Origin of the sequence: Nonomuraea sp. NPDC049649, assembly GCF_040675175.1 — a bacterium.
Classification (GTDB): Bacteria; Actinomycetota; Actinomycetes; order Streptosporangiales; family Streptosporangiaceae; genus Nonomuraea.
This window is the reverse complement of sequence record NZ_JBFAOH010000019.1, coordinates 1-57,040: the sequence shown is the minus strand read 5'-3', so window position 1 is coordinate 57,040 and position 57,040 is coordinate 1. Positions and strand designations below refer to the sequence as shown.

Here is a 57,040-nt window from a genome sequence, read left to right as displayed (position 1 = left end):
GAGCAGGCCGACCGTCATCGCGTACTCGACGGCGGGCGCGGAGGTGTCCACGCCGATCACGCGGGGAGCGTCCTTCAGGCGGCGGCTCTGGTAGAAGTCGCGGTCCTCCTCGGCGAGCTCGTCGCTCGCGAGGCGGGCCAGCCGTTCGTCGCAGTAGTGGTCATAGAGGTGGTCGAGCGTGAGGTCGCATTTCAGCAGTGCCGCGTTCACACCGTACGAGCAGCACAGGTCCACGACGGTGGGCTCGTCCACGTCGAGCGCGTCGAGCACTTTGCGGAACACGCGCTGCCCGTGACCTGGGACGGAGTAGTCGAGCTCGCCCAGGCGGTCGTAGTAGGAGCGGGGGTCGGGGCGGGTGTAGATCTCGTCGAAGTCGGCCTTCTTCAGCTTCCGGTCAGTCATCTGATCGTCGGCTCGCACATCCTGCCTTCCCGTACGGCTACTTGCCGCACATCCGAAAACACCTGGCCCAACTTATCACGCTCGACATACATATTAGAAAACCCTTTCGAATACGCGTCAGGCGCACGGATCGCCATTTCAGCTATTTTCCTCTTATGTCGATTTTCGCCCGAGATAAACGCCCTGGTCACAGTGGGTCTTGACGGGGACGGCGTCGAAAGTTTCGGCCGTTCGTTGACACGTTTCAAAGCGGTTTCTCAAGCTGATCACCGACCCCCCTCCGGAAGGGAGAACTCTGGTGATCGCCATCTCCGGAATCCGCAGGAGAAGCCCGGCAAGCCGTCCAGCGTCACCGGCACGGTCTCCGGCCAGGGCATCACCGTGAACGTCTCCCACAACGGCCGCAGCGCGAGCTTCTCCGCGGGCATCGACCTGCCCAGCGGCTCCGGCCCCTTCCCCGCCGTGATCGTCGGCGGCTTCGGCGCTGACACCGCGGCCATCAAGGCCGCCGGCGCCGCCGTCGTCAGCTACGACCCGCTCGCGGTGGGGCGCGAGGGCACGCCGCGCAGCAACAAGCAGGGCGCGTTCTACACCCTGTACGGCTCGTCCAGCGGCACCGGGCGCCTGGGCGTGGGGCGTGAGCCGGATCATCGACGTCATCGAGCAGTCGGGCGGCAGCGTGCTCAGCGCGGACGCGACCGGCGTCACCGGCTGCTCCCGCTACGGCAGGGGCGCCTTCGTGGCCGGGGCCTTCGACCAGCGCATCGCGCTGACCATGCCGGTCGAGTCGGGCAGCGGCGGCCTGACCGCCTTCCGCGCCATCCCCGGCGAGAGCGGCGCCCAGCCGCTGAGCAGCGCCTACAGTGAGCAGCCCTGGCTGGGCGACGCGTTCGGTTCCTTCACCGGCAACCCGGCCAGGCTGCCGGTCGACACCCACTCGACCGTGGCCATGATCGCCCCGCGCGGGCTGCTCATGATGGACAACCCGCACATCGACTGGCTGGCCGCCCGCTCGGCCAGCGTCGGCGCGCTGGGCGGCGCGGAGGTCTACAAGGCGCTCGGCGCCCAGGGCAACATCACCTACTGGTCGGACGTCCAGGACGGCAACCACTGCGCCAGCCGCTCCGAGTGGCGGGGCCCGATCCAGCAGAGCATCCAGAAGTTCCTGCGGAACTCCGGCAGCTACACCGGCTCGATGCGCATCTCCCCCGCCAAGCGCGGCGACCTCGCCGAGTGGCGCGACTGGCAGACCCCGGACCTCAGCGGCTCGAACCCCGGTGACACCACCCCGCCGACCGCCCCGACCGGCCTGACCGCCTCCGGCACCACCGCCACCGGCACGAGCCTGAGCTGGACGGCCTCCACGGACGACACGGGCGTCACCGGCTACGACATCCTGCGCGCCCCGGCCACCGGCGCCTTCACCCAGGCCGGCACCTCGGCCACGACCTCGTACAGCGACACCGGCCTGACCCCGGAGACCGCCTACCGCTACCAGGTCAGGGCGCGGGACGCCGCGGGCAACACCTCAGCGGTGTCGAACACCGTACAGATCACCACAGAGCCCGGCAGCCCGTCCGGCGGGACCTGCACCGCCGTCCAGACCGTGCAGACCCAGTGGGCCACCGGCTACGTCATCCAGCCGCTGACCATCACCAACACCGGCAGCGCGACGGTCAACGGCTGGACGGTCACCTTCACCCTCCCCGCCGGCCACGCGTTGACCGGCTCCTGGAACGGCGTGGTCACCACCGGCGGGCAGACCGTGACCATCAGGAACGTCGCCCACAACGGCACCCTCGCCCCCGGCGCGAGCACCGGCGTCGGCTTCCAGGCGACCCGCCCCGATGGCGACTCCGCCCTGCCCTCCGGCTACACCTGCGCCTGAAGCGGCCCGGCCGGCGTGCGCGCCGCCATCCGCCGTTCGAACCAGATCGAGGTGAACGGCGGGACCGCGCACGCCAGGCCCAGCAGCACCGCGCCGCGGCTCCAGCCCGCCTCCCGGGCCGAGAGCACCACCCCGAGCCCGTACAGCACGAACAGCGCCCCGTGAATCGGCCCGAAGATCTTCACCCCGAGGTCACCGGACGCGGTCACGTACTTGAAGAACATCCCGACCAGCAGCCCCGCCCACGAGCACGCCTCGGCCACCGCCACGATCCGGAACCAGCGCAGCATGTCCATCCTTTCGTCGAGCGCTTACTCTACAGCCCGTAGAGCAAGGCCCGGGCGTAGGATCGGCCGCATGACCCGGCACACGTGGTGGACCTGGCCGCTCCTCGCCTACGGGACGATCGCCCTGCTGGTCGCCGACGTGGTCGTCCTCTGGCTGGTCCTCACGCGCACCTGCACCCTCCCGTACGAGGGCGGCAACCTCACGCGGTGCGTCGCCGGCCTGTCGGAGGAGCAGGTCCTCGCCACGTCGGTCCCCGCAGCCCTGGCTCTGCTGGCCGCCCAGATCTGGCTTTTCAGGCGGGTACGGCGCAGGTAGGTCACGGGGGCACGAGCGAGGCCAGGGGGACGTGGTGCTGGCCCGCGTGGATGTCGCGGTCGCGCAGGCTGCCCTGGGCGACCGGGCGGGGAAACGAGATCTTCACGACGTTGAGCGCGGGGATGCGGAAGATCTGGATGCCGGCCGGGTCCACGTCGTAGAGGCGGGCGATGACGTCCTCGTTGATGAAGGTCTCGTCGGCGACCGCGGCGTAGCCGTCGGCGTCGCGCATGAAGAGCTCCATCGTCACCCAGAACGGGCCGGCGTTCTTGGCGCGGACCTCCAGGGCCAGCTCGCCCAGCGTGGGCTTGCGGTCAGTCACGGGAATCACCCTCGCCGATCTCGATGCGGAACATGTCACAGGGGTCGTCGACGTCCACGACGTGGTTGAGCGCGAACTCGTAGACGGGACCGCGCTCGGTCTCCGCCGGGGAGGTGGGGAAGGCCAGGCTGGGCAGGTAGTCCATGTCGGGCGTCGGCAGGTGGAGCATCAGCGGGTTCGCGATCTTGGCGATGGCGGTGGCGGTGGCCTGCTCCGGGGCGTGGACCAGCAGCATCACGCCGACCTCGCGGGGCGGGCCGGTCGCGGGGTCGAGGTCCTGGAGTACGGCGTTGTAGCCGTACGGGCGGATGTCCAGGGCGTAGTCGTCGGGGCCGAGACCGAGCGTCTGCCGCACCCGCCCCTCCAGGATCTCCCGGAGCAGCGCGACCCACTCCTCGATCCGGGCGAGGATGCGCGGCTCCCGGATCGCGGTGAAGGACATGGTCTCGTAACCGGTGACGCGGGCGCCTTCGAGCTTGATCGTGTGCTGGGCGGCGGGCTCGAAGCGGGATCCCTCGACGCGGACCCGGCGGTCGTCCAGCGCGGTGTAGGTCGCGTCGCCGACCACGAGCGTGCCCGCGGGCTCCCGCATCCGGAACGGGTCGACGGTCTCGTACAGCATGTGGGCCGCCACCGACGTCGGCGTGCACGCGGCGGACGGGTCCAGCGGCTCGACGACGAAGCCGCGCTGGTCGATCGTGGCCAACACTCCGCCCACGCGCGGGTTCGTGGTGCACTGCCCGCCGCACTCCACGATCTTGGAGGCGTGCCAGGTGGGGCCCGCGGGCATGCCCTTCATCAGCGGGTACGCGGCGGCGACGGCGGTGTCGGTGGCCCGGCCCGCGAGCACCACGTCGGCCCCGGCCTCCAGCGCCGCGACGATGGGCTCGTGGCCCATCATGCCGACGATGTGGCTGCAGCTGTCCAGCGTGCCGGCGTCGAGGTCGCCCAGCGGCGGCAGCGGGTGGATCCGGCCCTCCTTCAGCCGCTCCTTCAGCGCGCCGGCACGCTGCTCGCTGTAGACGCGGGCGACCCGCAGGTCCAGGCCCTCCTCCCGGAGGATGTCGGCGACGATGCCGGCCACCCAGTCGACGCCGGAGTCGGTGCCGCCGGTGCCGCACGAGCCGACGATCAGCGGGATGCCCGCGCGGGACGCGGCCCGCAGCAGGATCCGCAGGTCGCGGGCGACGGCCGCGGCGGTCGTCTTGGCCGTGCCCGTGCCCAGGTAGTAGGGGCCCGAGTCGGTCGAGCCGCCGTCGAGCGCGATCACGTCGGCGCCGAGCTCGATGCCCCGGTCGACCGTCTCGGGCGGGAACCCCGCGCCGAGCATCCCGGCCGGGGTCAGCACCCGGACCGCCTCCGTCGAGGGCGTCATGTCATCTCCGATCGTTGTCAGGGAGCAGGTGTGCGTTGAGCGAGCAGCGGGGCCGTCCCTGGAGCGCGGCCAGCAGCTCGCGGGCGCCGTCGAGACCGGCCTCGCGGCGGGCCTCGGCGGTCTGGCCCGCCAGGTGGGAGTAGACCGTGATGCCGGGGACGTCCCGCAGCGGGCTGTCCGCCGGGAGCGGCTCGGTGCCGGTGACGTCGAGCGCGGCCCCGGCGAGCCTGCCCTCGCGGACCGCCGCCGCCAGGGCGGCCTCGTCCACGATGGCCCCGCGGGCGGTGTTGATCAAATGCGCCGCCGGCTTCATCCGGGCGAGCGCGGCGGCGTCGATCAGGTGCCGGGTGGCCGGGGTGAGCGCCGTGTGCAGGGAGAGGAAGTCCGACTCGGCCAGCAGTTCCGGTAGGTCCACGAACCGTACGGGGACGTCGCCGCGCCCGCTCTCCGGGACGCCGGTCGTGCAGAGCACCGTCAGCCCGAACGCGCGGGCGAGCGGCACCACGGCGCGGGCCGTCGCGCCGTACCCGAGGAGGCCGAGCGTCTTGCCGCGCAGCTCGTGGCCGTCCTCGCGCGGCCAGCCGCCCGCCCGTACCTCGGCGGCGACCGTCACCAGGCGGCGGGCCTGGGCCAGCAGCAGGGCCATGGTGTACTCGGCCACGGCGTTGGCGTTGACGCCTGGCAGGTTGCTCACCGACACGCCCGCCTTGGTCGCGGCTTCCACGTCCACCGAGTCGTACCCGACTCCGGTACGGACGACCGCGCGCAGTTCGGGGGCCCGCGCGAACACCTCGGCTGTCATCGGCTCGTTCGCGATCAGGGCGCCCACGCAGCCGTCCAGGATGGCGACGAGTTCGCCGGGCTCGCGGGTGCCGCGCAGCGGGCGGTGCCGGGTGGCGTAGCCCGCCTCGCGGAGGAGGCGGTCCACCTCGTCGCCCGGCGCCAGGTAGTCGGTGGTGATGAGGAGTGTCGGTGTCATGGGGTGGCCTCGATTCGGCGGCGGAGGCGGTCGATCCGGAGGACCAGCAGGATCGAGGTGACGGTCAGGACGGCGATGTGGAGCAGCATCAGGTGCCAGCCCGTGAGGTCGACGGCCAGGCCGACGAGGGCCGGTCCGGCGATGCCGCCGCCGGCCCAGCCGACCGTGTAGAGGCCGGTGTAGGTGCCGAGGACGCGGCTGGACGGGGCCAGGTTCCACAGCACGACGACCGCGTTGATCACGAAGGCGGCGGCGCCGGCCGCGGCCAGGCAGAGGGCCACGACGGTGGCCGCCGGGGTCTGGACGGCGGCCCCGAGGAGGGCGCCCAGGGCGAAGACCAGCATCCCGGTGGCCATCACCCGCAGCCGCCCGAACCGCTCGGCCAGCAGCGCGGCGGGGTAGGCGGCCAGCAGGAAGGCGATGCCGCTCGGCAGCGTCAGCCCGCCCGTCTTCCCCGGTGACAGGCCGAGCACCTGCACCCCGTACGGAGTCATCAGCGAGCGCGAGGCGAACCACGCGCCCGCGAAGAGGAACACCGCGACGATCAGCAGGAGCCGTCTGCGGTCCGCGCTCGACACCAGGTCCCCGACGACGGTCCTCATCTTGACCTTGGCCTCGCCGGTGGCCGCCCGGTCCTCGGCCAGCGCGGCCTGGTAGGCGGGCGAGCGGCTGTCGCGCACCCGCCAGACGAGCACCCCGGCCGCCACCAGCATGAGGGCGGCCGGGACGGCGAAGGCCAGCTTCGGGTGGTCGTCGACCATGAGCAGGCTGACCAGCGCGGCCACGATCGTGGTCAGCGCGGATGCGATCTTCACGGCGGCGTTGGCGCGGCTCCGGCGTTCCGGCGGGATGAAGTCCGGCATGAGGGATTCGCTGATGGGCTTGAAGCTGTTCATCACCAGCGCGTACAGGAAGATCACCAGGATCAGCCAGCCGAGCGACGTGGCGTGCGGGATGAGCAGGAACAGCAGGGCGCCCAGCGGCATCATGACCGCCAGGTACGGGATCCGGCGCCCCCAGGCGGTGCGGGTGTTGTCGGAGCGGTTGCCCATGTAGGGCTGGATGAAGACGCCCAGCAGGTTGTCCATGCCCATGAGCAGGCCGATGACGGCGGCGCTGGCGACGTGGTCCCGGAGCAGTTCGGGGACCCGGTTGTCGTAGAAGTTCCAGGTCGACTCCTGGGCGAAGACCGCTAGTGCCACGTAGAAGGTGATCCGCGCGGTGCCGGCTGGAGGGCTGGCGGCTCGTGTCGCGCTGGCCATGGCTGTCCTCCTTGGGGGGTGAGGCAGGAGTCACAGTATTTGCCATAGCAAAAATGTCAAGAGATGGCATTTGTGTTTGCCATAGCAATGTTATGGTGGCGGCATGATGGTCAAGTCCACGACGGAGACCCGGGCCGATCTCGCGTACCAGGCTCTGCGGGAGGCGATCGGCTCCGGCGCGCTCCGCCCCGGTCAGAAGGTGACCGAGCGCGGCCTCGCCGAGCAGCTGTCGGTCAGCCCCACCCCGGTGCGCGAGGCGCTGCGCAGGCTCGAACAGGACGGGCTCATCGAGCGCACCGGCCCCCGGACGGTCGTGGTGGCCGACATCGCCGAGAAGGCCGTCGACGACCTCGCCGAGGTCGAGGTCGGGCTCCGCGGCCTGGTGGCCCGGTTCGCAGCCCGGCACGCCACCCCCGAGCAGCTGGACGCCCTCGACGCGATCCTGGACGAGGCCGACGACCTGCTGCTGCTCATCTACACCCGCCGCCGCAACGGCGAGGACGCCGACCGGCACATCGCCGCGCTGCTCGACCGGATGGAGGAGTTCAACCAGCTGGTGAACGCCTGCGCGGCCAACCCGGTGCTCATCCGGCTCCTCGAACAGACCCAGGTCTTCTCCCGCCCCCAGCGCCGCGCCCTGCGCCTGGAGAAGATCGCCTCGGACGACAGCTTCGGCCTCGACCGCTACGCCGGCCACCGCGCCCTGGTGCGCGCCCTGCGCGAAGGCAACTCCGCGACCGCGGAACGGCTGGTCATCGAGGACGCCCAGGGTGGCCTCGCGGCGCTCCGCAACCGGGAGGACAACTCATGAACGCTCACTCGTACCGGATCGCCGTCATCCCCGGCGACGGCATCGGCACCGAAGTCGTCCCCGAAGGGCTCAGGGCGCTGCGGGCGACCGCCGACGTGTTCGGCCTCGACCTGCGCTTCGACCACTTCGACTTCGCCAGCGCCGCCTACTGGCAGCGGCACGGCGAGATGCTGCCGCCCGACTGGAAGGACGTCCTCGGCTCCTACGACGCCATCTACTTCGGCGCGGTGGGCTGGCCGGAGGTCGTCCCCGACCACGTGTCACTCTGGGGGAGCCTGCTGCGGTTCCGGCGCGACTTCGACCAGTACGTCAACCTGCGGCCCTGCAAGCTGATGCCGGGCGTGCGCAGCCCGCTCGCCGGCCGCGAGCCCGGCGAGGTCGACTTCGTCGTGGTACGGGAGAACACCGAGGGCGAGTACTCCAGCATCGGCGGCCGGATCTTCGAGGGCACCGAGCGCGAGACCGTGGTGCAGGAGACCGTGATGACCCGGGTGGGCGTCGACCGGGTGCTGCGCTACGCCTTCGAGCTCGCCGCGCGCCGCCCGGCCCGGCACCTCACCTCGGCGACGAAGAGCAACGGCATCGCGATCTCGATGCCGTACTGGGACGAACGGGTCGAGGAGATGGCCAAGCGCTTCCCCGAGGTCTCCTACGACAAGAGCCACATCGACGCGCTGGCCGCGCACTTCGTCCTCCATCCGGACCGGTTCGACGTGGTGGTGGCCAGCAACCTCTTCGGCGACATCCTCTCCGACCTCGGCCCCGCCTGCACGGGCACGATCGGCATCGCCCCCAGCGCGAACATCAGCCCCGACCGCGCCCACCCGAGCCTCTTCGAGCCCGTCCACGGCTCCGCGCCCGACATCGCCGGGCGCGGCATCGCCAACCCGATCGGGCAGATCTGGTGCGGCTCGATGATGCTCGACCACCTCGGGCACCCCGACGCCGGCGCCCACCTGCTGCGCGCCGTCGAGGACGTGCTCGCCGCGGGCCCCGACGAGGCCCCGCTCACCCCCGACCTGCACGGCCGGGGCACCACCGCCGAACTGGGGCAGGCGATCGCCGCCAGGGTCAAGGACTAAGGAGACACCGCTGTGGACGCGGACGTGATCATCGTGGGCGCGGGCCTGTCAGGGCTGGTCGCCGCCGCGGAGCTGACCAGCCGGGGCCGGAAGGTGGCGCTGGTCGACCAGGAGGGCCCCGCCGACCTGGGCGGGCAGGCGTACTGGTCGTTCGGCGGGCTGTTCCTGGTGAACTCGCCGGAGCAGCGCCGCCTGCGCGTCAAGGACTCCTTCGAGCTGGCCTGGAGCGACTGGCAGGCCAGCGCCCGGTTCGACCGGCTGGACGACGAGGACCTGTGGGCGGCGCGCTGGGCCCGCGCCTACGTCGAGTTCGCCGCGGGTGAGAAGCGCTCGTGGATCGACGCCCGGGGCATCAAGCTGACGCCGCTCGTGGGCTGGGCGGAGCGCGGCGGCCTGCGCGCCGACGGTCACGGCAACTCGGTGCCCCGCTTCCACGTGGCCTGGGGCACCGGCACGGGCGTGGTGGCCCCGTTCGTGCGCAGCGCCCGGCAGGCGGCCGACGCGGGCCTGCTGCGCTTCCACCACCGTCACCGGGTGGACGAGCTCGTCGTCCAGAACGGTGCCGTGACAGGTGTACGAGGGAGCGTCCTCGTGGACGACCCCACGCCGCGGGGGGTGGCCTCCAGCCGCGAGGTGACGGGCGCCTTCGAGCTGACGGCGCAGGCGGTCATCGTCGCCTCCGGCGGCATCGGCGGCGACCACGACCTGGTGCGCCGCTACTGGCCCGAACGGCTGGGCTCCCCGCCGCAGCACATGATCACGGGCGTGCCCGCGTACGTGGACGGCCGGATGCTGGCCATCACCGCCGACGCGGGGGCCCGCATGGTCAACCGGGACCGCATGTGGCACTACACCGAAGGCGTCCGGAACTGGGACCCCATCTGGCCCGGCCACGGCATCCGCATCCTGCCCGGGCCGTCGTCGATGTGGTTCGACGCGCTGGGCCGCCGGCTGCCGGACTCGTGCCTGCCCGGCTACGACACCCTCGCCACGCTCGCGTACCTGCGCACCACCCCCGACCTCGCCGGGTACGACCACTCGTGGTTCGTGCTCAACCAGCGGATCATCGAGAAGGAGTTCGCGCTGTCGGGCTCCGAGCAGAACCCCGACCTCACCAGCGGCGACCGCAAGGCGGTGGTCCGCGAACGACTCTTCGGCAAGGGGGCGCCCGCCCCCGTGGAGGCCTTCAAGCAGCACGGCGCGGACTTCGTCGTCGCCGCCACCCTGGAGGAGCTCGTCGCGAAGATGAACGGCCTGACCGACAAGCCCCTGCTCGACGCGGCCGGGCTGCGCCGCCAGATCGAGGCCCGCGACCTCCAGGTGAGCAACCCGTACAGCAAGGACGCGCAGATCCAGGGCATCCACAACTCCCGCCGCTTCCTCGGCGACCGGCTCAGCCGCACCGTCGCGCCGCACCGCATCCTCGACCCGCAGGCCGGCCCGCTGATCGGGGTCAAGCTCCACATCCTGACCCGCAAGACCCTCGGCGGCATCCAGACCGACCTCGACTCCCGCGCACTCGGCGCCGGCGGCGAGCCCGTCCCCGGCCTGTACGCGGTCGGCGAGGCGGCCGGCTTCGGCGGCGGCGGAGTCCACGGCTACAACGCCCTGGAAGGCACCTTCCTCGGCGGCTGCCTCTTCTCCGGCCGCCAGGCGGGCCGCGCCGCCGCCCAGGCGGTCAGCTGATCAGTCCATCGCGGCCAAGGTGTCCCGCAACCGGCGCAGATTCCGCATCCGCGCCTCGTACGTGGCCCCGACCACGACCAGCAGCACCCCGCCCACCGCGATCGGCACCCAGCGGGGCACCACCAGCAGCAGCTCCGACACGTACGGAGCGAGCTCCCGCACCACGACCCCGGCCAGCACGCCACCCCCGAGCACCGTAGGAGCCCGCAACCGGAACCTGGCCCCCGCGACCAGCACCGCCAGCGCCAGCACCCCGAGCGCCAGCGACCGCAGCCACTCCGTGTCCGCGTAGACCGCCACCAGGCTCGGCAGCATCGTGAAGCCGAGCCCCGGCCCGTAGGCCGCCCACGACGAGACCCGCGCCTCGCGCCGCCGCCACCACCCGCTGCCCAGCAGCACCAGCGAGGCCGGGACCGTGTACGCCTCGACGACGGTCACCTCATCAGCGCCCAGCCGCAACCAGGAGGCCATCAGCAGCAGGAAGGCCCCTACGTACCGGAGACTCGTCTCGCCCGACCACAACGACCTGAGCAGCACCAGCACCCCGGCCACGGCGAACCCCACGCTCATCGCGACCAGCACCCGCAACCCCAGCGAGAACCCGGCCGCCACCGCCTCCAGCCCCAGGAACAGCGCCGCGAACCCCAGCCCCCAGGCCCGCACCTCCTTCACCCGCGCCGCCAGCCCCACGGCCCCCGCCGCGACGGCCAGGACCGGCAGCACGATCAACGTCGCCGGCTCACTCCCGAACGCGTAGACGGCCGCCCGCAACCCGACCACCCCGGCGACCAGCGCACACGCCACGACCCACCACCGCACCCGGCCCGCCGTGGTCGCCGCCGCCAGCCCGACGGCCAGCACTGCCTGCACCGCCACCGCGGCCGGATACGGCATTCCGAAAGCCTGCGGCGCGACCGCCACCATGAGCGCCCCCAGCACCAGCGCCCCAACGACAGCCGCCTTCCCCGGCCACTCCCCACCGGAGCCGATCCCCTGCGCCCCGCCAGCGTCCCGCCCGACTGACCTATCGGTGCCGCGCACCGCCACCACGAGCAGGGTCACGGCCAGCGCGCCCAGCACCACGACATCCGCCGGTGAGGCCATCTCGAACGGCGGCAGATCCCGCCCGCGCCAGGTGCCCGCCCAGAGCAGGTCCAGCCAGGCGAGCGGCCCTATCAGGGTGGCCACGAGCCGGGGCAGCACCGCCAGCACGACCAGCAGCGCCACCAGCCCACCGGTGACCACGCCCGCCTGCCGTACCCGCTTCCAGGGCAGCCACGCAGCGGCGAGCACCACCCCGAGCGCCGGCCCCAAGAAAGCCAGCGACCACCACCTGACATCCAGCACCGGCCGCACCGGCGCGGCCACCGTGACGATCAGCGTCAGCGCGGTCCCAGCCGCCACCACAGCCGCCCACGCTTCCCTGGCGGCCATCCCCTGCACGGCTCCCGGCCTGGTCAGCAGCCACGTCACAGACCCGCCCAGCAGCGCCAGAGCGGCCAGCGGCGCCGACCTGACCAGCGCCTCACCCAGCGACGACGCTTGCAGGGCATAGAGCGAGCCCCCCAGCAGGGCGAAGGCGGAAACCACGGACCCGGCCACGGCAGCCGTCACCCGCACCGCACCCCGGCCGTAACGGACCAGGACGGCATCCAGCGCGGCCGTGGCCACCAGCGTGGCCACCACCCACACCCCCGAGTCGCCGAGCAGCAACGGCAGAACCGGCTGCACCAGCACCACGGCGACCGGAGCCGGCCCTCGAAGCCCGGTGACCCGCGCATAGGCCACCAGCACGAGCGCGGTCAGCCCGAGCACCCCGGCGGCGTAGTGCAACCCGTCAACGGCATCGACCCCAAGCAACCCCACCTGCCTGGCCGCATAACCGTCGAGCAACAGCAACACGACCGCGAACCCGGCCAGAGTCTCCGCCGTCGCGGTCAGCCCCCGCCGGATCAGCACCACCGGCGCCAGCAGAACCAGCCCGGTGAACGCGCCCAGCACGACCGCACGCCCGCCGATCCCCAGCAACCCCCAGCTCACCACGGTGAACACCACCGCCGCCACGGTCAGCAGCAGACCACCGAGGCTGAGCAGCACGTTCCTCGCCGTGACCGCCGAGACCTCGCGCCCCTCGCCCCCGTATCCCCCGCCGGCCGCCCCCGGTCGCGGCACGCCCCCGTACGCCTTCCCCGCTTCAGGCGGGCTCGCAGAATCGGCAGCCCCTACGCCCGCCTCTGCCTGAGGCGAATCCCCTGCTCCGGATGCCGCCTGCCTGCTCTCGGACACCTGGGCGCGCAGGATCCCGATCAGCTCCGCACGGCGGACCTGCAGCCGCGCCTGCTGATCCTTCAGCCCCGCGAGGGTCTGATCCACCTGCCAGAGCTCGTACGCGGCAGGTCCGTGCAGCGGCAGCCCGCACCGCGGGCACCCAGCCACCGGCCCGGGCAGCACCGCCCCACAGTCCGGACATGTCATGCTTCCAGGCACCGAGTACCCCACTCCAGGTCGAAATGCTCCCGCATTCCACCCTGGCCCCCTTGCAAACCGCTGTCACCAGGAGCCCGCTTGTCCGGCCCTCTGGGTGAGCCCTTCGATCCGGGCATGGGCGGCACGAACGTAGAGCCCGTCGGCCTCCACACCCGTGACCGTCATGACCGGCAACGGCAGCGGAGGCAGCGGCATCCCGGGAGTGAACGTCACACCGACCCCGCCGACCCGAGCCCGCATCCGGCTCACGTACATGACGACATCCCCCGACAGCCGCAGCCGCGAGAACCGCTGCTGAACGACCGCACCCCCACGATGCAGCCCGTCGTCGATCTCGACAGCGGACATCGACAGCTTGAGCCGAGGCCCCGTTGCGCCCCCGTACACCACCCCTTCGACCCGGCCACCCCACAAGGTGAGCCGCGCGGCCTCGATCCCGGAATCCGGAGCGCCCGGATGCGCGGGCAGCGTGACCGTGAACACCACCGGAACCACCGCGATGGCGCGCCACGCCCCCTTCCGCGGTAGTGAGTCGGCGGGTGGTTCTTGGCGGGACACGGGAGCCCAGGCACACAGGAGCGCACCACCCGTAAGCCCCGCGAGCATCCCGACCCCGAAGCCACCCAGATTCGAAGTGACGAAGGACCCGAGCGACAGCACGATGGCGGCGACCCCGAGAAACACCCGCTGCCCCGCCTGCCACCAGCTCAGCAGCCCGGCCGCGACCAGCAGCAGCCCCACCACATAGCCGGAGATCCCTGCCACCCCCTGCCGAGCGAGGAACGGCAGAGGCGCGAGCGGGGCGAGCAGGATCACGACCCCACCGGCCACCACCCAGACCCCACCCCAGAAGGGCCGGCTACGCCGCCATCGGCGGAAACATCCCGACATTTCAGAAGCACTCGTGATCGCCGGGCAGGAAGCTGAGCCGCAGCCCGTTGAGCCGGAACGTACCGGCGTTGACGGCGTACGCGGTCTGCCGCAGCCCGCTGATGCGGACGGTGGCCGCCTGCTGCCCGATGCCGCCCCGCCGCCCCGCCAGCCCGGCGGGAAGGTCGAGAGTGGCGGCGTCCCGCCCGATCTCGATGTCGCCGAACGTCACGTCACCGGAGAGCTGGTGCAGGTCGATGACGAGGTTGGCCGCCTCCACAGGCCGCTCCCCCTCCCCCGCCCTGACCAGGAACGTCACCTGCCCGAGCGGAGTACGCACGAGCGCCGACTGGCACAGCCCGGTGATCCGCGCCCGCCCGATCACCGACACCAGGACCGGACGCCGCCCCACAGAAGTCGAGGCCACGTCCCCGTACTGCGCGAACCCCTCACCCACCAGCCGATCCGCCGAGATCTTGAACCGCTCACCGGACAGCGCGAACGACGCCGCCACGCCCCCCTGCCCGGTCACCCCGACGAGGACCACGGCCGCCGCCAGCGCGGGAACGAGCACCGCGACGAAGCGCCACCACCGCGTACGGCCTGACACGGGCGCCTCACCTCCGCTCGGGAACCCGGCTCAGTATAGGGACTCTTCGCACACGCTTGACCACTTACCGTCACTGCGCTTTACGTTTCCAAAGCCCACCACGCCATCCCTCAACAGGAGGCATCCCGCTTACCGGCAGGAAACACGAACAGTCGCTATTCGACCACGTTCCGCTGTGATGCCATGGGTGTCGCAGACGACCAGGAAGGTGGCTTATGAACGAGCGGGCGGTGGCGATCGTAGGCGTGGGGTGCCGGCTCCCCGGCGGCATCCACGATCTCGACGGGCTCTGGCAAGCTCTGCTGCGCGGCGACGACCTGGTCGGTACGGTGCCGCCCGACCGGTTCGAGACCGAGCGGTACGTCGACGAGTCCACCCCGCGCCCTGACCGCAGCTACACCCGGGCGGGCGGCTTCCTCGACGACATCGCCGGCTTCGACGCCGCCTACTTCGGCATCTCGCCCAAGGAGGCGGCCTCCATGGACCCGCAGCAGCGGCTCCTCCTGGAGATGGCGGCCGAGGCGCTCGACGACGCGGGCATCGACCCGGCCCGCCTGGCGGGGACCCGGACGGGGGTGTTCGTCGGCGTCTCCGATCTCTCGTACGGGGTACTGCAGGCGCTGGAGCCCGGCGCGATGGGCCCGTACTCGATGTCCGGGATGGCGCTGTCGATCGCGGCCAACCGGCTCTCGCACGCCTTCGACCTGCGCGGGCCGAGCATGAGCATCGACACCGCGTGCTCGTCGGCGCTGCAGGCGGTGGAACGGGCCTGCCGCGCGCTGGCCGACGGCTCCGCCCGGACGGCGCTGGCCGGAGGGGTGAACGTGCTGCTGAGCCCGACCGGGTTCATCGGGTTCAGCCAGGCGTCGATGCTGTCGCCGACCGGGCGGTGCCGGGCGTTCTCGGCCGACGCCGACGGGTTCGTCCGGTCCGAGGGCGGCGGCCTGGTCGTGCTCAAACGGCTGGCGGACGCGCTGGCCGACGGCGACCGGATCCACGGCGTCATCCTCGCCGCCGCCGCCAACAACGACGGCCGCACCATGGGCCTGGCGCTGCCCAGTTCGGACGCCCAGGAGGCGCTGCTCCGCCAGGCGTACCGGGAGGCCGGGGTCGATCCGGACGAGATCGCGTACGTGGAAGCCCACGGCACCGGCACCCAGGCAGGCGACCCGGCCGAATGCGAGGCCCTGGGCCGCGCCCTCGGCACGGCCCGCTCGGCCGGCCCCCTGCCGATCGGCTCCGTCAAGACGAACCTGGGCCACCTGGAGCCCGCCTCCGGCATGCCCGGCCTGTTCAAAGCCCTGCTGGTGCTCCGGCACCGCACCATCCCGCCGTCCCTGCACGCCTCCACGCTCAACCCCGCCATCGACTTCGACGGCCTCGGCCTGACCGTCGTCACCCGCCCCCGGCCCCTCCTCTCGACGGGCGCGCGGACGGTGGTGGGGGTCAACTCCTTCGGCTTCGGCGGCGCCAACGTCCACGTAGCGATCGCCGCACAACCTTCGGCACCGTCCCACCCTGGGATGCCCGCCGTCGTCTCCGCCCGCCCTGAGAACTCCACACCACAGCCCGTCGTCTCCGCCCACCCTGAGAGCCCCACACCACTGCCCGTCGTAGTCTCCGCCCGCTCCCCGGGCGCCCTCCAGGAAGCCGTCGCGCGCGCCGCCGCCCACCTGGCGTCGGTGGACGAATCCGACTTCTACGACGTGGCCTACACCGCCACCCGGCGACGCGCCGCCCACCGGCACCGCGCCGTAGTCCTCGCCACCTCCGCCACCCAAGCCGCCCAGAGCCTCTCAACTCTGTACGGGGACACGCCCCGCGATTCCTCACCCGTGAGCGGGGACACGCCCCCAGACGCCTCGCCCAAGGCCGGAGTCGGGGAGGCGGCTCGGAGCTCCACACCGAAGACCACGGTTGAGGCCACCCCCTCAAGTCCCACGCCCAAGGCTGTGGTTGGGCAGGCGGCTCGGAGCTCCACACCGAAGACCGCGATTGGAGACACCCCCTCAAATCCCTCAGCCAAGGCTGTGATCGGGGAGGCCGTGGAGAGGGGGCGGGTGGCGCTGGTGTTCTGCGGGAACGGGTCGCAGTGGGCCGGGATGGGCGCCGACCTGCTGGGTGAGCCCGCCTTCCGGAAAGCCGTGGAGGCGGTGGACGGCGAGCTGGTGAACCGGCTGGGCTGGTCGGTGCTGGAGGAGCTGACGCTGCCGCCGGACCGGTGGCGGCTGTCGGCGACCGAGAGGGCACAGCCGCTGCTCTTCGCCGTCCAGGCCGGGCTCGCCGCGATGCTGGAGGCGGCCGGGGTGCGGGCGGGCGCGGTGCTGGGTCACAGCGTCGGCGAGGTGGCCGCCGCGTACGTCTCCGGGGCGCTGTCGCCGGAGCAGGCCGCGCAGGTGATCGCCGAGCGCAGCCTGGCGCAGGCGGCGACGCGGGGGCAGGGCCGGATGGCGGCGGTCGGGCTTCCGGAGGCGGAGGCCCGGCAGTTCCTGGCCGGCTACCCGGGGGTGGAGGTGGCCGCGGTGAACTCCGACCGGGACATCACGGTCGCGGGACCGGCTGCGGCGCTCAAGCGGATGGGTGAGGACCTGACTGCCCGCCAGGTGTTCTTCCGCGAGCTGGACGTGGACTACCCCTTCCACAGCGCCGCCATGGACACACTGCGCGAACCGCTCGGCAAGACGCTGGCCGGGCTGCTGCCGTCACGGTCACGGATCCCGATGGTGTCGACGGTGACCGGCGAAACCCTGACGGGCGAAGAACTCGACGCGACGTACTGGTGGCAGAACGTGCGACGCCCCGTCCGGTTCGCGGCGGCGGTGGAGCGGGTCCTCGCCGACGGGTTCGACGTCCTCGTGGAGGTAGGCCCGCACCCGGTGCTCCGCCCGTACCTCCGCCGCATCTCCGCCGCCGCCCGCCTCCGCACCGCCGTCATACCAACCCTGCGCCGCCCCGACCGGAGCCCGACCACCGCCAGCCCAGCACCTTCGGAGACAGCCAACTCGGCACCGCTGGGGACAGCAGAGGCCACTGGTGATCCGGCACCGTCGGCGACGGCGGGGGCCACCCAGCCGGGGACGAGGCCGGTCACTCTTGGTTCGATCCCGGCGGAGACAGCCACGACCGATTCGGCGTTGGGGGCCGCCAAGAGGTCGATCACCATTGGTTCGGCACCGTCAGAGACGGCCACCGATACGGCGTTGGGGGCCGCCAAGTCGCGGTCGGGGAGTTCTGGGGCTGTGGCCGTCGGGGCGGCGGTCGCGGGGGTGGTTGCGGCTGGGGGTGAGGTGGACTGGGAACGGCACTTTCCCCGACGAGGGGTCGTGAAGGAGCTGCCCGCGTATCCGTGGCAACGGCAGCGGCACTGGGTGGGCGGTCCGCTCAGTTGGTCGCAGTCGATCGGCGATCCCGCGTTCACGCATCCGCTGCTGGGTCAGCGGCTGCCGACGCTGGACCCCTCCTGGTTCGGGGAGATCGACCAGGTGAGGGTGCCGTGGGTGGTCGATCATCGGGCGGGCGGGGCCGTGGTGATGCCCGCGACCGGGTACGTGGAGATGGCGCTGGCGGCGGGGCGGCAGGCGATCCCCGAGGCCGGTGAGGCGGTCGAGGTCGATCGGGCGAGCATCACGCGGGCGCTGGTGGTGCCGGGGCCGGGTGCGGAGCCGGTGTACGTGCAGACGTCGCTGTCCGCCGAGACGGGCGTGGTCGCGGTGGCGGGCACGACGCGGCGCGGACAGCATCCGCGTGAGCACTTCCGGGCGCGGGTCCGTCCGCTGCTGCGTGCCGCGCCCGCGCCGGTGGACCTGGCGGAGCTGCGGGCCCGTATAGCCGAGCCGGTGGACGTGCCGGGCTATTACGCGCGAGCCGCGGAAGGGCGGATGGTGTGGGGGCCCGCGTTCCGGGTGCTGACCGGGTTGTGGCGCGCTCCGGGCGAGGTGCTTGGCTCGTACGCGTGCCCGGGGCAGCGGGACGAGCGTTACCAGGCGCATCCCGTGCTGTTCGACAGCGCTCTGCAGGCAGGCGTGCTGTGGCTGGTGGACCGGATGCTGGACGGCACCGCGTACCTGCCGTCCGCCATCGGGGCCGTCCGGGTGTGGGGGCGGCCGGATCCGGAGGGGTTCCTGCATGTACGGGAACGTTCCAGCGGTTACGAGGAGGTGTGCTGGGACATCACCGTCATCGGGGCCGACGGCCGGGTGGCGGCGGAGATGGAAGGGGTCCGGCTCAGCCGGGCGCACATCCAGAACACCACGCGAGCCGAGCGCTACCACGTCGAGCTGCGGGCGGCGCCCCGGCCGGGCGATCCGGCTCACTCCTGGCCCGGTGCCGACTCGGCGACCATCCTCGCCGGTGCCTCGGACCGGCTTTCGGAGGTGCGCTCCGCCTGGCGCGAACTCAGCTACCCGTCGTACAAGGCCCGGCTGGAAGCGACCTTCGCCCGTACGCTCGCCGCCGCCCTCAGAACCTTGGTCTGCAACCCCTCGGACGGCGAGAAGGGGGAGCAGCCTGAGCTGACCGTGGAGGAGCTGGTCGGGGTCTGCCGGGAGGAGCATCTTCAGGCGGTGGTGCGGGCGGCGCTGCCCCTGATGGAGCGGGAGGGCGTGCTGGAGCGCCGGGGCGGGCAGAGGGTGCGGCTGGTGGTGCCGGTCGGGGACAAGGCGGGGCTGCGGGAGCTGGCTGAGGAGGGGGCGGCGTTTCCGGCTCAGACGGCGCTGGCCGTGCGGGTCGGGCAGCGGATGCGGGAGCTGCTGGGCGGGGAGGTCGCGGCGGCCGAGGTGGCCGGGGCGGGCGGGGCCGGGGATCTGCTGGAGCAGTACCACGAGGTGGGGCCGGCGAGTGTGTGCGCGAATCGGCTGCTGCGGGCGCTGGTGGAGGAGGTCGTCGGGGGGTGGCCGGGCGATCGGCCGTTGCGGGTTCTGGAGGTGGGGGCGGGGACGGGCGGTACGACGGTGACGTTGCTGCCGGTGCTGCCTGGCGATCGGGTCCGTTACACGGTCACCGAGGTGGCCGAGCCGGTGCTGGGGCGGCTGCGGCAGCGGTTGTCCGGGGTGGATGCGGTCGAGTTCGGGCTGCTGGATCTGGATGGCGATCCGGTGGGGCAGGGGTTTCCGGAGGGCGGGTTCGACCTGGTGGTGGTGGCCGGCTGTCTGCATCTGGCGGGTGATGTGGACGGGGCGCTGCGTGGGCTGGGGCGGCTGCTGGCGCCGGGCGGGAAGCTGTTCGTGGCGGGGCCGCATCGGGTGGAGCCGTTCCTGGGGCTGTTGCCGGAGTTCCGGCCTCCGCCTACAGCGGGACGGTGGCGGGAGCTGCTGGCCGGGGCCGGGTACGGCGAGGTCGTCCAGGTGGGGCCGGAGGAGGATCCGGAGGCCGGGGACTTCTCCGTGCTCCTGGCCACGCGCAGCGGAAACGCGGTGGAGCGGTCTCTGGACGGCACCGCTGAGGGCACCTGGGTCGTGGTCGCCGAGGACGAGGGCGATGCGGTCGCCGTCGAGGTCGCGTCGCTGCTGCGGGAGCGGGGTGGCCGGGCGGTCCTGGCTCCTCTTTCCGGTGATCCCGCCGCCTGGGCGTCCCGGGCCGCCGCGTCGGACGCGGTGACCTTCGCGCTCCTCCTGGGCGGCAGCGAATCCGAGGACGTGGTCGAGCGGATCACCCGGCGGGCCGCCGCGCTCCGCGCGATCGCGCTGGCCTGCGAGGAACTGCCGCAAGACCTGCCGGTACGGCTGTGGCTGGTGACCCGCCCCTGCGGCGCCCTGCCGGAGCCGCACCCCGGCGCAAGCCACCCGGAGGATGCCGCCACCTGGGGGACGGTGCGGTCGCTGGGGAATGAGCAGCCCACGCTGGATGCCCGCCGGGTGTGCCTGCACCGAAGCGGCGACGCGCGCCGAGATGCCGGAAAGCTGACGGCGGAGCTGCTGGACCCCGGTGACGACGACGAGATCGTGCTCACCCGGCAGGGGCGGTTCACGCCGCGGCTGGTGCGGACGCCGCCGCCGACCGCCCCGGCGTCCGCATACCGGCTCGGGGTGCACGAGCCGGGCCTGTCGTACGAGCTCTTCTGGGAACAGGCCGAGACCCCGCGGCCAGGCCCGGGGCAGGTGCTCATCGAGGTCCGGGCGATCGGGCTGAACTATCGGGACGTGATGTGCGCGCTCGGCATGCTCCCGTCGGAGGCGGTCGAGGCGGTGTTCGGCGGTCACGAGCTGGGCCTGGAGTGCGCCGGGACCGTCGTTGCGGTCGGGCCCGGCGTCAGTCGGGTGCGGCCGGGCGATCGGGTGATGGCGGCGGGCCCGGTGGGGTTCGGCAGCCATGCGGTGATCGAGGAGTGGTCGGCCGTCCCCGTCCCCGACGGTCTCGGTTTCGCGGCGGCGGCCACGTTGCCGATGCCGTTCGTGACCGCGTACCACTCGCTGCATCACTGCGCGCGGCTGCGGCGCGGTGAGACGGTGCTGGTGCACGGCGGCGCGGGCGGGGTGGGCCTGGCCGCGCTGGCATACGCGCGGCACGTGGGGGCGCACGTGATCGCGACGGCGGGCAGCGAGGCCAAGCGGGACCTGCTGAAGGCGATGGGCGCGGCGCACGTGCTGGATTCGCGCAGTCTGCACTTCGGCGAGCAGGTCAAGGAGCTGACCGGCGGGCGGGGTGTGGACGTGGTGCTCAACTCCCTGGCCGGGGAGGCGATCAGCCGGGGCCTGGAGTGTCTGCGGCACGGCGGCAGGTTCGTGGAGCTGGGCAAGCGCGACATCTACGAGAACCGGCATGTGGCGTTGCGGTCGTTCGCCGACAACATCGCCTTCTTCGGGGTGGACGTGGGCACCCTGATGTGGAAGGACCCGGAGCTGGCGGCGGAGCAGGCGGCGGCGTTCCGGCAGGTGCTGGATCCGCGTCCGCTGCCGCACACGGTGTTCCCGGCCGAGCGGGTGGCCGACGCGTTCGCGCTGATGGGGCGTTCCCGGCATATCGGTAAGGTCGTCGTCTCGCTGGACGGGCCTGTCGAGGCGCGGTTCCGCCCGGCCCGGCGTCGTCCGGCTGCCGGCACGTACCTGATCACAGGGGGGCTGAGCGGGTTCGGCGCGGTCACGGCGCGGCACCTGGCGCGGCGCGGGGTGCGGCGGCTGGCGCTCGTCAGCCGGCGCGGCGCGGACACGCCGGGGGCGCCCGAGCTGCTGGAGGAGCTGCGCGGGCTGGGGGCTGAGGTCGCCGTCTTCCGGGCCGACGTGGCCGATCGGGAGGCGATGCGGGGCGTCCTGCGCGGGCTGGATGACCTGCGGGGGGTGGTGCACGCCGCCATGCGTCTCGACGACGCGCCGCTGGCCGACCTCTCCGACGAGCGCATCCGGGCGGTGCTGCGTCCCAAGGTCGCGGGCGCGCTGGTGCTGGACGAGCTGACCGCGGATCTGCCGCTGGAGGAGTTCGTGCTGTACTCGTCGCTGACGACGATCGGCAACATCGGGCAGACGCCGTACGTGTCGGCGAACCTGTTCCTGGAGGCCCTGGCGCGACGGCGGCGAGCCGAGGGCAGGCCCGCGCTCGCGGTCTGCCTGGGCGCGCTCGCCGGCACCGGGGTCCTGGCCCAGGGCACCCAGGCCGAGGCGCTGACCTGGCTCGGCGTCGCGTCGATGGACCCGGCGCTGGCACTCGCCGCCGTGGACGACATGCTGGCCGACGGCGCCGACGTGGCGATGGTGGGCCAGTGCGACTGGGGCAGGCTGCGGCAGTCCCTTCCGGGGCTGCGCCGACCGTGGCTGTCGGCGGTGCTGCCGCCCGGCGCCGCACAGGTGTCCGACCCGGGCGACCTGCTGTCGCGGCTGGCCACGATGACCGCCGACGAGGCGCACGAGCACGTCGCCGAGCGGCTGATCGAACTGCTCTCCGGAGTCCTGCTCGTGCCGGCCGCGGACATCGACCCGGACCGGCGGCTGGACGAGTACGGCCTGGACTCGCTCATGGGCACGCAGCTGCTGGTGTCCATCCGGAACGCGCTGCACGTGGACATCCCGCCGATGGAGCTGATCCGCGGCGCGGGAACCGTCACCGACATCACCCGTACGGTGCTGCTCCGGATCGGGCTGCACCCCACGGCTAACTGAGAGGCCCGACCATGCTGCACGCACGGCTGGCCGGTGTGGCCGCCCACCTGCCCGAGACCACCATGACCACCACCGAGCTGGAGGACCGGCTCGCCGCCCGCAACCCGGAGTTCGACCTGCCCCGGGGCTTGATCCACAACGGCAGCGGCGTCCGGCGGCGGCACATCGCCCCGCCGCAGGAGAAGCCGTCCGACCTGGCCGCGCACGCCTCCCGCGCCCTGCTGCACGAGCAGGGCCTGCACCCGCGCGACCTCGACCTGATCCTCTACGCGGGGGTGACCGTCGACCTGATCGAGCCCGCGACCGCGCACATCGTGGCGGCGAAGCTGGGTGCCGGCTGCCCGGTGTTCGACGTGCGCAACGCCTGCAACAGCGTGCTCAACGCGATCCAGGTGGCGGAGGCGCTGATCGTCACCGGGCGGCACCGGCGGGTGCTGATCTGCTGCGGGGAGCTGCCGACCGCGTTCATGCCGTGGACGCTGTCCGGCGCCGACGAGTTCATGACCGTGGCCGCCGCCTACACCGTGTCGGACGCGGGGGCCGCGCTGCTGCTGGAAGCGGCGGCGGAGCCGGGAGTGCTCGGCCACCGGTTCGCCGCCCAGTCCGGCGGGTGGGAAGCGGCGACCGTGCCGCTGCTGAACCTGACCTCCGACCCGGCGGCCGACTGGCCGGTCCTGCGGCCGCTCACCGTGGACGCGGTCGGGCTGCTCCGCGGCATCGACGCGACCGACCACGCCGTCTTCACCGAACCGCTCGCCGCCCTCGGCCTGACCTGGGACGACTTCGCCGCCGTCTGCGTGCATCAGGCGTCGCTGCCGGCGCTGTGGAGGTTCTGCGGCCACGTCGGGATCCCGCAGGACAAGGTCGTCGTCACCATCGCCCAGCACGGCAACCTGGTGGCGGCGACGCTCCCCGCCCAGCTCGCCCAGGCGGTCGCCGCGGGCCGGGTGCGCCGCGGGGATCTGGTGGCGCTCGTCGGGCTGGCCAGCGGGTTCAGCGCGGGCACCGTCGTGGTGCGGTGGTGAACCGGATGACGGTGAGCGAACTGGTCACCCGGGCCGAGCGCTGGGCCGCCGACCAGCCGGAGGTCCTCGCCTGCCAGGTCGGCGGGCGGGCGCCGCGCTCGGCCGGCTACGCGGAGATGGCCCGGTCCGTGGAGGAGACGGTCGCCGCGCTGGCGCTCGGCGGGATACGGCCCGGCATGCGGACCGTTTTGCTCGTCTATCCGGGCGTGGAGCTCGGGGTGCTGGTGCTGTCGCTGCTGCGGCTGGGCGCGGTGCCGGTCATGGTGGATCCGGGGCTGCCGTACGCGGCGGTCCGCCGATGCCTGGAGCGGGCCGCGCCGGAGGCGTTCATCGGGGTGCCGCTCGCCCAGGCCGCCCGCCTGGCGCTGGGCTGGGCCCGCCGCACCGCCCGCATCGTGATCACCGTGGGCGGCGGCCCCTTCCGCCCGGGCGCGGCACTCGGCAACCTCCGCGCCGTCGCCCGCGACATGACCGCGGACATGGGCACCCCCATCCGCGACGCGGTCTGCATGGTGCTCGAGCCGCCGGGGCCCGACGACCCGGCGCTGATCGCGTACACCTCCGGGTCGACGGGGCCACCGAAGGGGGTGCCGTTGCGGCACCGGCATCTCACCGCGCAGCTCGATCTGCTCGCCGGGCTGGACCTCATCCGGCCGGGGTCGGCGGTGGTGTCGACGTTCCTGCCCTTCGCGCTGGGGGCGGCGGCACTGGGGGCGACCGCCGTCCTGCCCGAGCTGGATCCGCGGCGTCCGCTGCGGTTCGATCCCGCCGCGCTGGCCCGCGACATTCAGCGGTACGGGGTGTCCACGCTGTTCGCGGCGCCCGCGCTGCTGGACCGGCTGGCCCGGCACTGCTTGGCCGCCGGCCTGGTGCTCGGGACGCTCGACACGGTGGCCGTCGCCGGGGCGCCGCTGCCGCTGCCGACGCTGGGCCGCGTCCGCGCCTGCCTCCCCGGCGGGGCGCGGGTGATGTCGGTGTACGGGGCGACCGAGTGCCTTCCGGTGGCCGCGATCGAAGGGCACGACCTGATGGCGGCGCACGCCGAGCAGCCGGGAGAGGGCACCTGCCTCGGTGAGCCGCTGCCCGGCGTCGAGGTCCGCGTCATCGGCGTCACCGGCGAGCCGATCGACCGCTGGGACGAGAGCCTGACCGTGCCGGCCGGCACCGTCGGGGAGATCGTCGTCTCCTCCCCCGCCGTCGGCGACCCCTACCTGGACGACCCGCGGGCCACCGCCCTGGCCAGGATCCCGGACGGCAACCGGGTCTGGCACCGGATGGGCGACCTGGGCCGGCTCGACGGGCAGGGCCGGCTCTGGTTCGCGGGCCGCGTCTCGGAGCGCGTGCGCACCCCGGACGGCGACCTCTGCACCGACCACGTGGAAACCCTCCTGGCCGGGACGCCGGGGGCACGCCGCGTCGCGCTGGTGGGCGCCGGCTCACGCCCCGTCCTCGTCGTGGAGGCCGAACCGGGATTCCGGCGCGACCACGTACGGAAGGAGATCCTCGCCAGAGCGGCCCGGCACCCACGCACGGCGGGGCTGCGTGACGTGCTGTTCCACCGGAGTTTCCCGGTGGACGCCCGGCACAACAGCAAGATCCGCCGTGACCTGCTCGCCGCCTGGGCCGCGCGGCGGCTGCGCGGAGGCCGCCGATGAACGTCCTGGTGACCGGGGGCGGCGGCTTCCTCGGCCGGGCCGTCTGCCGCAACCTGGCGGCGCGCGGCGACACCGTGCACGCGCTGCAGCGCCGCCCGAGCGCCGAGCTGGGCGCGCTCGGCGTCACCCAGCACCTGGCCGACCTGCGCGACCCGGCGGCGGTCCGGGCCGCGGTGGACGGGTGCGAGGCGGTGATCCACTGCGCCGCCAAGGCGGGGGCGCACGGCGCGTACCGGGAGTTCGCCGCGATCAACGTGACCGGCAGCCGCAACGTGCTGGACGCGTGCGTCCGCGCGGGGGCGCGGCTGGTGTACGTGTCGTCGCCGAGCGTCGTCCACGACGGGCGCGACCTCGAAGGCGTGGACGAGTCCGTCCCGTACGCCACCCACTTCGCCGCGCCCTACCCGCGCACGAAGGCGACGGCCGAACGGATCCTGCTCGACGGGCCGGTGCCGGTGGTCGCGCTCCGCCCGCACCTCATCTGGGGGCCGGGCGACCCGCACTTCCTGCCCCGGTTCGTGGCGAACCGGCACCGGCTGTGGCTGATCGGCAGGGCGGACAAGCTCATCGACACCGTGTACGTCGACAACGCGGCCGACGCCTGCGTTCTGGCGCTCGACCGCCTGCGGCCCGGGTCGCCGCTGTGCGGGCGGGCGTACTTCATCACGCAGGGCGAGCCGTGCGGGTTCGGCGAGTGGGTGAACGCGCTGCTCGCGGCGGCCGGTCACCGTCCGGTGCGGCGGCGGCTGCCCGCCGGGCCCACGAAGGCCGCGGCCGGGGTGATGGAACGGCTGGCCGCCCGGGGCGGGTGGGAGCCGCCGCTGACCCGGTTCCTGGTGGAGCAGGCGTCCACCGCGCACTGGTTCGACATCACGGCCGCCCGCCGCGACCTCGGCTACCGGCCCCGGGTGAGCATGGCCGAAGGGCTCGCCCGCCTGTCCGCCCATCTCTCGGAGGCGTCGTGACCCGCTTCCCCGGCTACCCGTTCACCTCCCGCTGGCACGCCCACCCGGGGCGGGGCGGGCTGCGTCAGCACTACGTGGACGAGGGGGCGGGGCCGCCGGTGCTGTTCGTGCACGGCAACCCGTCGTGGAGCTACCTGTGGCGGCGGCCGATCGCGGCACTGCGGGACCGGTTCCGCTGCGTCGCCCCCGACCATCTCGGCATGGGGCTGTCGGACAAACCGGGCCTTGATTCGTACGAGCACACGCTGTCCTCGCGCGTGGACGATCTGGACGCGCTGGTCGGGCACCTCATCGCGCGGCGGGGCGCGCCCGAGCGGGGCTGGACGCTCGTCATGCACGACTGGGGCGGGCCGATCGGCATGGCGTGGGCCTGCCGCCGTCCGGAGCGGGTGGCCCGGCTCGTCGTGCTCAACACGGCGGCCTTCCCCAGCCCGCACGGCGAGCGGGCCCGGCTGCCGCTGCGGGCGCCGCTGTGGCTGCTGCGCCGGACCCGGCTGGGGGCGCGGCTGTTCCTGCGGCACAACCTGTTCGCCCGAGGGGCCACCTGGCGGCCGCTGGGGGTGCGCCGCCGCATGCCCGCCGACGTGCGTGCCGCCTTTCTGGCTCCTTATGACCGGCCCGAGCATCGGGTGGCCGTGCAGCGGTTCGTGCACGACATCCCGCTGCGGCCGGGTGATCCGGCCTGGGCGCTGCTGGAGAGCGTCGGCCGGGGGCTGGACCGGTTCGCCGAGGTGCCCGCGCTGATCGGGTGGGGGCTGCGCGACCCGGTCTTCGACCCCGCCATGCTGGCCGAGTGGCGGCGGCGGCTGCCCGGGGCGCGGGTGGAGGTCTTCCGCCGGGCCGGGCACTACGTGCTGGAGGACGCCCACGAGCGGCTCGTGCCCATCATCCGTGACTTCCTCACTGACCTGCGTGTTTGAGGTTGCCGGAAACCGCCCGGAAAGGGAGAAGGCGGCTCATCCCCACCACACTGACCTGCGTGTTCGAGGTTGGCGGGACCGCTGGGAGGGGGAGAGAGATCCGTAGGCGGTGGGGGCTGCGGGGGGAGTTGGGGTGCAAGAGATTCTTTCCACGATCTCGGACTTCGTCTGGGGACCGTTCCTGCTGATCCCCCTCCTGCTGCTGACGGGGCTCTATCTCACGATCAGGCTGCGCGGGCTGCAGTTCCACCGGCTCTTCTACGCGCTCTGGCTGGCGCTCGTCCGGCGCAAGGAGGCCACGGGCGTAGGCGACATCACCCACTATCAGGCGCTTTCGACGGCGCTGGCGGCCACCGTGGGCGTCGGCAACATCGCGGGCGTCGCCACAGCCATCCACCTCGGCGGCCCCGGCGCGCTCTTCTGGATGTGGATGACGGGGCTCGTCGGCATGGCGACCAAGTACTGCGAGGCGTTCCTCGGCGTCCGCTTCCGCCGCACCGACGCCGCGGGCGAGCAGAGCGGCGGCCCGATGTTCTACCTCACCTACGGGGTGGGCGGCCGGTTCGGTGTGACGCTGGGCGTCCTGTTCGCGGTGTTCGGGGCGCTGGCGGCGTTCGGGATCGGCAACATGGTGCAGTCCAACAGCGTCGCCGACGCGATCAACGCGCAGTGGGGCGTGCCCATGTGGCTGACCGGCCTGATCATCACAGTCCTCGCCGCGGTCGTCATCCTGGGCGGCATCAAGAGCATCGGCGCCGTCACCAGCGCCCTCGTCCCCGTAATGATCATCTTCTACATCGCCGGCGCCCTGTGGATCATTCTCGCCAACCTCGGCAACCTGCCGGGCGCGCTGGCCCTGGTCTTCACCGACGCGTTCACCGGCACCGCGGCCACCGGCGGCTTCGCCGGCGCGGGCGTCCTGCTCGCGATCCGGTACGGGGTGGCGCGCGGCATCTTCTCCAACGAGTCGGGCCTGGGCACCGGCGGCATCGCCGCGGCGGCGGCCAAGACGAACTCACCGGTGCGGCAGGCGCTCGTGTCCATGACCCAGACCTTCATCGACACCCTGATCGTGGTCACCATGACCGGCCTGACCATCGTCGTCACCGGCGCCTGGACCAGCGGCGAGACCGGCGCGCCGCTCACCACCAAGGCGTTCAGCCACGGCCTGCCCGGGGAGTGGGGCGGCATCGTGGTCACGGTCGGCCTGGTCTTCTTCGCCTTCTCCACGCTGCTCGGCTGGGCGTACTACGGGGAGCGCTGCATGGACCGGCTCTTCGGGCGGCCCGCGGTGATGCCGTACCGGCTGCTCTTCATCGTCCTGATCTTCGTCGGGACGGTGCTGGAGCTGCAGACCGTCTGGACGTTCTCCGACATCATGAACGGCCTCATGGCGCTGCCCAACCTCGTCGGCCTGCTCCTGCTCTCCGGTCTGGTCGTACGGGAGACGCGCGTCTACTTCGCCCGCCCGGACTGGAAGGACCTCACCGCCGAGGCCCATTGAGGGCGACCCGCGCGACGGCTCGGACCACGCCTTCTCCAGGCGCGGCCCGTACTCGGGGACGGCCGCGAGGTACGGCTGACCGTGCCCGATCACCGGCTGTCCCCGGCCACCGGGTCGCCCGAGCAGGACACGTTCACCGACCGCCCGGCGACCTCGATCTTCGCGGTGCCGTCGATCGCCCGCGCGGCGGGGGCGAACGGGTCCCAGCTCTCCAGCGCGTGAGTCTGCGGTGCATGTGTGCGGGATGGCCACGCCGGAACGCCAGGGAACCGGCACCCCGCGATCGTCACCGCGGCACGGGGGACGGCCGCCGGGTCAGGAGATCCGGCGCCAGGCGGCCTCGGTGAAGGCGTTGGCCACCTGCTCCACGTTCCCGTTCCGGTCGCTGTAGGTCTCCATGACGATCGAGCCCTTGCGCACCACGGTGAGCATGGTCTCGGGTCTCGTGATGTGCTTCCACGGGCTGGGAGAGAACGTCATCTTGAGGGCGCTGACCTTCGCCCCGGGGATGCGGGGCAGGTCGGTCACCTCGCGGATCCGTACGGTGATGCGCCTGCCGTCGTACTTGGCCGTGAACCGGCCGCAGCGCGGCGGCACGGTCTGCGCGGGCAGCCGGGTGGACGGCGGCCCGAGACGAGCACCTGGCCGTAGAAGGACCCGCCCACGCTCAGCATGGACATGGCGGCCGGCCGCCCGCGCAGGTGGCCGTTGAAGAGCAGGCCCGCCGTCGCGGCCGTTCTGCAGCGGGCGGGCACCAGCGAGAGCGCCCAGTCGTCCTGGCCCGCGACCACCGACCGCCCGGTGCCGGACCGGACCAGGTCCGCCTTCTTCCCCTTCCACTTGGTGATGAGCGCGCGCTTGAGCTGCTTGGCCGTGGGGGCGGCCGCGGCGTGCGCGGCGGCCGGAGTGAGAGAGACGAGCAAGGCCACCGTCAAGGGGCCGACGATGAAGGAACGTCGCATCATGCTGGTCATGGTGTGACGGAGGGGTTGTGCGGAGCGTATATCCCTCCGTATAACCAGGTGTGGCTTATGTGTCGGTGCTGGGTGCCGTCGAGGTCGCGGGGGTGCGGCTCACCGCTCCGAAGCCGGGGGTCCTGCTGGCGACGCTGGTCGCCGCCGCGGGGGAACCGGTCTCCAACGACCGTCTCGTGGACGCGCTCTGGCCCGGCGTCCCTCCGCGCTCGGCCGTCGACAACCTGCGCGTGTACGTGGCGCAGCTCCGGCGCATGCTGGGCAAGGGGCGGGTGCTGTCCCGGCAGGGCGGCTACGTGCTCCTGCTCGACCCGGGCGAGCTGGACGCGGCGGTCTTCGGCGAGGGTGAGCGGACGGCCCTGCGGCTCATGGCGAACCGGGACCTGGAGGCCGCCGCCAAGGCCGCCCGGCAGGCTCTCGACCTGTGGCGCGGCCCCGTCTTCGACGGGCTGGACCTGCCCGAGAGCGCCAGGGACTACGTGCGGCGGCTGGAGGAGAGACGCGTCGCGCTCACCGAGGACTGGGTCGACCTGCTGTTCGCGCTCGGCCGCCACCGGGAGACGATCGGCGAGCTGCGTGCCCTGGTGGCCGCCCACCCGCTGCGCGAGGGCCCGCACGGCCGGCTCATGCACGCTCTGCACCGGACCGGCCGCCGGGCCGAGGCGCTCGACGCCTACCGGGAAGCGCGCCGGATCATGGTGACGGAGCTCGGCATCGAACCGGGCGACGAGCTGCGGGCCATCCACGCGGAGATCCTGGACGGCACTCACCTCCCGCCCGCCGCGCCTGCTTCTCCTGATCGGCGGTGGACGCGGGTGGCCGCCGTCGCGCTCGTCTTCGTCCTGCTCCTGACGATCCAGGCGTCGCAGCCGCCGCGCAGTCCCGCGGCGCCGCCTCCCGCCGTGGCCCAGGTTCGCGGGGCCATCGGCGACGGGGTGCTGACCATCGCGACGCTGCTGCCGATGACGGGCAGGCTGTACTTCATCGGCGCCGCCACCACCGCGGCCGCCGAACTGGCCGTCCAGGACGTCAACGCCGCCGGCGGGGTGCTCGGCCACCCGGTACGCCTGATCAAGGCCGACTCCGGCGACTCGAGCGACGACCTGGCGGCCACGGCCGTGGCCGAACTCATCGAACGAGGGACCGATGTGATCGTCGGGCCCGCCTCCAACCTGGTGTCCCTGTCGGTGCTGGGCGCCGTGACCGAGGCGGGCATCGCGATGATCTCGCCCTCGAACACCGACGACGTGCTGACGGTCGCCTACGACCGGGGCCTGTTCTTCCGGACCTCCGCCGCCGACTCCATGCAGGGCCGCCTGATCGGCCGGCTCGTCGCCGAGGACGGCAACCGGACCGCCGCGTTCGTCGCACAGGAGGGGGACTACGCGGACAGCCTGGTCGCCGCCGCGGAGGCCGAGCTCGCCCGCAGCGGCGTCGAAGTGGTGCACAAGATGAGATATCAGGAGGAGAAGACCGGTTCCTTCCCCTCCGGCCCGGTCGGCGCCGACGCCCTGATCCTCATCGGCTACACCGAGACGATCGACATCGTGCGGCGGCTGGAACGCGGAGACCAGCGGTGGTACCTGGCCGACGCCAACCTGGCCGACTACTCCGGGGACCTCCCGCCGGGCACGCTCACCGGCGCCCGCGCGACACTGGCCGGTGCCGAGACCGGGCCGGTCCTCAAAGCCCGGCTGCTGGCGCTCGACCGTACGCTCACGGACTTCTCGTACGCGGCCGAAGTGTACGACGCGGTGGTGCTCGCGGCGCTGGCGGCGCGGGCGGCCCACGGCGACCTCGGCAAGTCGGTGGCCGGGCGGCTGGCCGCGGTGAGCGGCGGCGGGCAGCGGTGCACCACCTTCGAGCAGTGCGCGGCCCTGCTCGACGCCGGCGCGGACATCGACTACGACGGCCTCAGCGGGCGCGTCGGGTTCGACAGCAACGGCGACGTCGGCGAAGGCACCTTCGGCGTCCACACCTACCAGGACGACAACACCTACGTGCGCACGGCAACCCGCGTGGTGCCATGACCTGCGGATGTAACCCTTCTCGCCGGTTCTGACCAAACAGGGCGAATCGACGAAGGGAGCATGACCGGTGCGTCGCAAACAGGCGAAGATCGCCACAGACCCTGTGGCCTTCGAAGCCTTCTACCGGCGGCATGTCGATGCGGTCACCCGTTTCCTCGCCCGCCGGGTCGACGATCCCCACACGGTCGCCGATCTCGTGGCCGAGGTTTTCATGGCGGTGCTCGACTCTGCCCACACCTACCGGGCCGAGCTGGGACCCGAGATCGCATGGCTCTACGGCGTCGCCCGCAAGACGATCTCCGCCGAGAGGCGCAGAGCGTACAAGCAGCTCCAGTTGACGGACCGGGTGGGCGGACGGCGCCCGCTCGCCACGGACGACGTCACTAGGCTGGAAGAGCGTATCGATGCGGAGCGGCATGCCAGGAAGCTGCTGGAGGCCATGACCGAGCTGCCGGAGGGGGAGCGCGCGGTACTGGAACTGGTCGTCATCGACCAGCTCACAGTCACGGAGGCCGCGCTCGCCCTCGGCATCCGGCAGAGCGCCGCCAAGGTCCGCCTGCACCGCGCCCGCCAGACACTGCGGAATGTGCCCTTCGCGATGAGTGGAGCATCAGGATGAATTTCGAGGAGCAACTGCTGATGGAACTCAAGAACGAAATCGCGCACCGGGCCGACCGGCGTCGCCGCCTCACCCGGCGGCTCTCCATCGGGGGCGCCGCCGCCCTGGTGGCGGCCTCGGCCGCGGTCGCCGTCCCCCTCCTCACGGGGACGGAGTCGCCCGCGTACGCCGTGACCAAGAAGGCCGACGGCACGGTCAGGGTCCAGATCAACGAGTTCGAGAACGCCGACCGGCTGGAGCGGGACCTGGCCGCCGCCGGCGTCCGGGCCGACATCACCTACCTCCGCGCCGGCCAGGAGTGCAAGCCGGGCCGCGGGAAGACGTCCGGCCGGACCGCGATGGGGCCGGGCTCCGACGCGGCCGCCCGGATCGTCAAGGGCGGGCTCGACATCGACCCCCGCAAGATCGGCCCCAACCAGACGCTGGTGATGGAGTTCGCCGGGAACAAGGACGGCTCCCGCCTGTCGGAGACCGGCAAGGCGTCGTGGGTGCTGACGGCGACCATGATCACCGGCAAGGTCTCGCCGTGCGTGGTCGCTCGATGATCTGAGGTTCTCCGGGCCGGAGTCCCCTCGCGGGACTCCGGCCCTGCTGTTGTGCCGGCCTTCGGCTTCCTTTATGGTGCTTGCATGCACATGCAGGTATCTGACGGTCTCGGGTCTCAGTGGTCTCAGGTGGCGGCGTTCACGTCCGCGATCGACGCGGCGCTGGGCAAGTGGCTGACGGATACGCACCGGATCGGGCTGACCGAGTATCGGGCGCTGGCGCTGCTGGCGCAGGCGTCCGACAAGGAGCTCCGGGTCAACGATCTCGCGCAGCGGATCGGCCTGAACCAGAGCTCCGCCACCCGGCTGGTCAGCCGGCTGGAGACCAAGGGGGTCGCGGTGCGCGATGTCTGTCCCGATGACGGCCGCGGGGTCTACGCGGTCCTCACCGAACAGGGGGAGGCGCTCGTGCGCGAGGTGCGGGAGTCGTACGAGGAGCGCATCGGCGAGCTGCTGCGTGGTGCGCCGGTCGAGGTGCCTCACGTGGATGTGCGCCGGCTCGGGGACGCGCTGCGGCAGATCGCGGACCTCGTCACGCCCTGAGCGTCCGATGCCCCCGGATCCGCCACCCGTTTTTCGGGCCTGAATATGCATGTACATGCAGTTAGCTCTTATCGAATGGAGTGTCATGAACTGGCTCTATCTGGCGATCGCCATCGTCTTCGAGGTCGCGGTCGCGATCAGCGCGAGCAACGCGAGAGGGTTCACCCGCCTGGGATGGACCGTCGCCACGCTCGTCACCGGCGCGATCGCCACGTTCTTCCTCAGCCTCGCGCTGCTGACCTTCGACGTCGGCGTCGGCTACGCCCTGTGGACCTCGATCGCGGGCGTCGGGATCGTCGTCGTCGGCGCCCTCTTCCTCGGCCAGCGGCTCACCTGGAAGAAGCTCCTGGGCATCGCCGTCGTCATCGTCGGCGTCATCGGCCTGCAGCTCACCGGTGCCGCGTGACCTCCTCTCACTCGTACGAAAGGACCGCTCTCATGACAGGCCCCGGAAAGACCGTCTCCTGGCTCGTACTCCTCCTGGCGGGGGCGTTCGAGGTCGGCTACGCCCTCACCGTGAACGGCAGCCAAGGGTTCACCCGGCTGGGCTGGTCGCTCGTCGCGGTCGCGTTCTTCCTGCTCACGCTCTTCTGCCTGAGCGTCGCGCTCAAGGGCATCGACGTCGGCCTCGGCTATGCCGTGTGGGCCGGTCTCGGGGCCGTCGGCGCGGCGCTCCTCGGGCCGGTGTTCTTCGACGAGGCGCTGACGCCGGCGCGGGCGTTCTGGCTGGCCGTGATCATCGCCGGGGTGGTGTGGCTCAAGCTCGCCGACCGGCCCGAACCCGAGGCCGCCCAGGGCTGAGGCGGCGCGGGGGCCGTCGGCCGACTGCACGACCGCGCCCAGTTGGTGATCGCCGCCTATGAGAGCCGTCGGCTGAGCGCATGTTTTCGGTCAGCCGACGGGCGCGTTTTCCAGGTCTCTGTCCGGTTTCGCCGAGCCGTCTTCTCAGGTGGTCTTGTCGATCTTAAGGTGGGTTGCGCGTCCGTCAGCGCCGTCCGAGGAGTTCCCATCGACATCGACCAGGTCCTGGCCGAGGCCCGCACGGGGCTGAGCCGCCTGAGCCCGCCCCGGGCGTGGTCGGCGGCGAGCCAGGCCGGCAGCTTCATCGTCGACACCCGCCCCGCGTACCAGCTCCGCGCGGGCGAGATCCCGGGCGCCATCGTCATCGAACGCAACCAGCTGGAATGGCGGCTCGACCCCCGCTGCCCGGCCCGCATCCCCGAGGCCGCGCACGACCGCATCCGCTGGATCATCCTCTGCGACGAGGGATACTCCTCCAGCCTCGCCGCCCGCTCGCTCCAGAACCTCGGCCTCCGCCGCAGCACCGACGTGATCGGCGGCTTCCAGGCCTGGCGGGCCGCCGGTCTGCCGATCGTCGTCCGCGAGCCGCCGACATCTCCCCGGCGCCCGGGTGAAGGGCCATGAGCGACCCGGTCTACCTGGACTACAACGCCACCACCCCCATCGACCCACGCGTCGCCGAAGCGATCGCACCGTACCTGACCACCTGGTTCGGCAACCCCTCCAGCGGCCACCGCTACGGAGAGCGACCCCGTGCGGCGCTGGCGGCGGCCCGCGCCCAGGTCGCCGCCCTGATCGGGGCCCGCGCGCCCGAGGTGGTCTTCACCGCCTCCGGCTCCGAGGCGAACCTGCTGGCCCTGCGCGGCGCGGCCCTGGCCGCCGACCGGCCGCACCCGCACGTGATCACCCAGGCCACCGAACACCCGGCCGTGCTGGAGACCTGCCGCGCCCTGCGGCGCCTGCACGGTGCACGGGTGACGACGCTCCCGGTGGGCTCCGACGGCCGCCTCGACCCCGCCACCCTGGAGGCCGCCCTCACCGAGGAGACCGTGCTGGTGTCGGTGATGGCCGCCAACAACGAGACCGGCGTCCTGCAGCCCATCCCCGACCTCGCCGCCCTCGCCCGCGCCCGCGGCGCGCTGTTCCACTGCGACGCCGCCCAGGCCGCCGGGAAGATCCCGCTCGACGTCCGGGCCTGGGGCGTGGACCTGCTGACGGTGGTCGGCCACAAGATGTACGCGCCCAAGGGCGTCGCCGCCCTGTACGTGCGAGAAGGCGTGACGCTGGAGCCTGTCGTGTACGGCGGCGGTCAGGAGCGCGGCCTGCGCGCAGGCACCGAGAACGTCGCCCTGGCCGTCGCCCTCGGCACCGCCGCCGACCTCGCCGCCCGCGACCTGTCCACCGGCGCCCCTGCCCGCCTCCGTCACCTACGCGACGACCTGCACCACCGCCTGACCGCCGCCCTGCCCGGCCGCGTCCACCTCAACGGCTCCGCCGACCACCGCCTGCCGAACACTCTGAACCTCAGCGTCGATGGCGTACCGGGACACGCCCTCCTGGCCGCCGCCCCTGCCATCGCGGCCTCCACCGGCTCGGCCTGCCACAGCGGCGCCCACACCCCGTCCCCGGTCCTGACGGCGATGGGCCTGGACACGGGCAGAGCGTTGAGCGCGGTCCGCCTGTCGCTGGGCCGCTGGACCACCGAGACCGACATCGCAACCGCGGCCACCGCCCTGACAGAGGCCGCCCGCCTCGCCTCCCCTGCCGCCCCGTAACCGCCTCACCGGCCCGGCCGCCTCTGTCGTGGAACGACTTGCGCGCGTCACCGGAAGGCCGGATCCGCCTGGCTCAAGGGCGTTCGAAGGAGCGGAGCATCCGGCCGACGCGCTCCTCCAAGTCGCGGGGATCCAGCCCGCTGTCGGGCAGCAGCTCCGCCAGCGCGTCGGTCATCAGCCGCCGGCCCTGCCGTTCGGCGTCGTCCTGGGCCCTGCCGACGGCCAGCATCAGCTCCTCGGCCAGCGACTGGCTGTCCAGCCGCATGGCGCGGGGCGTGATGACGATCTCCCGCACGGTGCCGTCGGCGGCTGTGGTCGCCTTGACCTGACCGTTCGCGGCCTCGCCCGTACCGATGATCTCGTCCAGTTCGCGCCGGCCGTCGCCCATCCACGCGAGGATCTTCTCGGCCGACTCCGCTTCCCGCTCCAGGTCCCCCTCAGGCCAGTTGGCGGGGTCCGCGTCCAATCTGCGCACGTGTCTCCTTACGATTCGGGCCGCGGCCGGGAGACTATTCGATCTCGCCGGCGACCTGCTCGATCCGGCGGCGTACGAGCGTCTCGTCCACCGGCTCGGGCAACTGCCCGGCGCGCGCCTGCGCCCGTTCGATGATCTCGTCGGACCTGCGGCCGACAGCCTCCTGTGCCGCCTGTGTGGCCGCCAGGACCTGCCTCGCCAGCTCGTCGGCGGACCGGCGCATGACCCGGGGGTTGAGTTTGATCGCCTTGAGCCGCCCGCCGGCTCCCGCCATGACGCGCACCATGCCGTCGCCGGTCTCGCCCACGCCCGTGATCTCCGCGATCTCGGCACGCGCGGATGCGAGCTCGCGCATGATCTCCTCGGTCTGGCGGACGACCCGCTCCACGTGGTCGAGGTCATCGCCCCACGGGCCCGAGGACGACATCGCGGCCTCCTTCACAGACGACATGCCCGGCAAAAATACCAGCTACGTCATCCCGCAAAGATCGCAAACAAGCAGGAACTCCACCACACTGACATAGATCATCGTTAACCTACCGGTCATGGATTCAGAACTGGGGCTGGTCCACGGTGCGTTAGACACGGCATCGGCACACCTGAGAGGCGACGGGGCGGAGTACACAGCGGCCCTCGAACGGCTGAAGCAACGCGGCGACGCCGCGTCCTGGGGCGACGACGGCCTGCTTCGCCCGCTGGTCACCGCGTACAGCGAGTGCACCGCGATCGCCCTGGCCGCCTACACCCGCATGGGCGACCTGGTGGGCTCCACGGGAGACGCGCTGGCCCTGTCCAGCCGGCGATACTCGGCCGCCGAGGAAGCGGCCGTCCAGAACGCCGGCCCGCTGCCGGACACGTCATGGGGGTGACCCTGCCGCCCTGGGCGGACGGCGTCCTGTCGCTGGTGGGAATCCCCTGGCCGAACATCGACGAGGACGAGTTACGGCTGGACGCCGACGCCTGGCGCACCGTACTCGCCGGTGTCTCCACAGCCGGCTCCGCAGCCGACAGCACCGTCGCCCGGACCGTCGACCCGTCCACCTACCAGGGCGAATCAGCGACTGCCCTGGCCGGCTACTGGGAGTCGACAGGCGGTGACGGCCACCTCAGGACCGCCGCGACGGCGGCCAGGTACGCGCCGGTGATCCTCGACGGGGCGGCCGGCGTCATCAGCGCCACCAAGGTGGGGGTCCTCTCGTACGCGGCGTACTGCTCGGTCAGGCTCTCGGCCGCCATGCTCACCGGTGGGCCGCTCGCCCTCGGGACAGCCGCGGCCACGATCCTCGGCACCCGGTACGCCATGGGAAGGATCCTCAAGGAGGCCGGCGAGGGCGGCGCGCGAGTGCTGGCCCCCGGCCTCGCCCGGCGCGTGACCCAGCCGCTGGCCGACGTGCTCAGGAACGCCCGCGGACCGTGGGGCGGCGGCCCTCCGCTCGCCCTGGCCGGTGGTCCCCGCCTGCCCGCGGGCCTTCCCCGCAGGCCTCCCGGGATGGACGGCCCCAGGGGTCCGACCATCGCCGAGATGGCCAAAGGCAGAAGGCCCAACGCGAAAAGCAAGACGAACTCGGGCACCCACCGGGGTGTCGCCCGCAAGCCGTCACGGGACCAGGCGGAAGCGGCCGCGAGACAAGCGGCCGCCGACGGCGGTCCCCGAGCGCACTTCCGGCCTCCCTGCAGCAGCGGCGACCACTTCCACGTGGACTACCTGAACAACAAAGGTGAGATCATGCACACCAGGCACTTCGACTTCGAGGTTTAATCGTGACGGACTCCCAGGAAGACAACGGCGCGACCGGGCAAGACCAGCTGCTGGCGGGCGCCGCCGACCTGAACGCCGCCATCGAGCGGCACGCCCTGGTCCTCACCGAATCCCCCGATGACACCCAGCGGGTGGTGGCGGCCGTCAACGACCTCCGCGCCTCCGCCATCGCCTACGCCGCCCTCTGCGCCGACCTCGCCGGATGGGGCAACCCGTTCAGCGACCTGGAGAACGAACCGGGACCCGGAGAGGAAGAGGAGGAGTCCGACGATTCCTCGTACAGTCCGGTGGTCCACTTGGAGGCCCACTACCGGATCCGGGTGAACGACGTGGAGGCCGCCGAGCGCCTCATGGGCGAGAGGGCGTCCGAAGACCTGCTGGGCGCGCCCTCGGACGTGGTGGCGCAGCTCTTCATGCGCGACGGCTGGGACCCCTACCAGTACGGCGACGCTCTCCAGACGGAAGAAGTGTCGTGGACCTGCGGGCCCGACTCCCCCTGACACCTCCTCGGCTTGCTGTGGCGACCAGACCGGCGGACCCTGGTCGCAGAGTCCGCCGTCCCCTCTGAAACGTCAGCCGGTGATGCGGAAGGTGGCGTCGGCGCGGTCGAGTGCGGTGCTGATCGGGTCGAGACGGAGCAGGTAGTCGTAGTGGCGGAGGTAGCGGTCGGGGAAGTTGTACGACTGGAACGAGGTCGCCGACGAGTCGGCCAGCCCCGGTACGCGGCGGAAGGTGGCGTCGGCGCGGAAGGTGGCGCTGCCGTCGTTCCGGGCCAGGACGAAGTCGTAGTTCCAGTGGCGCAGGTAGTAGCCGGGGTGGTTCGCCGCTTCGAAGGACACGTACGGGCTGTTGGTGTCCGCCAGGCCGGGCACGATCCGCCACTGCGCGTCGGCGGCCGGGCTGACGTTCGGGTCGACGCGGACGTCGAAGTCGTAGTGGCGTACGTATCGGTCGGGGAAGTTGTGCGACTGGAGGCGGTCGGCGGCGATCGTGGGGGTGCCGACTCCGGTGCTGGTCTGGGTGACGCGGCGGATGGTGCCGGCGGCTTCGTAGGACAGGTATTCCATCGCGAGCGACCGTTTGTAGGTGCCGCCGCCGGCGCGGGCGTTGCGGTGGTAGGCGATGTACCACTGGCCGTTGTAGGCGGCGATCGAGTGGTGGTTGGTGTTGACGTTGACGCTTTCGAGGATGACGCCGCGGTAGGTGAAGGGGCCGAGCGGGCTGGTAGAGGTGGCGTAGGCGATCTGGCCGGGCCAGCCGGTGGAGTAGGAGTAGTAGTAGACGCCGTTCCGCTTGTGCATGAAGCCGGCCTCGGCGAAGCCGCTGCCGCCGTTGATCGTGACGTTCTGGATGGCGCCGGTGGTGGAGATCATGTCGGCGTTGAGGCGGACGACCTTGGGGGCGCGGGCGCCGCCGAAGTAGAGATAGGCCTGGCCGTTGTCGTCGATGAAGACCGCCGGGTCGATGGGCTCTTCGCCGGTGTTGGCGTCGCGTCCCTTCTCGATGAGCGGGGTGCCGCGGGGGTCGGTGAAGCCGCCGGTGGGTGAGGTACTCCGGGCTACCCCGATACGACTCCGGTCGGTCGGAAGGTAGAGGTAGTAGTAGCCGTTGCGCTGGGCGGCCGAGGGCGCCCAGGCGTACCGGGTCGCCCAGGCGAACCCGCCGACCGAGAACGGGGCACCGTGGTCGGTCCAGATGACCAGGTCGGACGAGGAATAGACGCGCCAGGCGTCGGAGTCCCAGTACGTGCCGCTGTTGCTCTCGTCGTCGGTGGTGTACACGTACACGCGGTTGTCGTAGACGTGCATCGACGGGTCGGCGGCGAACCGGTGGACGAGCGGGTTCGACGCGTGCGCCGGCGCGGCGATGAGCGCCATCGCCAGCGTGCAGACCGCGAGCAGGCGCGCCGCGGTGGTGAGTGCGGGTCTTCTCATGGTGTGCGCTCCTAGGACGGAGTACGGGACCACTGCTGGTTGGTGCCTGAGCCGCAGGTGTACTGGATGATGTTCGCCCCGTCGGCCGTGGAGCCGCCGGCCACGTCGAGGCACTTGCCGCTGTGCTGGTTGACGATGCGGACGTAGCCGCCGCCGGCGTCCTGGAACTGCCACTTCTGGTTGCCGCCGCCGTTCCAGGTCCACTGTTTGATCTCGGCGTTGTCGGCGGTGGAGGCGGAGATAACCGGTCCGCCCCAGGCTCCGGCCCAGCGGTCTCCCATGTAGAGGTAGCCGGTGGTCTGTGAACCTTGGATCGGCAGTACGTACGCGGGTTGGGAGCCGAAGGTCGTGCCGTCGCCGACGTCGGTCCATCCGGTCCAGGGGCCGGAGATGCTGGTCGCGGTGGCGTATTTCGCCTGGTTCGGGTTCCAGCCCGTCGCGCCCGAGGTGAGCAGGAAGTAGATGTTGCCCCGTTTGAACATGGCCGGGGCTTCCCGGTGGGCGTCGTTCCAGAAGTTGCCCACGAGTGTGCTGACGTTCAGGAAGTCCGGGGTGAGCCGGTAGATGTGCAGGTCGTAGTTCTCGTCGGCGGCCGAGATCATGTAGCCGGTGCCGTTGTCGTTGTAGAGGGTGATATCTCGCGACATGTGCTGGCCGAGCGGGCGGAAGCTGCCGTGGTAGGTGTAGTCGCCGTCCACGGTCGCGGAGGAGGCGACGGCGGCGCGGGCCTCGTTGTAGTTCGAGCCGTTCTCCTTGTGCATCCACATGACGAACCGGCCGGTGGAGGCGTTGTGGATGACCTTCGGGCGCTCGATGTTGGCGACGTTGAGCTCGGGGTGGGACGCCTGGGTGAGGACGTGGTTGCGGAACTCCCAGTTCTTCAGGTCGGTGGACCGGTAGACGGAGACGGCCCGGAAGGTGTTGTCGGGATTGCGGTTCTCGCCGAACCAGTAGTAATAGCCGCCGTCGCGCAGCACGCCGCCGCCGTGGGCGTGCAGGACATTACCGCTGGTGTCGCGGAACTGGGTGCCATTCTCAATGGTCACCGTAGCCGCGTGGGCGGGTGCCGGGGCATAGCCGACAAGGGCGCCGGCGAGCAGCATGACAGCCGCGATCGAGCGGCATAAGCGCGACGGACTGAAATTTTCACCGGACCGATCCGGCGCATTCGCAGCGTACATTCCACGCATGAACACAGCAGGCACCCTTCCATGAGGGAATCAGGGAAAAGCGCACGGGCCCGACCATCACGTCCAGGCGCGTTTCCCCTGATAGAGCGGCTTTTCAAGATCGATGTTTACGTGAACATCGCCTCCCTTGCCTAACGAGTTCGGTCGAAGGCGTTTTACGGATGGTTAACGTTAATAGCTCGGCCGTCAATACCTCACAGCGGAATACTTCCGGCCGTGAGAATGATCAATCATCGAGGTATTGACCGGCCCGGCATGAGCGCACACACTGATGCAACGCCGGCGTAATCGGCTGGGCCCCCGTCGTCGCGGGCCGCACGCCTGGCGTACCGACCATCACTGACGCCCTCATTTCTAGACAGGCGTTTCCTGTTAACGCTAACAATGCCTTCTGGTAAGGAGATCATCCGTGCATGGAAAGCTGAGGGTCAGACGATGGCTGGCCCGGCTCTGCGTCCTGGCGCTCGCCACCGCAGGCGCCGCGGTGGGCCTCACCTCACCCGCCCAGGCCGCCCCCGGCTACGTCTACACCACGTTCAAGGGAGACGCCGCCGCCGACCAGGAACTCTGGGTCTACTCGTCGGCCGACGGCACGAACTTCAGCGTCCTCGCCGACACGAACTACCGCGGCCCGTCCGGCGCGCTGCGCGATCCCAGCATCATCCGGCACAACGGCCTCTACTACATCGCCCACACCGTCCAGTCGTGGACCACGAACTCCACCCACTTCAACATCGCCTCCAGCCCCGACCTGATCAACTGGACGCACGTGACCAGCGTCGGCTCCGGCATCGCCGACACCCGCTTCACCTGGGCGCCCGAGTTCTACGTCGAAGGCGGCACCGTCCGGATCATCGTGAGCATCGCCCAGACGACCTGCTCCGACTGCTTCCGCCCGTACATCTTCACCGCCCAGAACAGCTCGCTGACCTCCTGGAGCGGCCCCGCCCCGATGGGCGGCCTCAGTTACCACTACATAGACACGTACGTGGTGAAGTCGGGCAGCACCTACCACGCCTTCACCAAGAACGAGACCACCAAGTACATCGAGCACTGGACCAGCACCAGCCTCACCAGCGGGTGGAGCAACCAGGGCCGGCTGTGGACCTCCGGCTACGAAGGGCCGGCCGTGCTGCGGATGAGCGACGGCTCCTGGCGCATCTGGGTCGACAAGTACACCAACGGCGGCATCTGGACCGCCACCAGCCCGGACCTCGACACCTGGTCGGGCCTGAGCCAGATCAGCTGCCCGGGCTGCCGCCACGGCACGATCCTGCCGGTGACCGACCTGCCCGGCCCGGCGCCCGTACACCGCGTGACCAACCGCAACAGCGGCAAGGTCATCGACGTCATCTCCGCCTCCACCGCGAACAACGCCGAAATCAAACAGTGGACCTGGAACGGCGGCGGCAACCAGAAGTGGCAGTTCCAGGACGCCGGCGGCGGCTACGTCCGCATCGTCAACCAGCACAGCGGCAAATGCCTCGACGTGGCCGGCGCCTCGACCGCCGACGGGGCCGACATCATCCAGTACACCTGCGGCGGCGGTACGAACCAGCAATGGCAGTGGCAGGCCGTCGGCGCCTACTTCCAGATCGTCGCCCGGCACAGCGGCAAATGCCTCGACGTCGCCGGCTTCGGCACCGGCGACGGCGCCGACATCCAGCAGTACGCCTGCACCGGCGGCACCAACCAGCAGTGGACCCGTACCCAGGTCTGACCCGATGGGACACCTCATGATCAAAACCCGGTCCTTACTGACGGCCCTCGCGCTCACCGCCATGACCGGCCTCGTCGTCACCGCGCCCCCGGCCCAGGCCGCCACCAGCCAGTTCCGCGGCATGAACTGGGCCGTGCTGGGCGACAACTTCAGCACCGGCCCGCTCGTCCTGCACGGCCTCAGCCACTCCGACAGCAACGCGACCGTACGGGCGAAAGCCGACGCCCTCTACGACGACATGGCCTCGACCCTGGGCGTCAACACCGTCCGGCTGCCCATCAACACCCACACCGTGGCCGACACCACCTGGTGGAACGCCTACCGCGGCGCCATCGACGCCGCCACCGCCCGCGGATTCAAGGTCATCCTCGCGTACTGGGAGGACGGCGCCGCCTCCGGCGGCCGGATCACGAACCTCGCCGCCTGGAACACCATGTGGTCCAGCGTCACCCATACCTACGGCTCGAACCCCAGCGTCTACTTCGAGCCGATGAACGAGCCGCACGGCTACAGCTCCGCGGAGTGGCGCGACGTGGCGGCCGACTGGCTCGGCTACCACACCTCGGCCGTCCCCGGCCGGGTGCTCATCGGCGGCACCGGCTACAGCCAGGACCTGCGGGACGTCTGCAACGACAGCCGCTTCAACGCGACCCTGCTCTCCTTCCACCACTACGCGTTCTTCTACGGCGCGATGACCTACGACGCCTTCCGCGGCCACATCCAGACCCGGCTCGGCAACTGCGCCTCCCGCGCGGTCGCGACCGAGTTCGGCGCGCCGATGGCCACCGGCCTCGACTACAGCGACCCGGACAGCACCGACAACTTCGTCCGCCACATCCGCGCGATGGCCCAGGTCATGCGCGACAACCAGATGGGCGGCACCTACTGGCCCGCGCTCGGCGGCAAACCGACCGGCAGCTCCGGCTACGACTACTACTCCATGTACGGCCTCACCGGCAGCGGCACCGACCTGGGTCTGACCGTCCGCAACCCCTCCGGCGCCGACCGGCTGCGGTACGCCTGGGGCGACAACGTCACCCCTGCTCCCCCGCCGACGTACTACCGGGTCGACGTGCGCCACAGCGGCAAGGTCATGGACGTCCAGCAGCCCAACACCGACGACGGCGCACGCGTCGGCCAGTACGCCTACAACGGCAACGCCTGGCAGCAGTGGCGGTTCCAGGACGCCGGCAGCGGCTACTGGCGCCTGATCAGCCGCCACAGCGGCAAGTGTCTCGACGTGGTCAGCGCCTCGACCGCCGACGGCGCCGAACTCATCCAGTACACCTGCGGCACCGGTACGAACCAGCAGTTCCAAATGGTCGCCAGCGGAAGCCACTTCCAGCTCCGGGCCCGGCACAGCGGCAAATGCGTCGACGTACCGGCCGCCTCGACGGCGGACGGCGTGATCCTCAAGCAGTATCCGTGCAACTCCGGCACGAACCAGCAGTGGTCCCGCACCCCCGTCTGACGGATCTACCCGTGGTCCTCGTGCCAGAGTTCGGCGCCGTCCGCGTCGTAGCCGACGATCCGGAAACCGTCGCGGTACAGGTCCTCGCTGTGCCGCTGCGTCCCCGCGAACAGGCGGAAGCCGTCGATCTTCCACGGATTCCGCCTGGTCTCGGCCTTGACGGTCGTGCCGTCCTTGAAGACCAGTTCGACCCGTGCGGTCTCGGTGCCGGTGATGCCGAACCAGTGCTCCTTGTGGTCGCGCAGTTCCACGTTCATCGGCTTGCCGCCCAGGTCGGTCAGGGGTCCGCCGGACGTGATCGCGTGCGTACGCCCGACGGCCTGACCGTTCCGCTTCCAGATCAGGGTCTTGCCGGGTGTCTCGTACAGACCCACAACGAGCTTGCCCGGCATGTCCAGGGTCGGCCCCACCGGCTTGGCCTGGGCTTCCGGATAGGCGCCCCGCCGCTGCGGCTCGATCCTGGTGACCGTCTCGCCCCCGGGGCCCGCGAACTCGAACACCGTCACCGTCTTGTCCGAGGGGACGGTGACCGTCCAGATGCCCTGGGGCGCGCCCTCGGGACGGTGGAGCGTTCCGGTGACCTTGCCCTCGCCGGTGAGAGCGGTGACGCGGGCGACCTTGTCCCGTGCGGTGCCGAAGTACATCACCTGCCCTGTGGCCGGGGCGGGGAAAGTCTCCGTAGAGCCCTGCTGGGTCGCCTCCTCGTCGCCGAGAGGCCCGCCGCACCGCTCTGTCCGGAAACCGGTCCTGTCGATCACCCGCTCGCACAGGACCGTGCCGTCGTCGGTCCTGGCGTACCAGAGGTGGATGGGGCGCTTCTGGGAGGGATTGTCGATCTCCACGACCTCGCCGATCCGGTACTCGTCGCCGGTGTGGTTCCTGGGAGGAACGCTCGGGGTGACGGTGGTGCTGATGGTCCCCGTGACGACGTCGCCGCCCCCGGTCGCGATCAGGCCGGCCGGGAGGGCGATCGCCGTGACACAGACGCCCGTCATCAGCGCGGTCCGCGCCGTCCTGCGCCTGTTCGACAGCGCGACCACCTCGGCGGGGAAGCTCGGCGGCGCCTTGGGGGCGCGCTGGGCAGTACGTCCGAGTTCCCTGCGCAGATAGGTTTCGAACTCGTCGCTCATAGGGGCTTCCCGTTCTCTGTGGGGTTGGGCAGGGTGGTGCGGAGCTTGGCCAGGCCGAGCGACGCGTGGCTGCGCACGGTGCCGCGGGAGAGGCCGAGCACGGCGGCGATCTCCTCGTCCGACAGGTCCTCGTAGTAGCGCAGCACCAGCACCGCACGCTGCCTCTTCGGCAGCCCGGCCAGCGCAGGCCAGAGACCGTCATCGGAGGGTGGCCGGTCGGTCTGCGCCGTGTCGGGCAGGGCCCAGTCGAGCCGCTCCCGCCTGCGTAACCGCCACGTCCTGATGTGCAGCCTGGTCATGATCATCCGCGTGTACGCTTCCGGTGCCTGTTTCTGACGCACCCGCGGCCAGGCGCGATGGAGCCGGACCAACGCCTCCTGGGTGAGATCGGCCGCGTCATGCGGATTACCGCTGAGCAGGTAGCCGTAACGCAGCAGGGAATCCGCCCTCTGCGCCACGAAATCCTCGAAGCGCTCATCCAACGAGCTCTGCCTTTCCATGGTTTCGTCTTGGGGTAGAGCACCCTGACGGGTCAGACTGTTGAACCACCACAGCGAACTGGCGCAGGACGGGACCCGCAGCTCTTCGGACGACCTCCAGCACGCCGAAGGGCCGGACTCCCGCAACGGGACTCCGGCCCTTCGGCGGTCAAGGACCTCGATCAGGCGGCAGGGGGTATGCCGAAGACGTGGCTTCCCGGCGCCGCGGGGTCGTCCCCCACCCAGAACTCCCGCCAATGGCGGACGAACTCCGTACGGGAGACGGTGCCGTCGCCATCGGCGTCGAGGCGGACGAACACGGCGGCGGTGTCGGTGGGGCTGCCGTTCCACGCCTCGATCATGCGCTGGTATTCGGACGGTGAGATCCGGCCGTCGCCGTCCTCGTCGATGGCCTCGAACATGGCCTCGGCGGTGGCGTCCACCGCGTCCGGCGCCCGGACGAGCAGATCCACGACGGTGAGGACGTCGTCGAGCGTGACCGACTCGGGGTCGCGGGAGCGCTCGGCGAGCGTTCCCCACCAGCCGCGCATGATCGCCGTGAGGCGCTCCTCGTCGCCCGCCGCGCGAACGGACGCCCAGCGCCCCGCGAGGGCATCGAAATCGCTCTCGCGCAGTACGCCGTCGCCGTCGACATCCATAGCGCCGAAAACGAGTTGTACTTTGTCCCGCTGAAATGTGCTCGCCATGCCCCGATCGTCCCCAGCCTCACCATCGGTGACTCCTGTCGCAACAGCTCCCCACCCCTCTCCATAGAGTGAAGAACTTGTCGCTAAGAGTCACCCGCGCGCGGCAGACCTCTCACTCTTCGAGGTCTTCGTGTGGACGTCCGCCGACCGGCCCGCCTCTCCGTCCACCTACGGCCTGCAACCCATGATCGTCGAGTTTCAGAACCTCGGTCAGGCCAACGGCGGCGACATCCGCTGCTGGTGAGCTTCCGCCGCCGGACGTGAATCCGGAGGAGTCTGTCGTACGGGTCGCATCCGGTACGCGACGACCGCGATGACGGCGGCCAGCACAGCGAGTCCCACCCAGATCTGTGCCTGGGTGACGTTCAGCGGGGCGCCGTCGACGCCGGGGGTGCGGCCGCCGTCCCGGCCGGTGACCGTCACCGCGAGCAGGACGACGATGGTGGCGGCGACGGCGAGCCGGCCCGTCAGGCGAGAAACGGCAGCCAGGGGGCCGGGGCGTCTGGCGGCGTCGCGGAGGTGGAGGCGTTCGCTGCGCCGGGCGGGGGCCAGCAGGCGGACGAGGAACAGGGCGGCGATGGGCAGCTGGAGCAGCCACACCACGGTGCGGAACGCCCCGTCGTACCAGACGTTCGTCCCGTACAGCAGCGTGTGCCACACGCTGAGGACGTAGACGACGATGACGAACCGGTGCAGGGCGCGCCACATGCGCGAGCCGGTGGTGTTGCGCAGGTAGAAGGCGAGGCCGAGCGGGATCGCCAGATAGAGGGCGAGCAGGCCGATGAGGATGGCGATCTTGCCGGTGCCCGAGGGGTAGGCGCCGGGGACGAAGGTGTGGGCGAAGAAGGTGGACAGGCGGCCGAGCCATTCCTGCTCGTACCGGTTGCCGCGGACCAGTTCGGCGAAGAACATGATCGCGTGCGCGAACATCAGGGCGATGGTGGTCAGGCTGGTGGTGCGGTGCCAGCGCTCGATCCGCGCGGCCGGGATGCGCAGCCAGCCGGGGCGGGTGCTCGACCGGACGAGACCGAGCATCATGGTGATCCACGCCCAGAGCAGGGCGGACCAGCCGAACGCCTGGCATAACCAGTACATCCAGTGCAGGCGGGCGTCGGCCATGTCCGGCATGACCTGGAGCGTCATGGAGGTTCCGGCGGATACTCGCGCGTACAGCCACGCGAAGATGACGCCGGTGATCACCAGGGCGGCGGTCGCGTCGGGTACCGCTCCGCGTAAGTCCGCCTTCAACCCGGTCCAGTCGAACCGCTTCCGTGAGACAGCCGTCATCGCACGACACCGCTTTCGTGTGGGGGAAACTACGACGATGCGTTCTTCGGACTCAAGATCACCGTAACCCGCAAATCGCCATATTTCCGACTAAGACGGGAAATTTCCCCACACACCCCTCAAGGTTTCACCGGCAGCCGGACGATGAACGTCGCCCCCAGCCCCACCCCCCGCGAGGTCGCCGTGATCTCGCCGCCGTGCGCCCCGACGATGCCGCGGGCGATGGTCAGCCCGATGCCGCTCCCGCCCGCGGGCGCCGCACGCCCCGGATGCTGGACGCGTTCGAACCGGGTGAAGATCCGGGCCAGGTCGTCGGCGGCGATGCCCACGCCGGTGTCCTGCACGCGGATCTCGACCCGCGGCTCCGGGCCGCGGACCGCGTGCACGCCCACCGTCACCAGGCCGCCGGGGTCGCAGGCGGCCAGGGCGTTGCCCAGCAGGTTGACCAGCACCTGCGTGATGCGGCCCGAGTCGAGCTCGGCCATGACCGGCGGCCCCGGGATGGTGGTGAGCGTGACCTCGCCGTCCTCGAACTGGGGCCGCAGCCGTTCGGCGGTCCTCGCCACCAGCGCGGTCACGTCAGTGGGCGTGTAATCCAGGACGAACGCCCCCTCCTCGACGCGGGAGAGGTTGGACAGGTCGTCCGCGAGGCGCCGCAGCCGGTTGAGGTCGTCGGCGAGGGAGGCGAACATGAGGCCGTCGGGCTTGAAGATGCCGTCGGCCATGCCCTCGATCTGCCCTCGGAGGATGGTCAGGGGCGTGCGCATCTCGTGGGCGACCTCGGAGACGAGGCGGGCCCGGCGGCGCTCCATGTCGGCGAGCGCCGCCGCCAGCCGGTTCACGTCCTCGACCAGGGCGGCCAGCCCCGGCTCGCGCGGCACGTCCAGCACGTCGTCGTAGTGCCCCTGCGCGAGCCGGTGCGTCGCGGCGCTGACCTGGCGCAGCGGCCGCAGCAGGAACCGGGAGAACACCACCGACATCACGATCGCCGCGACCATCCCGGCGGTCAGCGCGGGCCAGACCAGCCCGACGCCGACCTTCTCCTGGACGCCCCGGGCGAGCAGCTCGACCACCGCCGATTCGAGGCTGGAGAACCTCCGGGTGAGCTCGCCGTAGTCGTCGAACCCGGCCAGGGCCTCGGCGGCGATGTTGACCGTCATGAGCGTCACGGCCAGCACCGCCACGTGCGACAGCGCCAGCCGGACGGTCAGCGGCAGCGCCGGCAGCCGCCGCCACAGCGCCGCGACCGGCCGCAGCGCCCGCCGCACGGGCGCCGGGATCCGCCGCCGCAGCGCCTCCGCTCGTACGAACGACCGCAGCCGAGCCCTGGCCGGTACGGCGCGACGGCGCCTCATCCGAGGGGCCGGGCGAGGAAGCGGTAGCCGATGGCCCGCACCGTGCCCACGAAGCAGGGCGCGTTGGCGTCGTCGCCGAGCGCGCGCCGCAGCGTGCGGATGTGGACGTCCACCACGCGTTCGTCGCCGAAGAAGTCGCGGCCCCACACGTGGTCGATCAGCCCCCGGCGGGTGAACACCCGGCCCGGCGCGCCGGCCAGCACCAGCAGCAGGTCGAAGTCGAGCGCGGACAGGTCCACCGAGCGGCCCTCGCCGACGACGACGGTCCGCGCGTCGGGGTCGATGACCAGCCCGTCGAAGCGCAGGGCCCGGTCCTCCGGCGCGGAGTCGGGGCCGTCCGCGCGGCGGAGGATGGCCCGCGCCCGCAGGGCCAGCTCCCGGGCGCTGAACGGTTTGGTGACGTAGTCGTCGCTGCCCGCCGTGAAGCCGATGACCCGGTCCACCTCCTCCGTCCGCGCCGTCAGCAGGATCACCGGCACCTGGCTGGTGACCCGGATGCGGCGCAGCACCTCGAACCCGTCCAGCCCGGGCAGCATCACGTCGAGCACCACCAGGTCGGGTTTCTCGCGGATGACCGAGTCCAGGCCGGACGGCCCGTCCGCGGCCTCTAAGACCTCGAAGCCGTCCGCCTCCAGATAGCCGCGTACCGTCATCCGGATCTTGGGCTCGTCGTCAACGACCAGAATGCGCTGGGTGCTCATGCCTGTCTCCGTCCCGGGCGTGCTGGAAGTGCCGGGGTGTCGCGGCCGCTTCCTGGTAGAGGTTTTCGAAGGTGTCCAGGGTGTCCGCGATGTCATGTCTGGCGACGATCTCACGGCTGGCGTCGCCCATGCGCGCCCGGGTCGCGGCGTCGCCCAGCACCGAGCCGAGGGCCGCGGCCAGCGCGGCGACGTCGCCGGGCGGGAAGAGCTGCCCGTTGACTCCAGGGTGGACCAGGTGCGGCAGGGCCACGGCGTCGGCGGCGACGACGGGCTTTCCGGCGGCCATCGCCTCCAGGGTGGCGATGCTCTGCAGCTCGGCCGTACCGGGCATGCAGAACACGTCGCAGCGCGCGTACGCCTCCAGGAGCTCCTGTTCGTCGACGTAGCCGTGGAAGACGACGCGGTCGGCGACGCCGATCGCGCGGGCGAGCTCCTCCAGCTCGCCGCGGCGGGAGCCGTCGCCCACGATCTCGACCGTGACGGCGGGCTCCTTGGGCTGCAGCGCCAGCGCGCGCAGGAGAACGTCGATGTTCTTCTCCGCGTCCAGCCGGCCCACGAACAGCACGCGCAGTCCGCCGTCCGTCCGCTCCGCCGGGGGCTGGGCGAAGCGGCGCAGATCCAGCCCGCAGGACACCGGAAGGATCGTACCGTCCAGCCCGTGCTCGCGCAGCAGCCCGACGGCGCGCGGAGTGGGCGCGGTGACGATCTGCGCGCGGCCGAAGATCCGGACGCAGTCGCGCCAGGCCAGCCGGCTGAGCGCGGCGGCGAGCCGGCCCGGCAGCGGGGCGTAGCCGACGAGGTTCTCCGGCATGAAGTGGTTGGTCGCCACGACGGGCACGCCCTTGCGCCGCGCGAGGCCGCTCAGCGTCCGGCCTACCCCGAAATGGGACTGTACGTGAACCACGTCGGGTGCGATGCGGTCGAGCAGCCGGACGGCCGCCCCGCGGATCCGCCAGGGGACGCTGACGCGGAAGCTGGGATGGAACGGGGTGCCGTACGAGGGGACGCGGTGAACCGTCGGGCCGTCGTACCCGGGTACGGGGCCCTGTGCGGCGGGACAGATGACGTGGACGTCATGACCACGCTCGGCGAGACCGACAGCCAGGCGGTGCGCGAAGTTGGCCGCGCCGTTGACGTCGGGAGGATAGGTGTCCGCTCCGATGACGATGCGCTTGATGGGCATGGGGTGCTCCTGTCGTGAGAAGGGGGATCTTGGGGAAAGTCGGCGCCGGTGGGGATGTCGCGGGACAGCCGGACGACCCCGCCGATCGCGAGGGCGGCGAAGAGCAGCCCCGCGGCGGCGATCGGCCAGGTCAGGCCGGGTGCCTCACCGAGTACGCCGATGCCGATGGAGACGGCTACCAGCGGGTCCACGACGGTGAGGTTCGCGACCGTGCCCTCGGGCGGTCCTTCGGCGTGCGCGCGCTGTACGAGCCAGAAGCCCGCGAGGATCGCCGCCGCGAGACCGACGAGGATGCCGAGCAGTTCCACGCCGATGCCGTGCGCCGCGTACCGTTCGGTGGCGGCCCGCACGAGCGTGGAGGTGCAGCCGTAGGCGGTGCCCCCGCCCACGCCCAGCACCAGGAACCTGGCCCGGCCGTGCAGCAGGCGGGCGGCGAACCGGCAGCAGGCCACCACCACGGCGACCATCGCGCCGGCGCTGAGCAGCGCCTCCGTGGTGATCGGGACGGGGGCGGTGTTCAGCGCGGCGAGCACCGCGAACGCCACCGTCCCGACGAGGATCATGGTCAGCGCCCAGCCGGTGCTCCGGCGCAGCCGTTCGCCGCGGGTCCGCAGCCCCAGCAGGACGCCCACCACGATCCCGATCACGCCCGCCGGTTCGACCACGGTCACCGGGGCCATCCGGAGCGCGAAGACCTGGAACACCGCCCCGAGCGCCAGCAGCGCCAGACCGGCCTGCCAGCGGGGCCGGCGCGCCGCCGCCCGCAGGGACGGGGCGTCCCCCGAGACGCTGTGCTGCAGCCAGGTCCCGGCCGTGAAGCAGCACGCGTTGAGCAGGGCCAGGCCGATGGCGAGCCAGGTCACCGCTCCTCCCGGCTTGCCTGCACGGCCTCGGCCAGCATGAACAGCAGGCTCAGCTCCAGGGCCAGGGTCACCCGTTCGGTCAGGCCCAGCAGGCTGCCGATCGCCCGCGCGGCCCGGTTGGGCCGGGGGGCCGTGGCGCACAGGTGCGCGCCCAGGAAGGCGACGCCGCCGGCGGCGCTCGCCCAGGAGGTGCGGCGCAGCGCCCGCACCTTCTTCTCCCAGCCGGGCACCCCCCGCAGCCGCCGGGCGATCAGCAGCCCGACGGCCGGGAGCGTCGCGATCGCGCCGCCCGCCGCGTACCGGTGTGCTAACCCGCTGGCCGTGGGCGCGCCGTCCAGCGGATCGGTCCGGAAGATCCCGGTGAGCGCCATCCCGCCGCACCACACGCCCAGCAGCGCGGTGGCGGGTGTCCCGACCGGCAGCCGGGACCGGACGAGTCCGGCGAGCAGCGCCGCCGAACCCGCAGAGAGGCTGGCCACTGTCCCGGCGAACACCGCGGCGGCACCCTTGCTCAGCGCGTAGTCGCTGACCGTGTGCCGCACGGTGTCCACCTGCTTCGCCCATCCGATGTGCAGGGCGGTGGCGCCGACCAGTGACCCGGCCAGACCGGCATGGGCCGCGACCGCGAGTTTTCGGTGAGAGCTGTCCATGCCCGTTAGGAAACCGGTGCGCCGTGTGGCTCGTACGGGGGAGATCGTGAAGCTTCTGTGAAGCGACTACGTCACCGCACGGGGTTGACGCCGACGCCGTCGAGGTAGGCCTCGATCAGGCCGGGGTCGTGGCTCACGGCCGCGACGTATCCGTCCGGCCGGACGAGCACCCACTCCTGGGGCGACAGCCCGTACGCGTTCTGGAAGTGGCCCCCCGTGTCGAGGATGTCGCCGCCGACGACGTGGATGTGCAGGCCCTTGCGCGGCTCCGGGATCCGGGAGCCGCCGGGCTCGTAGCCGACCAGAGTCCAGTGCGTCCCCTGGAACAGGCGGAACAGCCGCGTGGGAAGCCCGCCCGCGCCGGTGACGGGCGCGTCGGGCGCGCGGTCGCCGGGCGAGACGCCCTTGTCGCGCTCGGTGCCGGCCAGCGACAGGGACGAGTCCCGGTAGCCGAGGTCGAGCTGGCTCACCTCGCGGCCCCGGCGTGACTCACCCCGGTTCTTGGCCGCGTCGAGCAGCTGCTTGGTCATACGGAGGACCCCCTCGGCGATCGGCCGGCGCTCCTCCTCGTAGGTGGCCAGCAGCGACTCCGGCGCGCCGTCGAGCACGGCGGCGAGCTTCCAGCCGAGGTTGTAGGCGTCCTGGATGCTGGTGTTCAGGCCCTGCGCGCCGGTCGGCGGATGGCAGTGCGCGGCGTCGCCGGTCAGAAGCACCCGCCCCCGCTGGAATGCTTCCGCCAGCCGCGCCTGCATCGTGTACACCGACGCCCAGGCCACCTCGGTGACCACGAGGTCGTCCCGGCCGCTGCACTTCCGGACGACGGCGGTGAGCCCTTCCGCCGAGAGGTCGACGTCCCCGTCCGGAGCCATGGCCATGAGCTGGAACAGCCGGTCGGAGCCGTAGAGCGGGCACAGCGAGAGGGCCTGCTTGGGCGCGCCCATGCCCCAGCGGTGCCAGTACTCCCACGAAAGGCCGTCGACCTTCACGTCGGCCACGATCGACCGCACGTCCAGGCTCTTCCCGGGGAACTCGATGCCGGCGGCGCGGCGGACGAAGCTGGACCCGCCGTCGGCGCCGACCAGGTAGGCGGCCCGCAGGACCTGCTCGCCGTGCGGGGTGGCGATCCGCGCGGTCACGCCGTCGGCGTCCTGCTCGAAGCCGACGAGCTCGCAGTTGTACTCGGGGGCGTGGCCGAACTCGGCCAGCCGCTCACGCAGCCGGCGCTCGGTCAGGTTCTGCGGGACGAGCAGCGGGATCTGGTACGGCTCGCTCGGCGTCGGCTCCGGCCGGGGCCCGTCGGGCTTGTCGACCGGGCCCTCCGGCATGTAGTTACGCGGAATGGGATAGATGCCGCCGGTGGCGACGAGCTTGTCGATGACGCCGAGGTCCTCGTACACCTCCTCGGTGCGCGCCTGGATGCCCTTGCCGCGCGAGCCGATGAACGGGTGCGGCGCCTTGTCGATCAGCGCGAACGACACGTTCCTGCGGGCGAGGTCGATGGCGAGGGTCAGCCCCGCCGGGCCGGAACCACAGATGATCACATCGAAGTCGTTGGCGTGTGCCACGGTTCACCTCTCCGATCGCCGGCCGGGGTCGTTCCCTCGGCCGAAATTATGTGCTTGATGCACGGAGTATGTTCCGCAGCTTTCTCGGCCGTCAACCCCTCTCCGAGGGTCGCACGCCACCTTTGATGGCCTGTCTACGCTTGCGAGCTGGGCTTTCAGGATTCCTGAGGACGGCGAAAATCTTGCTTCAGGCACGCCTTCGCACTCGCAAAAATTATGTGTACCATGAACGCATCTACCCGGAGGTGATCACCATGACCACCCGTCGCGGGGACCGGTCACCCGGCACGCGGGAACGGCACGAGCTGCCTCGCCCGGCCGCCAGGAGGCTGTCGATATCCTCGCCTTGGCATCTCCCCGTCGTAAGGCACCGGTGACGAGCATGACTTCCCGACACCGCCGGCACATCGCGTACCGGCGCCTGCACGAATCGGTCGTCGAACTGACCGGGCTCCTGAACATGCCGCAACGCGACGAAGCCCTCATGGCCGAAGCGGGCATCGACCTCGACCAGACGCTGTTCAAACTGATCATCGGCATCCGGCAGCTCGGGCCGATCGGCGTGGTCGAACTCGCCGAACGGATCGGGCGCGACCACACCACCATCAGCCGCCAGGTGGCCAAACTCGCCGAACTCGGCCTCGTCGAACGCCGCCCCAGCCCGGAGGACCGGCGCGTCAAGGAAGCCGTGATCACCAGCGCGGGCCGCCGCGTCACGGACGCCCTCGACGAGGCCCGCCAGCGCATCCTCGACTCGGCGTTCGCCGAATGGAGCGACCGCGACCTCGTACAGTTCGAACAGCTGCTGCGCCGATGCGTCGACGACATGCACGCCATGCACGCGGCCGCCAAGGAAAAGAGCGGCTAGCTCTCTGTCGGCACCTGGCTCATGCCTTGCTCGACGGGTACATGACTCAGAGAGCGATTCGCGTTCGCGTGTACGTCGGTGGTGATGGGCACCGCACGGAAGCTGAGGGCACCGCCGATCAACGTACGTACGTCCCGGCATCCCGGAGACCGCGACCACCGAGGCGACCCGCCTTAGCCCTCACCTTTCTGGACAACTCGCATGTTTACCTGATCAACTTCTGAAAAGCCCGAATGCAGCACACCGAAAGACGACCTCACGAGCCCATGACCCTCATCACCCTGCGGCAGGCCGCCGCCCGCCTCAATCTCTCGTACGCCGCTCTACAGAAGATCGCGGCTGCCGGCCTGCTTCGCGCGACGAGTCAGCACGCCGGCAAGTCAGTCATCCCTGCGGACGTGGCGGACCGGATCGGGACTCGCCCCGCTGTCGCTCTACATCACCTGCTGCCAACGGCGACGGGCAGCGCCACGATGGCAGTGTTACGCGTCGACGTGGCGAAGCCCGTCCCGGATAAGGATCGCTCCTTCATCGGTTTTCATGCCGATCTGCCACCTGATGACCTGTTGGAGGCCCTACGCGGATGGTGGGTGGGCAGACCGGAAAAGATCGTCCAGGCTGGCGTCCTCCCGGTGACACTCGGCGGATTCGTCGTCGCCGTACTGACGGGGCTGAGCTACTGGGACACCAAGCTGACCGACAGTGGCGTGACCCGTCACCGTTTCGACGCGAGACTCGCCGGCTACATCAGCGACCTCGACAATCCCACCAACATGATCACGGCCGGCACAGCCGACGACCAGCGCACCGCCGAACTCCTCCTCGGCAAGCGCCTCGACTCCACGGCCGGCGGCCCTGTCGCCTACGTGAGCGCACCCGCTATCCCGTCAGCCGGCCTCTGAGCTCAACGGCCACTGATCCCACGGCAGCACCCGGTGTCCCGGGACCGACCCCCCGACCGCACGCCCGGGCGGAGGGCCGGCGCCGCGCCGCCGCTTGATACCTGCGAGAACGATTCGGCAGTGTAAGAGGCATGGCCGACTACATCGAGGTTCATGTGACCGCCGGCGACCGGGACGAGGCGGCGCGGATCAGCCGGGTCGCGGTGGAACGGCGCCTGGCCGCCTGCGCCCAGACGGTCGGGCCGATCACCTCGACCTACTGGTGGGAGGGCGAGGTCGAGGAGTCCGAGGAGTGGCTGGTGCTGTTCAAGACCACCGCCGACCTGTTCGACAAGCTGGCCGCGAGCGTGCGGGAGACGCACTCGTACGATGTGCCGGAAATCATCGCGGTGCCGGTACGAGCGGGAATCAGCGACTACCTGTCGTGGATCACCAAGGAGACCGCCTCACCGAGCTGATGATGTGACCGCTCTGACTCCACCCGATCCCCTGCCGCATTTCTACGACTGCGGCTGCCCCGACATCTACTTCTGCCCTACTTCACAAGAGGTCGAATGCCCCCGCCACAGCGGGTTCGACATCTGCTGTGACAACATCGCCGGCCATATCCCCGTACGAGCGCATATCTCCTCTGCCTGATCATCCCGCCTGCCGTACCGGAGAGTGGGATGATCAGGCCACTTGCATCGAGCGTCGGCGCTACTGAGCTTCCCCCCGTTTTCCGGACACTTGCCCTGAGGTCACCCTTGATCATCAGGAAGGATGTCCCCCATGCCCGCACCTCACCCGCCAGAGTTCCGACGCCGCGCGGTCGAGCTCGCGCGCCAAGGCGACAAACCACTCGTCCAGCTCGCCAAAGACCTCGGCGTCAGCCGATCGTGCCTGCAGAACTGGCTGCGACAGGCCGACGCCGACGACAACCGCGGTGCCGGCGACCGGCTGACCAGCGCCGAGAAGAAGGAGCTCGCCGAACTGCGCCGC

The 57,040-nt window shown here is 71.5% G+C and carries 53 protein-coding genes (1 of these 53 cut by a window edge); 29 read left to right on the top strand and 24 right to left on the bottom strand.

Features of this window, described 5'->3' with window-relative positions; genetic code table 11:
* On the bottom strand, positions 1 to 402 hold the beginning of the coding sequence (locus AB0J42_RS23210; protein WP_364297653.1) for a class I SAM-dependent methyltransferase. The gene continues 465 nt to the left of window position 1, outside the view; only the first 402 of its 867 coding nucleotides appear in the window; its start codon is at positions 400 to 402; its stop codon lies beyond the left edge, outside the window.
* A 637-nt stretch (positions 403 to 1,039) separates the two neighbouring features.
* Here AB0J42_RS23210 and AB0J42_RS23205 point away from each other — a divergent pair.
* The gene (locus AB0J42_RS23205; protein WP_364297651.1) at positions 1,040 to 2,290 is read left to right on the top strand and encodes a cellulose binding domain-containing protein; all 1,251 of its coding nucleotides are present in this window, start codon (positions 1,040 to 1,042) and stop codon (positions 2,288 to 2,290) included.
* Here AB0J42_RS23205 and AB0J42_RS23200 read toward each other — a convergent pair.
* Positions 2,275 to 2,580: a DUF3817 domain-containing protein gene (locus tag AB0J42_RS23200; RefSeq protein WP_364297649.1), complete on the bottom strand. Its 306-nt coding sequence runs from the start codon at positions 2,578 to 2,580 to the stop codon at positions 2,275 to 2,277. The genes AB0J42_RS23205 and AB0J42_RS23200 overlap by 16 nt on opposite strands.
* Positions 2,581 to 2,647: 67 nt before the next feature.
* On the opposite strand from AB0J42_RS23200, the gene AB0J42_RS23195 reads away from it, so the two are divergent.
* A complete protein-coding gene (locus AB0J42_RS23195) occupies positions 2,648 to 2,893 on the top strand; it encodes a hypothetical protein (protein WP_364297647.1) in 246 nt (81 codons plus the stop codon).
* A gap of 1 nt (position 2,894) precedes the next feature.
* On the opposite strand, the gene AB0J42_RS23190 is transcribed toward AB0J42_RS23195, so the two are convergent.
* Genes AB0J42_RS23190 through AB0J42_RS23175 form a run of 4 tightly spaced genes read right to left on the bottom strand, consistent with a single transcriptional unit; the run spans position 2,895 to position 6,831 of the window.
* Entirely contained in the window at positions 2,895 to 3,215 is a 321-nt protein-coding gene (locus AB0J42_RS23190) for a DUF4387 domain-containing protein (RefSeq protein ID WP_364297645.1), read from the bottom strand.
* The gene (locus AB0J42_RS23185) at positions 3,208 to 4,590 is read right to left on the bottom strand and encodes an acyclic terpene utilization AtuA family protein (RefSeq protein WP_364297643.1); all 1,383 of its coding nucleotides are present in this window, start codon (positions 4,588 to 4,590) and stop codon (positions 3,208 to 3,210) included. Before AB0J42_RS23185 ends, AB0J42_RS23190 begins: the two co-directional genes overlap by 8 nt.
* Position 4,591: 1 nt before the next feature.
* Positions 4,592 to 5,569: a phosphoglycerate dehydrogenase gene (locus tag AB0J42_RS23180; protein ID WP_364297641.1), complete on the bottom strand. Its 978-nt coding sequence runs from the start codon at positions 5,567 to 5,569 to the stop codon at positions 4,592 to 4,594.
* Positions 5,566 to 6,831: an MFS transporter gene (locus AB0J42_RS23175; RefSeq protein ID WP_364297639.1), complete on the bottom strand. Its 1,266-nt coding sequence runs from the start codon at positions 6,829 to 6,831 to the stop codon at positions 5,566 to 5,568. The genes AB0J42_RS23180 and AB0J42_RS23175 overlap by 4 nt, the downstream gene beginning before the upstream one ends.
* Positions 6,832 to 6,934: 103 nt before the next feature.
* Between AB0J42_RS23175 and AB0J42_RS23170 the strand changes: the two genes are divergently transcribed.
* The 3 genes from AB0J42_RS23170 to AB0J42_RS23160 are packed head-to-tail and all read left to right on the top strand — an operon-like array spanning position 6,935 to position 10,410.
* Positions 6,935 to 7,642: a GntR family transcriptional regulator gene (locus AB0J42_RS23170; protein ID WP_364297637.1), complete on the top strand. Its 708-nt coding sequence runs from the start codon at positions 6,935 to 6,937 to the stop codon at positions 7,640 to 7,642.
* Positions 7,639 to 8,724, top strand: a complete 1,086-nt coding sequence (locus tag AB0J42_RS23165; RefSeq protein WP_364297635.1) for a tartrate dehydrogenase — start codon at positions 7,639 to 7,641, stop codon at positions 8,722 to 8,724. Before AB0J42_RS23170 ends, AB0J42_RS23165 begins: the two co-directional genes overlap by 4 nt.
* 12 nt (positions 8,725 to 8,736) lie before the next feature.
* Positions 8,737 to 10,410, top strand: a complete 1,674-nt coding sequence (locus AB0J42_RS23160; protein ID WP_364297633.1) for an FAD-binding dehydrogenase — start codon at positions 8,737 to 8,739, stop codon at positions 10,408 to 10,410.
* Here AB0J42_RS23160 and AB0J42_RS23155 read toward each other — a convergent pair whose 3' ends face one another.
* The 3 genes from AB0J42_RS23155 to AB0J42_RS23145 all read right to left on the bottom strand — a co-directional run bounded on the left by AB0J42_RS23155 (position 10,411) and on the right by AB0J42_RS23145 (position 14,377).
* Positions 10,411 to 12,582, bottom strand: coding sequence for a hypothetical protein (locus AB0J42_RS23155; RefSeq protein ID WP_364297631.1), 2,172 nt, complete (start codon positions 12,580 to 12,582; stop codon positions 10,411 to 10,413).
* Between the two features lie 378 nt (positions 12,583 to 12,960).
* A complete protein-coding gene (locus AB0J42_RS23150; protein ID WP_364297629.1) occupies positions 12,961 to 13,788 on the bottom strand; it encodes a DUF6114 domain-containing protein in 828 nt (275 codons plus the stop codon).
* 1 nt (position 13,789) lies between these two features.
* A complete protein-coding gene (locus AB0J42_RS23145; RefSeq protein WP_364297627.1) occupies positions 13,790 to 14,377 on the bottom strand; it encodes a DUF6230 family protein in 588 nt (195 codons plus the stop codon).
* A 230-nt stretch (positions 14,378 to 14,607) separates the two neighbouring features.
* Here AB0J42_RS23145 and AB0J42_RS23140 point away from each other — a divergent pair, with 230 nt between their 5' ends.
* The 7 genes from AB0J42_RS23140 (at position 14,608) to AB0J42_RS23110 (ending at position 28,755) form a co-directional block, all read left to right on the top strand.
* Positions 14,608 to 22,464, top strand: a complete 7,857-nt coding sequence (locus tag AB0J42_RS23140; RefSeq protein ID WP_364297625.1) for an SDR family NAD(P)-dependent oxidoreductase — start codon at positions 14,608 to 14,610, stop codon at positions 22,462 to 22,464.
* A gap of 11 nt (positions 22,465 to 22,475) precedes the next feature.
* A complete protein-coding gene (locus AB0J42_RS23135) occupies positions 22,476 to 23,489 on the top strand; it encodes a 3-oxoacyl-[acyl-carrier-protein] synthase III C-terminal domain-containing protein (protein WP_364297623.1) in 1,014 nt (337 codons plus the stop codon).
* A gap of 5 nt (positions 23,490 to 23,494) precedes the next feature.
* A complete protein-coding gene (locus AB0J42_RS23130) occupies positions 23,495 to 25,144 on the top strand; it encodes a fatty acid CoA ligase family protein (RefSeq protein WP_364297621.1) in 1,650 nt (549 codons plus the stop codon).
* The gene (locus AB0J42_RS23125) at positions 25,141 to 26,109 is read left to right on the top strand and encodes an NAD-dependent epimerase/dehydratase family protein (protein WP_364297619.1); all 969 of its coding nucleotides are present in this window, start codon (positions 25,141 to 25,143) and stop codon (positions 26,107 to 26,109) included. Before AB0J42_RS23130 ends, AB0J42_RS23125 begins: the two co-directional genes overlap by 4 nt.
* Entirely contained in the window at positions 26,106 to 27,029 is a 924-nt protein-coding gene (locus tag AB0J42_RS23120; protein ID WP_364297617.1) for an alpha/beta fold hydrolase, read from the top strand. Before AB0J42_RS23125 ends, AB0J42_RS23120 begins: the two co-directional genes overlap by 4 nt.
* Positions 27,030 to 27,162: 133 nt before the next feature.
* Complete coding sequence (locus AB0J42_RS23115) at positions 27,163 to 28,533, top strand: sodium:alanine symporter family protein (RefSeq protein ID WP_364297615.1); 1,371 nt, start codon at positions 27,163 to 27,165, stop codon at positions 28,531 to 28,533.
* A gap of 81 nt (positions 28,534 to 28,614) precedes the next feature.
* Complete coding sequence (locus AB0J42_RS23110; protein WP_364297613.1) at positions 28,615 to 28,755, top strand: hypothetical protein; 141 nt, start codon at positions 28,615 to 28,617, stop codon at positions 28,753 to 28,755.
* Between the two features lie 93 nt (positions 28,756 to 28,848).
* On the opposite strand, the gene AB0J42_RS23105 is transcribed toward AB0J42_RS23110, so the two are convergent.
* Both AB0J42_RS23105 and AB0J42_RS23100 read right to left on the bottom strand, forming a co-directional pair.
* The gene (locus AB0J42_RS23105; RefSeq protein WP_364297612.1) at positions 28,849 to 29,061 is read right to left on the bottom strand and encodes a hypothetical protein; all 213 of its coding nucleotides are present in this window, start codon (positions 29,059 to 29,061) and stop codon (positions 28,849 to 28,851) included.
* The gene (locus AB0J42_RS23100) at positions 29,058 to 29,498 is read right to left on the bottom strand and encodes a hypothetical protein (RefSeq protein ID WP_364297610.1); all 441 of its coding nucleotides are present in this window, start codon (positions 29,496 to 29,498) and stop codon (positions 29,058 to 29,060) included. Before AB0J42_RS23100 ends, AB0J42_RS23105 begins: the two co-directional genes overlap by 4 nt.
* A gap of 68 nt (positions 29,499 to 29,566) precedes the next feature.
* On the opposite strand from AB0J42_RS23100, the gene AB0J42_RS23095 reads away from it, so the two are divergent.
* From AB0J42_RS23095 to AB0J42_RS23060, 8 genes are all read left to right on the top strand, one after another.
* Positions 29,567 to 31,537, top strand: coding sequence for a BTAD domain-containing putative transcriptional regulator (locus AB0J42_RS23095; RefSeq protein WP_364297608.1), 1,971 nt, complete (start codon positions 29,567 to 29,569; stop codon positions 31,535 to 31,537).
* A 67-nt stretch (positions 31,538 to 31,604) separates the two neighbouring features.
* On the top strand, positions 31,605 to 32,156 hold the full coding sequence (locus AB0J42_RS23090) for a sigma-70 family RNA polymerase sigma factor (protein ID WP_364297606.1): 552 nt from the start codon (positions 31,605 to 31,607) through the stop codon (positions 32,154 to 32,156).
* The gene (locus AB0J42_RS23085; protein ID WP_364297604.1) at positions 32,153 to 32,701 is read left to right on the top strand and encodes a hypothetical protein; all 549 of its coding nucleotides are present in this window, start codon (positions 32,153 to 32,155) and stop codon (positions 32,699 to 32,701) included. Before AB0J42_RS23090 ends, AB0J42_RS23085 begins: the two co-directional genes overlap by 4 nt.
* 129 nt (positions 32,702 to 32,830) lie before the next feature.
* Positions 32,831 to 33,244, top strand: a complete 414-nt coding sequence (locus AB0J42_RS23080) for a MarR family transcriptional regulator (protein WP_364297602.1) — start codon at positions 32,831 to 32,833, stop codon at positions 33,242 to 33,244.
* A gap of 85 nt (positions 33,245 to 33,329) precedes the next feature.
* Entirely contained in the window at positions 33,330 to 33,650 is a 321-nt protein-coding gene (locus tag AB0J42_RS23075; RefSeq protein ID WP_364297600.1) for a multidrug efflux SMR transporter, read from the top strand.
* A 32-nt stretch (positions 33,651 to 33,682) separates the two neighbouring features.
* On the top strand, positions 33,683 to 34,045 hold the full coding sequence (locus tag AB0J42_RS23070; protein ID WP_364297598.1) for a multidrug efflux SMR transporter: 363 nt from the start codon (positions 33,683 to 33,685) through the stop codon (positions 34,043 to 34,045).
* Between the two features lie 168 nt (positions 34,046 to 34,213).
* The gene (locus tag AB0J42_RS23065) at positions 34,214 to 34,669 is read left to right on the top strand and encodes a rhodanese-like domain-containing protein (protein ID WP_364297596.1); all 456 of its coding nucleotides are present in this window, start codon (positions 34,214 to 34,216) and stop codon (positions 34,667 to 34,669) included.
* A complete protein-coding gene (locus AB0J42_RS23060; protein WP_364297594.1) occupies positions 34,666 to 35,820 on the top strand; it encodes a cysteine desulfurase family protein in 1,155 nt (384 codons plus the stop codon). The genes AB0J42_RS23065 and AB0J42_RS23060 overlap by 4 nt, the downstream gene beginning before the upstream one ends.
* A gap of 73 nt (positions 35,821 to 35,893) precedes the next feature.
* On the opposite strand, the gene AB0J42_RS23055 is transcribed toward AB0J42_RS23060, so the two are convergent.
* Together AB0J42_RS23055 and AB0J42_RS23050 are read right to left on the bottom strand one after the other, a co-directional pair.
* A complete protein-coding gene (locus AB0J42_RS23055) occupies positions 35,894 to 36,295 on the bottom strand; it encodes a YbaB/EbfC family nucleoid-associated protein (RefSeq protein ID WP_364297592.1) in 402 nt (133 codons plus the stop codon).
* A gap of 34 nt (positions 36,296 to 36,329) precedes the next feature.
* Positions 36,330 to 36,746 (bottom strand): YbaB/EbfC family nucleoid-associated protein, encoded by a 417-nt coding sequence (locus tag AB0J42_RS23050; protein WP_364297590.1) that lies wholly within the window; start codon positions 36,744 to 36,746, stop codon positions 36,330 to 36,332.
* Positions 36,747 to 36,840: 94 nt separating this feature from the next.
* Between AB0J42_RS23050 and AB0J42_RS23045 the strand changes: the two genes are divergently transcribed.
* Genes AB0J42_RS23045 through AB0J42_RS23035 form a run of 3 tightly spaced genes read left to right on the top strand, consistent with a single transcriptional unit; the run spans position 36,841 to position 38,554 of the window.
* Positions 36,841 to 37,164, top strand: a complete 324-nt coding sequence (locus AB0J42_RS23045) for a hypothetical protein (protein ID WP_364297588.1) — start codon at positions 36,841 to 36,843, stop codon at positions 37,162 to 37,164.
* Positions 37,155 to 38,054 carry a hypothetical protein gene (locus AB0J42_RS23040; RefSeq protein ID WP_364297586.1) on the top strand — a complete coding sequence of 300 codons (900 nt, stop codon included), beginning with the start codon at positions 37,155 to 37,157 and terminating at the stop codon, positions 38,052 to 38,054. Before AB0J42_RS23045 ends, AB0J42_RS23040 begins: the two co-directional genes overlap by 10 nt.
* A gap of 2 nt (positions 38,055 to 38,056) precedes the next feature.
* Positions 38,057 to 38,554 carry a hypothetical protein gene (locus AB0J42_RS23035; protein WP_364297584.1) on the top strand — a complete coding sequence of 166 codons (498 nt, stop codon included), beginning with the start codon at positions 38,057 to 38,059 and terminating at the stop codon, positions 38,552 to 38,554.
* Between the two features lie 72 nt (positions 38,555 to 38,626).
* On the opposite strand, the gene AB0J42_RS23030 is transcribed toward AB0J42_RS23035, so the two are convergent.
* Both AB0J42_RS23030 and AB0J42_RS23025 read right to left on the bottom strand, forming a co-directional pair.
* Positions 38,627 to 39,988 carry an AbfB domain-containing protein gene (locus AB0J42_RS23030; protein WP_364297582.1) on the bottom strand — a complete coding sequence of 454 codons (1,362 nt, stop codon included), beginning with the start codon at positions 39,986 to 39,988 and terminating at the stop codon, positions 38,627 to 38,629.
* A gap of 11 nt (positions 39,989 to 39,999) precedes the next feature.
* Entirely contained in the window at positions 40,000 to 41,034 is a 1,035-nt protein-coding gene (locus AB0J42_RS23025) for an RICIN domain-containing protein (RefSeq protein WP_364297580.1), read from the bottom strand.
* Positions 41,035 to 41,587: 553 nt separating this feature from the next.
* On the opposite strand from AB0J42_RS23025, the gene AB0J42_RS23020 reads away from it, so the two are divergent.
* Positions 41,588 to 42,898, top strand: coding sequence for an RICIN domain-containing protein (locus AB0J42_RS23020; protein ID WP_364297578.1), 1,311 nt, complete (start codon positions 41,588 to 41,590; stop codon positions 42,896 to 42,898).
* A 16-nt stretch (positions 42,899 to 42,914) separates the two neighbouring features.
* Complete coding sequence (locus AB0J42_RS23015) at positions 42,915 to 44,369, top strand: RICIN domain-containing protein (RefSeq protein ID WP_364297576.1); 1,455 nt, start codon at positions 42,915 to 42,917, stop codon at positions 44,367 to 44,369.
* Between the two features lie 5 nt (positions 44,370 to 44,374).
* Here AB0J42_RS23015 and AB0J42_RS23010 read toward each other — a convergent pair whose 3' ends face one another.
* The 9 genes from AB0J42_RS23010 to AB0J42_RS22970 form a co-directional block, all read right to left on the bottom strand.
* Positions 44,375 to 45,499, bottom strand: a complete 1,125-nt coding sequence (locus AB0J42_RS23010; RefSeq protein ID WP_364297574.1) for a hypothetical protein — start codon at positions 45,497 to 45,499, stop codon at positions 44,375 to 44,377.
* On the bottom strand, positions 45,496 to 45,981 hold the full coding sequence (locus AB0J42_RS23005) for a SigE family RNA polymerase sigma factor (RefSeq protein ID WP_364297572.1): 486 nt from the start codon (positions 45,979 to 45,981) through the stop codon (positions 45,496 to 45,498). The genes AB0J42_RS23010 and AB0J42_RS23005 overlap by 4 nt, the downstream gene beginning before the upstream one ends.
* Before the next feature lie 179 nt (positions 45,982 to 46,160).
* The gene (locus tag AB0J42_RS23000; protein WP_364297570.1) at positions 46,161 to 46,637 is read right to left on the bottom strand and encodes an EF-hand domain-containing protein; all 477 of its coding nucleotides are present in this window, start codon (positions 46,635 to 46,637) and stop codon (positions 46,161 to 46,163) included.
* Between the two features lie 258 nt (positions 46,638 to 46,895).
* Complete coding sequence (locus AB0J42_RS22995) at positions 46,896 to 47,972, bottom strand: ferric reductase-like transmembrane domain-containing protein (RefSeq protein ID WP_364297568.1); 1,077 nt, start codon at positions 47,970 to 47,972, stop codon at positions 46,896 to 46,898.
* A 119-nt stretch (positions 47,973 to 48,091) separates the two neighbouring features.
* Complete coding sequence (locus AB0J42_RS22990; protein ID WP_364297566.1) at positions 48,092 to 49,327, bottom strand: HAMP domain-containing sensor histidine kinase; 1,236 nt, start codon at positions 49,325 to 49,327, stop codon at positions 48,092 to 48,094.
* Entirely contained in the window at positions 49,324 to 50,028 is a 705-nt protein-coding gene (locus AB0J42_RS22985; RefSeq protein WP_364297564.1) for a response regulator transcription factor, read from the bottom strand. The genes AB0J42_RS22990 and AB0J42_RS22985 overlap by 4 nt, the downstream gene beginning before the upstream one ends.
* Entirely contained in the window at positions 50,000 to 51,211 is a 1,212-nt protein-coding gene (locus AB0J42_RS22980; protein ID WP_364297562.1) for a glycosyltransferase, read from the bottom strand. Before AB0J42_RS22980 ends, AB0J42_RS22985 begins: the two co-directional genes overlap by 29 nt.
* Positions 51,212 to 52,070: 859 nt before the next feature.
* Positions 52,071 to 52,724, bottom strand: coding sequence for a DUF998 domain-containing protein (locus tag AB0J42_RS22975; protein WP_364297560.1), 654 nt, complete (start codon positions 52,722 to 52,724; stop codon positions 52,071 to 52,073).
* 71 nt (positions 52,725 to 52,795) lie between these two features.
* On the bottom strand, positions 52,796 to 54,289 hold the full coding sequence (locus tag AB0J42_RS22970; RefSeq protein ID WP_364297558.1) for an FAD-dependent oxidoreductase: 1,494 nt from the start codon (positions 54,287 to 54,289) through the stop codon (positions 52,796 to 52,798).
* 382 nt (positions 54,290 to 54,671) lie between these two features.
* On the opposite strand from AB0J42_RS22970, the gene AB0J42_RS22965 reads away from it, so the two are divergent.
* The 4 genes from AB0J42_RS22965 to AB0J42_RS22950 form a co-directional block, all read left to right on the top strand.
* On the top strand, positions 54,672 to 55,157 hold the full coding sequence (locus AB0J42_RS22965; protein WP_364297556.1) for a MarR family transcriptional regulator: 486 nt from the start codon (positions 54,672 to 54,674) through the stop codon (positions 55,155 to 55,157).
* Between the two features lie 266 nt (positions 55,158 to 55,423).
* Positions 55,424 to 56,059, top strand: a complete 636-nt coding sequence (locus AB0J42_RS22960; protein WP_364297554.1) for a hypothetical protein — start codon at positions 55,424 to 55,426, stop codon at positions 56,057 to 56,059.
* A 131-nt stretch (positions 56,060 to 56,190) separates the two neighbouring features.
* Entirely contained in the window at positions 56,191 to 56,517 is a 327-nt protein-coding gene (cutA, locus tag AB0J42_RS22955) for a divalent-cation tolerance protein CutA (protein ID WP_364297552.1), read from the top strand.
* A gap of 313 nt (positions 56,518 to 56,830) precedes the next feature.
* Positions 56,831 to 57,040: transposase (locus AB0J42_RS22950; protein WP_364297550.1), on the top strand; the 210-nt coding region annotated here is incomplete at its 3' end.

Bases quoted from the DNA above. Each gene is read 5' to 3' on its own strand.
- AB0J42_RS23200 (WP_364297649.1), bottom strand. From the start codon at position 2,580: ATGCTGCGCTGGTTCCGGATCGTGGCGGTGGCCGAGGCGTGCTCGTGG.
- AB0J42_RS23195 (WP_364297647.1), top strand. From the start codon at position 2,648: ATGACCCGGCACACGTGGTGGACCTGGCCGCTCCTCGCCTACGGGACG.
- AB0J42_RS23185 (WP_364297643.1), bottom strand. From the start codon at position 4,590: ATGACGCCCTCGACGGAGGCGGTCCGGGTGCTGACCCCGGCCGGGATG.
- AB0J42_RS23180 (WP_364297641.1), bottom strand. From the start codon at position 5,569: ATGACACCGACACTCCTCATCACCACCGACTACCTGGCGCCGGGCGAC.
- AB0J42_RS23175 (WP_364297639.1), bottom strand. From the start codon at position 6,831: ATGGCCAGCGCGACACGAGCCGCCAGCCCTCCAGCCGGCACCGCGCGG.
- AB0J42_RS23170 (WP_364297637.1), top strand. From the start codon at position 6,935: ATGATGGTCAAGTCCACGACGGAGACCCGGGCCGATCTCGCGTACCAG.
- AB0J42_RS23165 (WP_364297635.1), top strand. From the start codon at position 7,639: ATGAACGCTCACTCGTACCGGATCGCCGTCATCCCCGGCGACGGCATC.
- AB0J42_RS23150 (WP_364297629.1), bottom strand. From the start codon at position 13,788: ATGTCGGGATGTTTCCGCCGATGGCGGCGTAGCCGGCCCTTCTGGGGT.
- AB0J42_RS23135 (WP_364297623.1), top strand. From the start codon at position 22,476: ATGCTGCACGCACGGCTGGCCGGTGTGGCCGCCCACCTGCCCGAGACC.
- AB0J42_RS23130 (WP_364297621.1), top strand. From the start codon at position 23,495: ATGACGGTGAGCGAACTGGTCACCCGGGCCGAGCGCTGGGCCGCCGAC.
- AB0J42_RS23125 (WP_364297619.1), top strand. From the start codon at position 25,141: ATGAACGTCCTGGTGACCGGGGGCGGCGGCTTCCTCGGCCGGGCCGTC.
- AB0J42_RS23100 (WP_364297610.1), bottom strand. From the start codon at position 29,498: ATGATGCGACGTTCCTTCATCGTCGGCCCCTTGACGGTGGCCTTGCTC.
- AB0J42_RS23085 (WP_364297604.1), top strand. From the start codon at position 32,153: ATGAATTTCGAGGAGCAACTGCTGATGGAACTCAAGAACGAAATCGCG.
- AB0J42_RS23075 (WP_364297600.1), top strand. From the start codon at position 33,330: ATGAACTGGCTCTATCTGGCGATCGCCATCGTCTTCGAGGTCGCGGTC.
- AB0J42_RS23070 (WP_364297598.1), top strand. From the start codon at position 33,683: ATGACAGGCCCCGGAAAGACCGTCTCCTGGCTCGTACTCCTCCTGGCG.
- AB0J42_RS23060 (WP_364297594.1), top strand. From the start codon at position 34,666: ATGAGCGACCCGGTCTACCTGGACTACAACGCCACCACCCCCATCGAC.
- AB0J42_RS23050 (WP_364297590.1), bottom strand. From the start codon at position 36,746: ATGTCGTCTGTGAAGGAGGCCGCGATGTCGTCCTCGGGCCCGTGGGGC.
- AB0J42_RS23045 (WP_364297588.1), top strand. From the start codon at position 36,841: ATGGATTCAGAACTGGGGCTGGTCCACGGTGCGTTAGACACGGCATCG.
- AB0J42_RS23040 (WP_364297586.1), top strand. From the start codon at position 37,155: ATGGGGGTGACCCTGCCGCCCTGGGCGGACGGCGTCCTGTCGCTGGTG.
- AB0J42_RS23030 (WP_364297582.1), bottom strand. From the start codon at position 39,988: ATGAGAAGACCCGCACTCACCACCGCGGCGCGCCTGCTCGCGGTCTGC.
- AB0J42_RS23015 (WP_364297576.1), top strand. From the start codon at position 42,915: ATGATCAAAACCCGGTCCTTACTGACGGCCCTCGCGCTCACCGCCATG.
- AB0J42_RS23010 (WP_364297574.1), bottom strand. From the start codon at position 45,499: ATGAGCGACGAGTTCGAAACCTATCTGCGCAGGGAACTCGGACGTACT.
- AB0J42_RS23000 (WP_364297570.1), bottom strand. From the start codon at position 46,637: ATGGATGTCGACGGCGACGGCGTACTGCGCGAGAGCGATTTCGATGCC.
- AB0J42_RS22995 (WP_364297568.1), bottom strand. From the start codon at position 47,972: ATGACGGCTGTCTCACGGAAGCGGTTCGACTGGACCGGGTTGAAGGCG.
- AB0J42_RS22990 (WP_364297566.1), bottom strand. From the start codon at position 49,327: ATGAGGCGCCGTCGCGCCGTACCGGCCAGGGCTCGGCTGCGGTCGTTC.
- AB0J42_RS22985 (WP_364297564.1), bottom strand. From the start codon at position 50,028: ATGAGCACCCAGCGCATTCTGGTCGTTGACGACGAGCCCAAGATCCGG.
- AB0J42_RS22980 (WP_364297562.1), bottom strand. From the start codon at position 51,211: ATGCCCATCAAGCGCATCGTCATCGGAGCGGACACCTATCCTCCCGAC.
- AB0J42_RS22975 (WP_364297560.1), bottom strand. From the start codon at position 52,724: ATGGACAGCTCTCACCGAAAACTCGCGGTCGCGGCCCATGCCGGTCTG.
- AB0J42_RS22965 (WP_364297556.1), top strand. From the start codon at position 54,672: ATGACTTCCCGACACCGCCGGCACATCGCGTACCGGCGCCTGCACGAA.
- AB0J42_RS22960 (WP_364297554.1), top strand. From the start codon at position 55,424: ATGACCCTCATCACCCTGCGGCAGGCCGCCGCCCGCCTCAATCTCTCG.
- cutA (WP_364297552.1), top strand. From the start codon at position 56,191: ATGGCCGACTACATCGAGGTTCATGTGACCGCCGGCGACCGGGACGAG.